Consider the following 57,671-nt stretch of genomic DNA (forward strand, 5'->3'; position numbering starts at 1 on the left):
AATACTCCACTAGTAGGGGACGAGGGCCTATTAAACTCATGTCTCCTTTTATTACGTTAAGTAATTGAGGAATTTCATCCAAACTTGTTTTCCTTATGAACGAACCTGTTTTTGTTAACCGTAAATAATCAGGAAGAAGATTTCCCTGCTTGTCTTTTTTATCATTCATCGTTTTAAACTTGATGACCTTAAAAATACGTTCATTTTTACCTGGACGTTTCTGAAAGAAAAACGGTTTACCATTATTAGCGAAAATCAGTAGTAGGGTAATGATTAGAAATATAGGAGATAAAATTAAAAATCCAATAAAGGCAGCGAAGAAGTCGAAAAGGGGTTTTAAGATGGATTTATACATGTTTTTCAATTGTATCAGCGAACTGTTTGCAAAGTAAGCCTTTGTCATATTTATTTTTAGCCAGATTTCTTGCATTCTCACCCATTTGTTTAATAAGGGCAGTGTCATTTTGTAACAATCGGATTTTATTTACTAATTCTTTAGGTCGGTTAGGGTCAACATAAAATCCACAATTGTTTTTTTCTACAATCTCTTTTGTCCATCCAGAAGAGTTAACAATGATTGGTTTTCCAGCGGATAAAGAATCAAATAATTTATTTGGAGAGTTCGTATATAAGATTGGAAGGTCTAAAAAACTGACCATGGATACATCACAGAGGTTTACAATTTCAGAAGTTTCCTGCATAGGGAACTTTCCTAAAAACTTAACATTTGATAATCCTAAATCTTTACATTTATTTATAAGTTGTTCTTTTATAGCACCTCCACCAACAAATATAAACTCCACTGTTTTATCACTATTTAATAACTTTGCAGATTCAATAATGGTATGAACTCCATTGGCTAATCCTATTGCACCAAAGTGAATGATTTTAAAACTCTCTTGTTTCAAGCCTAGTGATTTCTCTAATTCTAGATTCTTATCCCTCGGCCAAAACTCATCAATTTTCGACATATTTGGAATCATCGTAGTTTTTTCTTTAGGAACATATTTTAGAACTCCTTCTAACATTCCAGGTGATAAGGCAATTATATGTTTCGCGTTTTTATAGATTGATTTTTCAAACCTTCGCATTATTCTAATTAGTAGCTTGTTTCGAATTGCCCCCATTTGTATAGGAACTTCAGGCCATAAATCTCTAACCTCAAAAACATACGGTATTCCCTTAAACCATTTTAATATAAGTGCGGGTACTCCAACCGTTAGTGGTGTTGAAGTGGCGATGACTAAATCTATATCCTTTTGTTTCATAGCCAATCTACTGGCTTTAAACATAAAACTTAGAAAGGCTTTTAATCGCTGACGAATACTCATCGATTGTTGATAATCCTCTTTAATGTATATCACATTAATTCCATCAATTTTTTTTCTTTCTATTTTTTTTGAAATATCAATAGAACTTGTAATCATGGTAACCTCATGGCCTCGATTAATTAGCTCTTTTGCTAGCCAGTACGACCTAGTTCCTCCAGACTCTGAAGGTGTAACGAAATATTGATGGATGTATAGTAGATTCACTTTAATCTTATTTTGATTCTAAAGGTATTACTTCTCTAGAATGTTTTGATAGATGTCTGTATATTTTTTAGCAATTTTAGACCAGTCCAGTTGGCCTACAACTTGTTGTGGATTAAAATTAAACTTATTATAATTTTCAATGATTTTCAACAATCCATCAGCAATTGATTCGACAGACTTTGGGTTTACAGCTACTCCAATGTTTTCTTTAAAAACACCGTCTATTCCTTCGTTTCTAGTGTATAACACAGGGATGCCCTGAGAAAGTGCTTCGGCATATACTAAACCAAACGTTTCTTGAATTGAGGGCATAACAAAAATATCAGTTTGTTTAAACAGTTTACTTAATGCTGTTTTACTGTAGATTTTACCAAGAAAAGTAATATTCGTTTTGTTGGAAACTTGAGATAATATTTTTTTTTCTTGGTGTCCACCTCCACCGACAAGTGTTAGTGTGCATTTAATACCCAAATCATTAACTTTTTCAATTGATTTAATTAATCGCAATACATTCTTTGTTTTCGAAAAGACACCGATATAAAGCAAGTTGACAGGTAAGTTAATTATCATTCTGCGTGGTTTAACGTTTTTCAACCAATAATTATCTAAACCATTCAAAATAACAATCGTCTTTTCTGCTAAGCACGCTCCCTGTTGTTTTACTTTATTAATTTCAAGAAATCGTTCTCTATACCGTGGGGTGATGAAGATGATTTTTGTTGCTTTACTTAATATCTCAAGCCCTTGCTTTTTTAAGTGAGGTAATTTCCAGAATTGATTTAAATCTGAACCTCTTACAGCAATTATGTAAGGAATGTTAAACTCTTTATTTAATTTCAGTGCAACAGCTCCATCGCTGAACCAAGTGTGAGCGTGAATGCAACTAACTTTATTGAACTCTACTTTGGTTTTAATGTCTTTATCAATCTTATTTATTTTAATGTTAAATAAAACACGATCAATGTGCATATTTAAAACATTACTATAAATAATCTTTGATTCTTTTTCTTTTAGTTCAATACTATTTTTACCAATGCTCTTACTACTTTTTATTGGGGTATAAATTATTTGTTTAACTCCACTTTGATCGAGATTTGAAATCAAATTTTTGTAAACAGAAGAGCCAGCATAATCGTTTGTAATGTGGAGAATCATGAATAGTTTTTATTTAACTCTTAGTTGTTGGAAGATATCTACTGTATAGTATATATCTAATAAAGAATTGTTTATTGTTTTGTAGTTATGACTTTATAGTCAATCTTGATCAAAGAAAAACTGATATATTAGATGTGAGTCTTCTGAAGCTACAGCAATTGAAGATAAAAAAACACCAATAAATAAAACGATTAAAATTAAAAATAATACTTGATTTTGTGGTGTTTTGTTTTTTATTAAATAATAGGCAAAATAGGCATACATTATTGTTTCAAAAATATAGAAATACCTAAAGGGCCTTGTTACCGAAATATAACCTATAGGAAACATATAGGAAGTTATTAAACCTATAAAAAAGAGAAAATAAATGATGGTGAATTTGTTGGTATCGTAAAAGTCTTTCAGTTTTTGACTATAAAATATGATAATGATATTGATGATTATTTTCGAATAATAAACTAAATTAGTTCCCTCACTTTCAATATAACTGTTTTTAAGACCTTCTATCCCATACGTTTTGCCATAAGCTTTTCCACCTCCTAATAATGTTTTATAAACATCTAATAAAATTTCGGTTTTAGGTAATAAAAACAGAAAGTAACTTTGAATTAGAAATGCTACTCCGAGCAATAAAAGTTGTAGCTTTATACTTTTAAAATAGTCTTTTGAATTGCGTAAAATGGGGTAAAGAATGATGAGAATAGCCGCACTATAGTGAAACATACTGCTTGCAATACACAATGCCAAATAGGTCCAAAAGCGTTTTTCTGCTATATAACGAACAGCAACTAACCATACGCACAGTGCTAATGCTTGTCTTATTCCATTCATCCAAAAAACCCATTCATAGTTAGTGAACAGAAAAAATACTAAAAAGGAAATAGGTACTTCTCATTTTTGAAAGCATAGAAAAAGAGAAATACTTGAATAAATGCAAGAAAAGAAAAGTAGTAGACATAATGAAGGTTGAGTCCCTGAAAAAAATGGGTTATTATATCAAATAATGGTTCGCCTTTAGATACATCTACTCTCTGCTTGTAAGCATTTAGATAATCCAAATGATCTACTCCTACATCGTAACGCATTCCAAAAACGATGGCAAATAGAATTAATGGCAGAATGATGTAAATTTTCCAAAATGACTTATTCTCTTCCTCAGCTGATACTATTTTAGAATAGCTATGTCTCTGTTGAGTTACCATAGAAAATAACATCATTACAGCAAATAGTGAAGAATAAACCAATAAGCTCTGAAGCATTAGCTGTGTTGTTTAAGTTTTTCTCTAAATAATTGCTTTAACAAAACAGAAACTGCAAAAAGAGGTAAAGAAAAATTGAGGAGTTTAACTTTGGATTTACTCATTTGAATATCTAAAGTTTCAATTTTAACGGGTACTAGATTTTTTAAATTCCTCATTATTTTGAAAAAATATTTAAAAGAGAAGCAATAATAAAAATTATAAAATAAAGTAGATACAACACCGTATATTCTGTAATCTAAAATGGCAAGTTGACTTTTTGAGAGTTGTGGATGTTTTTCTATGTAATTTTTAATAAAAGTAATGCTGTCTGTCATTTTTAAAACCTTTTCCGGGGTCCAGCTTCTTGACGCACTTCCTTCGCGTTCATTGATTATGTAAAATATTTGATCAATGAAAACAATGTATTGACTGTATAAATGAACTAAGGTTATAAAAATACTGTCTTCACCAATTTTTAAGTCATGTGGAAATTCAATTCTGTTTTCTTTTAAGAAATGCGTGTTAAAAAGGCATCCGCAGACAGAACCTCTTAAATAAGACTTTTGGGTTATCAATTCATAACCAGAAAAGGATTTATCTAAAAAAGAAGAGTCAAAACCATAGTCTTCCTTTTTTAATTTATCTTCTTTTTCTACAAATGATCGAGCAATAATCAGCTCCAAACTTTGATTATCTGTAGCTTTCATTAAGGTGGATAAAGAGTTGGGGTAAATGGTGTCGTCTCCATCAATAAAAGAAACCCAAGTTCCTTTTGCTTTTTTTAAACCCAAATTTCTGGCTGCACTTACACCTTTGTTTTCTTGATGAAATACTTGTATGCGTTGGTCTTTTATTGCATAACCATCAATGACTTTTCCCGAGTGATCTGTGCTGCCGTCATTAATTAACAACAACTCATAGTTTTTAAAATCTTGGTTTAGAATAGAATCTATACACCTAGAAATATCTTTTTCTAAATTGAAAATAGGGACGATTATTGTCAATTCAGGATTAGTCATTTAATGCCGACGTTAAGAAATCAAATGATTTTTCTTTTTCTTGGTTTAAAATTGTATTCACCCTTTCAAAATCTATTTCTTCATCCAATAAACTTAGGTTGATTTTATCCTCTTGGTTGATCGCTCTATTTTCAAGATCAAAAGTTTTCAGCAAGGAGTAAAATCGTGAAGCCCCTCTAGTTTTATTAACTATAGCTATGAATGGTTTGTTAAAAAGAATGGAAAAAGCAGTGCCATGAAAAGAATCTGTAATGATAAACTCAGCATCCATAAAAGCTTTTAGCCATTGTTCGATTTTTGGGAAAATACATTTGTTAATATCAAAATCATCTTTGTATTCCATTTTGAAATTTTGTTCGGGCAACACTTCAAAGTCTTTTAACTCTAATTTTTTTCCGATCTCATTAATGATTTGATTTTTATCTTTGTTTCGGTCGAGAACATAACAAAAGAGCGATCCTTCATTTTTTTGAGTTTTTTCTTTTTCAACCAATGAAATAAATTTTTCTTTTGTTAACAACATCGTCGGATCAACTAAATGCTGAGCTTCTACGTTTAGATAATTTTTGCAGAGTCCCACTCCTGCATCTTCACGTACAGAAATAGCATCAAATAATTGGGCCAATTTTTGAAATCGCTTTGTCTCCTCTCCATTAAACTCCCATTCCGAAACACCAAAGGAAGCAGAGTAAGCTATCTTCTTTACTTGATTGTTATTTTTTAAAAATGCTAAAAACTCGTCGTTGTTACCATGTGCATCATTTCGTCTCCACACCTGATCACTTCCTACAATATACGCATCAAAATCGTATTTTTTATGAATTTTTTTATTTCAGTATCTGTAAAGATTGAACTTGTTGTTTGGATATATTTTTTGACAAATCCTCGTGTATGCTTATTAATTATGTCGCTTTCTTTTTGGTTTTGCCAACTGCGTAGTTTTACTTTTTTACCAGTTAGTTTTAATAATGCTCTTTTTCCGACAGAGAGGATTTTGATTATTAATTTTGTTTTGGGAAGTCTATCGATGGTGTACACTTCATGCCCCATTTCTTCTAATACCTGTTGTAGGGCATAGTTCTGTAGAATGCCGCCATAATTGTAAATAATGGGATGGGTGATAATTCCTATTTTCATAATGTGATAAGCTTTATATTCGTTTTATAAAGATGGATTCTATATTTAATATAATAAAGATTAACGTTTTATATGTTTTTATTATAAATGAACTAAAGTTTCCTCTACACTTCTTCTTTTTGATAGTGTAACTCTAAATTCCTCTTTGGCAATCCCAATCGGTATCATACAGATAATTTTCTCCGACTTTGGTATAGAAATGATTTTTTCTAATGCTTTTTCATCTTTAACCATTTTACCCCAATTGGCTGGACAATTTGCTATTTTATAAAAGTGAAGCGAATAAAGTAGATTAAGAAGAAAAACTCCTCCATCAATATAAAATTGATTTCTTTCTCCAACTGTATAGTAGTAATTTCTATTATTAGTGAGTATCAATAGTTGACTCACATTCTTTTCATATCCCTTAAATCCACCTTGGATATCTAAAACCTTATCGATTTTTTGCTTGTCCTCTAGTAAGTAAACTGTATTGGCTTGTCTATTACAAACTGAGGGAGCGGACAGTGATAAAGAGATAGCTTTTCTTATTTTTCTATGACTTACCTTTTCTCCTGTGTAATTTCTTACACTTTTTCTGGAATATGCAAACTTATCAAAAGGTGCTGATGCATTGTGGTAAAAATCAGAAGCAGAAACATCTATTGCTCCACAAAATTCTTTAGCATATTTTTGATTGAGGAGTTCCTTGTAATTTTCATATTGAGATTTAGAAAAATAGTCTTCAATTTCTATATTTTTGTCTTGATGAATTTCATAATAATTGCACATTACTTGAAGCGTAACCTCTATTTGAGATCTTTGTAAGTTTTGCAATAATCTTTTTGATTTAAGATGTTTATGTATTCTTTCTACTCTGTTTTGCGCAAATCGTGGCTTCATATCTAGGTAGAGCATTCCTTTTTCAATAGAATGATAATCAAGTATTAATAGTGCTTCTTGTTTTTTTATGCTATCCAACCTAAAAAGTGTAGAATACCTAAAATAAAGTTTGAAATCTGCTAGTGTATTGGTAGCCAGGTAAAATAGGTTTCTAAAGTTTTTAGCTTTTTTGAATAAAAAATCACTAAACTTTTTACCTAAAATGACTCTTAAAAAGTTCTTTATTTTATTTCTCATTTTTTAATAAAAGTTCTTAGTAAAACATAATCTGATTTACTCAGACCTATAATTAAAACAAATGTTACTGTTGTTAATATTGAAAACATAATGTTTATCCAACCACTTGCGATGTTAAATTGATCCAATAAAATGAAAAATCCGTATACGATAAAAGAAACAGATAACATTCTAAAAATTAAAATTTTAAGAAAATATAAAATATTTAGATTCAATAAGACTTTTAAAAAGAATAGTCGAAATATAAATGACAGTATATTTATTAATAGTATCGCATAAAAAACAGTTTTTGGATCACCACCATAGTAAATCCATAAGACTGATAGAGGTAGAGTTAGAATGATTAAGCTTCCAATTATAATTTGATACCTCATTATTTTTCCCGTTGCTTGAACAGCTACTATTAACGGACCAGATATACAATCTATCAACACACCCAACAAGCTCAACTGCACAAAAACTACAGTATACTCAGGTGGCTCTTTCAGCCAAATATTTAAAATAAACTCGGTGTTGAATAAAATGGGAGCGACCAAAAGCATCATCAATAAAAAAGAAAATTTTGAGCTTTGAATAATGAGTTTATGCATCTGTGCTAAATTCCCTTCTGAATAAGTCTTTATAATTTGCGGATTAACAGCTTTTTGAAAATTAGTAACGAATTGATTCACTGCGCTTTGTACTTGAAGCGTTAAACCATAGGCAGCGTTGACTACTGTTCCGAAAAACAGGTTGAGCACAATGTTTATTCCTTGACTTCTACTTACAGAAGCAATTCCTCCGAAGAGGTTCCAACCTGAATAGCTAATCAATTCTTTAAAATAAGTTTTATCATATTCGAACTTAAATTTGCTCGCTGCATAGTTTTTTCTGCAATAAATTTGGTAAGCTATTCTAATAATCAATGACACTAAAAACATCATTATTGCATAGGCAATTAATTTATCACCTCCATAGATGACCAAAAGAAAAACTAAACCTAATTTTAAACCTACTTCAACTAAACTGATATACGCATAGATGTTCATTTTCTCGTAAGCAATGATAAGGGAATCATAAGGCACTTGAATAATGCCAACTAACGCCGTTAACACAGAGAATTGATAAACAACGTTTGCAGCAAAAAGTCTATCGGGTGGCAAAACTACTTTATAATTGACATACCAAAGCCCTAAAGTTTCTGCTACTAATAATATCAGAATAGCGATTACAATATGGATGGATAGTGTTGCACTAAATGTTTTTTGTAATCGTTTTTCATCTTTTTTACCCAAATCAAAAGACAAATACCTTTGAGTAGCCGAGGACATCGAAGAATTTAGAAAACCAAACATAGCAACAATTCCACCTACTAAAGAATAGATACCATAATCAGTAACACCCAACTGGTCTAAGACAATCCTAGACATGTAGAGTGTGACTCCCATGACCAGAAACATCCTAAAATAAAGGAATAGGGTGTTTTTTGCTATGGTTTTTGATGTGGACATTTCTTAACTCCCAATAGCATAATACTCAAACCCAATTTCTTTTATTTCTTTTGGATTTAAAAGTTTTCTACCATCAAATATAAAAGCGGGTTTAATTACAGAATCATAGATTTTTTGCCAGTCATATTCTTTAAACTCATCCCACTCGGTGAGTATAGCAATTGCATGTGATTCGTTACATGCTTCATACGGCTCCTTAACTACTTTGAGTAATTTTCTGTTTTCTTCGGGACTACGTGTGCCGAGATAATCCAAATCTTCATAAATTCTTTCTTCGCTTACTTTAGGGTCGTAAACTGTAATTTCTGCTTGCTCATTCATTAACGCATCCGCTACATATATTGCGGCAGATTCACGCGTGTCATTGGTGTCTTTCTTAAATGCCCATCCCAAGAAAGTGATTTTCTTTCCTGATACCGTATTGTAAAGCGTGCTTACAATATTGTCAGCAAATCTTCTTTTTTGATGGTCGTTCATAATAATAACTTGTTCCCAATAATCTGCTACTTCATGTAAACCATAGGTTTTTGCTATGTAAACTAAGTTCAGTATATCCTTTTGAAAGCACGAACCTCCGAAACCAACTGAAGATTTTAAAAACTTAGGACCAATTCTGCTGTCCATTCCAATTGCTCGACTTACTTCATTGACGTCTGCACCAGTGACTTCGCATAGTTCTGAAATGGCATTGATAGAAGAAACCCTTTGGGCTAAAAATGCATTGGCAACTAATTTTGAAAGCTCTGAAGACCAAACATTAGTTGTCAAGATTTTTTCTTTCGGAATCCATGTTGCATAAATTTCAACCAAAGCATCGATAGCTTCTTTGCCTTCCGGACTTTCCTCTCCACCAATTAAAACACGATCAGGATGGAGTAAATCTTGTATCGCTGTTCCTTCGGCTAAAAATTCTGGATTAGATAAAATTTGGAATTTCACTCCACTTCCTGTATTATCCAATATGTTTTTAATTGCTTGAGCTGTCCTTACAGGTAGGGTAGATTTTTCTACAACGATTTTATCAGATTTAGCTACTTTAGCAATTTGTCTGGCACATAATTCAACATATTTTAAATCTGCGGCCATACCCTTACCTTTACCGTAAGTTTTGGTAGGCGTATTTACAGAAATAAAAATCATATCTGCCTCATCGATAGCTTTTTCTACATCTGTATGAAAAAATAAATTTCTATCTCGTGCTTCATTTACAATTTCTTTTAATCCTGGCTCGTATATGGGTAAATCATTTAAATTTTCATCATTCCATGAATTAATTCTGTCTTGATTAATGTCAACAACAGTTATTTTTATATCTGGATTTTTTTGTGCTAAAACAGACATCGTTGGTCCTCCAACATATCCGGCTCCAATGCAACAAATGTTTTTAATCTTCATTTCTATAGTTTTTATCTTGAATTAATCTTGAATTAATCTTTTTAAATATTCAGAATAATTTCCTTTCATTCCTTCAATTTGATTTGAAAGTTCATCCTTACTGATCCATTTATTATTTAGCGCAATTTCTTCCAAACATGCTATTTTTAAGCCTGTTCTTTTCTCAATAGCTTTTACAAACTCAGTAGCTTCTGTTAATGCTTCATGTGTACCTGTATCTAGCCAAGCAAAACCTCTACTTAAAAGTTGAAGTTTTAAATTATTGTCTTCAAGATATGTTTGGTTTACCGAAGTTATTTCAAGCTCTCCTCGATTGGAAGGCTTAACTTTTTCGGCAATGTGAATTACAGAGTTAGGGTAGAAATATAAGCCTACAACTGCGTAGTTTGACTTTGGGTGTACAGGTTTTTCTTCAATGCTAATTACGTTTTTGTTTTTATCAAATTCCGCTACTCCATATCTTTTTGGATCATTAACATAATTACCGAAAATAACTGCTTTTTTTTCTTCCTTTACCTCAGTGATTGCTTCTTTTAGAATGTTTTTTAAGCCTGCGCCGTGAAAGATATTGTCACCTAGCACTAAACAAACATCATCAGAACCTATAAAGTCCTTGCCTAATATAAAAGCTTGTGCTAAACCATCAGGGGAAGGTTGCTCTTTGTAACTCAGTTGTATCCCAAAACGACTGCCATCTCCTAAAAGTCGTTGAAAATTTGGTAAATCGTGGGGCGTGGAAATAATTAACACCTCTTTTATTCCTGCTAACATGAGAACAGACAAGGGGTAATATATCATTGGCTTGTCATAGATCGGTAATAACTGCTTACTGACTGCGTGAGTAAGAGGGTGTAGTCGGGTTCCAGAGCCTCCTGCTAAAATAATTCCCTTCATGATTCCTTATTTAAAAGTGATGGATTATTAGATAAAAATTCTTTAAGACTTTTTTTCCAATGTGGTGGTTTAATGTCGTAAAGACGTTCGATTTTTGTTGTATCCAATAAAGAATACTTTGGTCTTTTAGCTTTAGTTGGAAACTTTGTAGAATCAACAGCGTTTATATTACATGCTAAACCAACTAAATGCTGAATCTCTTTTGCATAGCCGTGCCAGGAAACTTTACCTGAATTCGAAAAGTGATAAATACCTGGTATCCATTTGTTTGCTTTAATAATTGTCAGAATTGCGTTGGCCAAATCTGCTGCCCATGTGGGAGAACCAATTTGATCATTCACAACAGAGATTTGATCACGGTTTTTCATTAAATTCAACATTGTTTTAACGAAATTATTTCCACTAGCTGAATAAACCCAAGAAGTACGAATAATTATTGCATTATTTAGTTGTTTTGAAACGGCTTTTTCTCCTAGAAGTTTTGTTTCTCCATACCAATTTATTGGATCAGTAATATCGTTTTCTTTATAAGGTTTATCACTGTTACCATCAAAGACATAGTCAGTTGATATGTGAATTAACTTTGCACTATTTTGATTGCACCATTCTGCAATAACTCTTAATGCTTGGTGATTGACTAAATCTGCTACTTCTTTTTCTTCTTCCGCTTTATCAACGGCAGTATATGCACCTGCATTAATAATTACATTGGGTTTAAATGTATTTAGTACTTTTAAAATAGCATCCTTGTTTTCAAGCGGCATTTCTTGTCTATCTAAGAAAACAAAATGAAAGTCAACCTCGACCTGGGAGTACTTTTGTAATTCAGAGCCCAACTGACCATTCTTACCTGTTATAAGTACTTTTTTAGTCATTTCTGATTACTTTTTCAAATTCTTCCAATACCAACCGATTGCTTCAGCAATTCCGCTTTCTATTGGGTGAGATGGATTGTAATCTAATAGTTTTTTCGCTTTTTCTATGGAAGCAAGTGAATGAGGGATATCGCCTTCTCGTTCAGGTCCATGATAGATATTAATATTTTCAATAGACTTGTCAAATTTTATTAGGTATTTTTTAAGGAGCTGTGTTAGCTCTAGTAAATTTGTTCGATCACCCACTGCGGTATTATAAATTTGGTTGACCGCTTTATCGTTTTCGGTTGTCAATGCTAGTAAATTCATTTGAACAACATTGTCAATATACGTGAAATCACGTGAATAAGTTCCGTCACCATTAATAACAGGAGATTCATGATTCATGAACTTTTTTACAAATAATGGTATAACTGCTGCGTATGCACCGTTAGGGTCTTGCCTTCTTCCGAATACGTTGAAATAACGCAACCCGATTGTGTCTAAACCGTAGGTAGAATGAAAAATTTCTGCATATAATTCATTAACATATTTTGTAATTGCATAAGGTGACAAAGGTTTGCCAATAACATGCTCCACTTTTGGTAACTCTTCTGCATCACCATAAGTAGAACTACTTGCTGCATAAACAAATCGTTTTACTTGAGCATCCCGTGCGGCAACAAGCATATTTAAAAAACCATTGATGTTAACTTCATTTGTTTTTATAGGATCTTTGATTGACCTTGGAACTGATCCTAGTGCTGCTTGATGAAGTACAAAGTCTTTATTTTCACAAGCTTCTTTACATGTTTTGAGATCGCATATATTACCTTCAACAAATGTGAAGTTCTTATTTTTTAGAAAAGGTTCAATGTTATATAAATGACCAGTAGCAAAATTGTCTAGACATGTGACAATTGCACCAATCTCAAGTAAAGTCTCACACAAATTAGAACCGATAAAACCAGCTCCACCTGTAACAAGAATTTGCTTATTTTTTAATGTTGATGTTTCTTTTAAATTCATTATGATTTTTTGGTGATGTGAAAAATAGTGTTGTTTTGTATTTTAAGCGTGTTTCTTTTTGGTAAAATAATGGCATGGCTTCGCCACAACGAGTCACATCACGTTTCCGTGTTGAATCGTCTACTGATTTCGTAATTGCTGCAAATATAGATAAAATAAGCTTCTCATGCTAAATAAATATGACATCTTAAATGGTTAGTTTTGTCGCAACAAAAAAAAAGTATTTCGATCCATCAGATTTGAAAAGGACACCAAAAAGGAAGATCGAAGCATGTAATTGATTTTTTTACTACGCAAGAATTTTCAGTGAAATGCTAGATTTTAAATTCACAATCTTCATTCTTCTTTAAATTTAAAACCATAATTTTTAGTATTATTGCGACTAAAATTAAGCGCATGTCAGATAAGCAACAAAATAACGTTAAAAGTAATAGGGATTTTGATTACTTTATTGAATTGATTAAAAACAGAAAGCTGATTCTTATTACAGCCGCAGTTTTTCTTACTGTCACCTTAATTTATGTGTTTTTGTTGCCTAAAAATGTAGTCTCAAAGTCATCCTTCTCAATTTCGCTTGATGAACAAATAGAAACTCCTTATGGCATTTATAAATATAAGACGCGAAATCCATCGCATTATACAGAACTTTTGGAGAAGAATAGTTTTAAGCATAGTGTTTGTAATAAGTTTGGTATAAATAATCCAAAGGATGTTCAATTTACTGTAATTGAAGACGAGGTTAAATTTGATGCGAAAACATCAGGTGTTGTTTATCCGAAAAAATATGATTTAATAGTGCAAGGGGTTGAGGGGGATGTTTTAAATAACCTTAATCGATCTGCTTTGAATCGTTTTTTAAGTTTAACGGATAGCACAATTTTGAATGATATGTATATCAATTTCATGTCAAAGCTAAAAAATAACGTTGATGATTTAATGCTTGAAATCGCTTCTAAACAGCAATTTGTTGAGGTGCTAAGAAAAGATAATTTGTCTAAAAGTGAGGTAAATACAGACAAAACTAATTTAAACAATTTAATAGATGATCGTATTGTAAATAGTTTGAAGGGAAGCGAAAGAGGTGTTTTGATTGCTATGCTTCTAAATGGTGAACAAGGTAAACATTATTACCGAGAAATGCTGTTGTCATATCAAGAGGTAGAATTAGAAGTTTTAAAAAATCAATTAGTTAAAAGTGAAACGCTGATGGAAAAACTTAATGATGCTAATGAAACAAATCAACTTTCAGCACTTTTTGGAGGGGTTTTTAGTAGTAACTTTATTCAATTAACAGAAGGAGAACTTCAAAAAATGAATGGAGGGCTAACAAGGGATCTTAAATTTATTTTCTTGGCTTTATTTTTAGGTCTGTTCTTGTCTTCAGTTTTCGTTCTTTTCCGTTCATATATGAGGTTTTACCAAGATCAATTTTAAATAAAAAGAGTTATTTTAATAAGTCAGGGCGTCTTTCCTTGGTTCTTCTATAAGCCTCTTCTTCTCGGTATTCTTCAATTTTTTTGAAATTTCCTGAAAGCAATACCTCAGGAACCTTATGCCCTTTGTAATCAGCGGGGCGTGTGTAAATAGGAGGGGAGAGTAGGTCGTCTTGAAAACTATCTGTTAAGGCTGATGTTTCATCATTTAATACACCAGGAAGTAGACGAATAATACTATCAGCTATTACGGCAGCCGCTAACTCACCGCCAGAAAGAACGTAAGATCCTATTGAAATTTCCTTAGTAATATATAATTGCCGAACTCGTTCATCTACGCCTTTATAATGACCGCATAACAAGATTAAGTTTTTAAATCTACTCAAGTTATTAGCAGTTGATTGATCAAAGACATCGCCGTCGGGTGTCATATAAATAATTTCATCGTATTTTCTTTCTGATTTTAACTTTTCAATGCAATCTGCAATCGGTTGAATTGACATGACCATTCCCGCTCCACCGCCATATTGATAATCATCTACATTTTTATGTTTATCGGTTGAATAGTCGCGAATATTGTGAATATGGACTTCAACCAAGCCTTTGTCTTTGGCGCGTTGCAAAATTGAATGATTAAATGGACTTTGCAGCAAGTCAGGTACTACAGTTAAAATATCTATTCTCATATTGCAAAAATACAAATTAAGATGAATCGCTAGGAAAATGATAATGTCTTTAATAATTAAAATGCCTTTCTGATATTCTTTCCTTTCGTTTGCTTTCCGACCACACAACCGTCATCTCGATTATCTTGATATCCTTGATATTCAAATATGGAAGGATTTTGTCAAGTAAAAGAGAGTACGTTATATTCTAGTTTATTCAGTGTGTAAAGATGGAGTATCTTTACTCTATTTTAATATTTTTTGATTACTAAAAGAATGAAGTTGTTTACATAATATGCAGCTATTAACATTTGCCTTTTTATAACCATTTGGCAATACATTAAAAATCACTTTATTCTAACCTATCTTTGTAGTGTGATAACAAAAACATCCATACATGCACTGATTAAACTTATGGGCGATACTGACCCTATGGTTGTAGCTCATGCACGAACAAAACTGCTAGAGTATGGTGATCAAATCATACCTGATTTAGAAGTTTTGGCTGATGATTGTTATTTTAAAGAAGAACAACTCCACATTGTGACAGATGTCTTAAATACCTTAAAGTTTAGTAAAGTCAAAAAAGGTTTGATTGCTTGGTTGAATACAGACCAAAAGTCATTACTTGAAGCGTTATTCCTTGTTTGTTCTTATCAATTTCCAGATTTGGATAAACACGAATTTGAACAACAGTTTATGAGTATACGGAGACAATGTTGGCTAAAAACAAACACTAAACAAACCAGTTTTGAGAAAATTTCTGCTTTAAATAGTGTTTTTTTTGATGATTTAAACTTCTCTCTCGCCAACTCCTCAACTTGTACACCATTTGATTTATTGGTCAATGCCGTATTAGATACACGTGAGGGAAGAGGAATTTCATTAGGTTTGATTTATAGTGTTGTCGCTCAATCATTAGATATTCCTTTATATGGCGTAACTAGTTTAAATATGCGTGTTCCTTTTGTGTTGGCTTATTTAGATCAATCAAATTTGCTCTCCATTTTGAATTGGGGAGTACACAATAATGGTGTTTTGTTTTATGTGGACATGAGCTTAAAAGGGATGATAGTTGAACCCCAATACCTTAAAGAAGCTTTCGTAAAAGATGGTTTGCCACATAATAAAGGTCAATTCGAACCTTCTTCAAATAGTTTAATCATTAAGAGGTATTTAACTGAACTGCGCATAGCTTATGAAAATCAAATTAACTTTCGGTATAAATTAAATGATATTGATGAGCTTCTTGAAATATTTAAAGCAGTTTAAACGATTATTCTCTAACCAGTAACTTAGGTTCAAGATAATCTTTCATCGTATATTTAATTCCTTCTCTGCCAAAACCAGAGTCTTTTATTCCTCCATAAGGCATATTGTCTACTCTAAATGTAGTTGACTTATTGTGAATTAGTGCACCAACTTCTAGTTGATTAAACGCTAAATTTCTTTTAGAAATATCATTGGTGAAAAGCGCAGCCTGAAGTCCCCAGCGACTATCATTTACTGTGTGTATTGCCTCATTAAGAGTTGCGTAAGGTTCTATTATAACAACAGGACCAAAAACTTCTTCATCTCTAACTTTTAAACCTTTCTTTACATTCGTTAAAATAGTAGGTGTGTAAAAATTATTTACGCGTTCGCCTCCCAAAAGACATTCAGCTCCATTGTCGGTTGCTTCTTTGACCCATTTTTCAACACGTTTGGCATTTTCTAAGTCAATCATAATAGCGAAATCTGTTGCTTGATCAAGTGGATCGCCAATTTTAAGCTGTTCAACTCTTTTTAAATATAAAGTTTTGAATTGTTCGAAAATAGATTTGTGAGTATATATTCTTTGTGTGTGAATACAAACTTGACCAGAATAAGCAAATCCACCAACGAGTAATTCTTCAACTGCAAGCTTTAGGTCTGCATCTTGCGCAACTATTGCCGCTGCATTCCCTCCAAGTTCGAGAACCGTGTGCTTTTTCTTAGCCATAGCTTTCATTTTCCAACCTACGCCAGGTGAGCCAGTAAATGAAAGTACATCTATTTTTGGATGTGCGATAATATTGTTTCCTGTTTCTCTTGAGCAATGAATGATTTCAAAGGCGCCTTTTGGGAGTTTTGTAGTAGAAATAACTTCTTTTAATAACTCCATTGTTAAAGGGGTTTTACTCGATGGTTTTAGAAGTATGGGACAACCAGCTGCTATGGCTGGTGCAATTTTATGAACAGCTAAGTTAAATGGAAAATTAAAAGGTGAAATGCCAAATACAATTCCTCTAGGAAAGTAAATTAACTCACCTCGCAGATGTTTTCCTTTTTCAGTTGCGTCCAAATCGAAAAGCTCATGTGGTAATCTTGTGGCTTCTTCTGCTGCGAATTTAAAAGATTGTATAGCCCTTTCTACCTCAGCTTTAGCGTACTTAAAAGGTTTTCCACTTTCTTGAATGATCGTTTCTGTAAAAGTTTCCTTTTTTTGTTCAATTCCTTTTATGATTTCTTTTAAGATATGAGCTTTTTCTCCTGAAGATAATTTGCGCATTTTTCCTTTAGCTTCAATAGCTTTATCAATGAGTTTTTCCACCTCATTTTCATCACTTAATGTGATCTCACCAATTACTTCTTGGGTGTACGGATTTATAACATTCATATCTCTAATATAAATTATATTTGCAATTTGAACAAGTGGAAAAGTGTTTATAACACAAAAAAATAGTTAATTGTTACCGGAATAAGATTCGGTACGATTTGATGTTTTCAATTGGACGTAATTTTGATGTGGATGTTGTGAAAAAGTTTACTTTATTTTTTAAACCTTAACACCTTCAACAATTGCTTTGGTTATTTTTGATTCAGTGATTTTAACAAGTTTAGCTGAATACCGCATTTCTGCTAGACTCCCAATTACAGTTAACATTTGCTCTGTGTTAGTTTGGTCGCTGTCAAAATATACATTGATTTCACTTTTAGGGTCAGATTCTTTAAAGTCAACTTCAACTGTACTTACTCCGCCTGCGTCGATTAATCCTTTTCTAATTGCAGCTCCACACCCTTTTTGGCACATCATTCCTTCCACCTCAAAAGTGGCAATATGAGTAGGTTTTACTTGCTCTTCTTGTACTTCTTTATTGTCGATTAAAACGGGTTGTTCTGAGCAACTGACAATAATTACTGTAAAAAGAATGAAACTTAAGATGTTGCGCATACTTACTTTTTAAACAAAGATAAACAAAGTTTAGTTATCATACTATCTCGCCAGATAATCTTTAAAGAAATACTACTTTTGCGGTATGAAATCAAGTGTGAAAAATGCCTTGTTGCTTTTGGTCTTGTCCTTGGTGTGGGGAAGTTCGTTTATTTTAATGAAAAGAGGGATGATTGATAAGGAAACTGGCGACGCAATTTTTAGTAGTAACCAAGTTGGTTCGATGCGAATGCTTTTTGCTTCTACGGTTCTTTTGCCAATCGGTATTCGATCGCTCAAAATGATAACTTCTTTTAAAATTGGAGTGAGTTTAGCTGTGGTATCTCTGGCAGGAAGCTTTATACCTGCTTTTCTTTTTACTTTTGCAGAAACCGGAATTAGTTCTGGATATGCAGGTATGTTAAATAGTACAACGCCAATTTTTACATTGATTATAGGTGTTTTGCTGTTTCGGCAGAAACTAATTCAAAATCAAATATTAGGTGTTTTGATTGGTACGATTGGTATAATTGTTCTTGTAAATGGAGTTTCTGTAATTGATACTTCAGGTACTTATCTACATGTTTTAGCAATTATACTGGCAACGCTTTGTTATGCGCTTAGCACAAATACAATGCGTTATAATTTAAGCCACTTACCACCATTAAAAGTCACCTCAGTAGCTTTTGTTTTTGCCTTTTTGCCTGCTTTATTTTTGTTCTTATTTTTTGATACACCCAAAACAATTATTGAAAATGAACACGCGTCTCAAGCGCTCATTTATATTTTGATCTTAGCGATTCTTGGTACAGCTTTATCATTGATTTTATTTAATTATGTGATAAGCAAAACCTCAGCATTGTATGGAAGTAGCGTAACTTACTTAATTCCAATCGTAGCTGTTTTAATTGGTTTTTTGGATGGTGAAGTAATTAGTTGGCTGCAGATTGCAGCTATGTTTATTATCTTAATAGGTGTTTATGTAGCAAATCGTATGAAGCATAAAGTACCATCTATTGGAAAATAAAAAGATTAATCGCCTCACTTTAAGGAAGGTGTTTTTCTGACTTAACATGAAAGTCTTAACCCACATTCCAAGACAGGGTCTTTTGTAACATAAAATAGCTAACTTCATCGACTAAGTCGAATTTTTTAGATTGAATTACACCTGACGCTGAAGGTGTCAAGTAATTATAGCCCCGCGTTGCGCTTCGCTTACACGGGGCTATAAATATCGGTATAATTGTTTTTGGCGGCATTTTTGTCGCGTAGCAAAACAAAAATGATGACAAAAAAAATCGTGACTCAAAATATTACCTGTATTCTAAAGTAGCGGGGCTTTTGTGATATAAAATAGCTGATTTTAGTAACTTAGCCCGAATTATTCACCAATCTTAAAGTTTAAGAATATTAACATCTGTAAGTCAGTATTTTAACTGTGTTTCCTGTAAAATTTGAGAAACCCATTTTTGGGTATTTGTGTATTTGTAAGATTTTGATTTAATTTTGATCTATTCGTCGTTACAAGCCCCGCGAAATATACATATATTACTTTAGGTCTTGTGCCTAGAATAGATTTAAAATTAAATGCATGAATAATCCGGGTTAGTCAATTTGTTAGATAGAATTATTCATCGTATTCTTTCATTAAAATCCCTAATGAGTTGGTTTTATGTGATTGCTCTATTTGTAAGAGAATGTAAAGCTACCCAAATTTGGATATCGACTATTTGATGCTTGGATTCTTTTAATTTTATATTTCACTTGTAATTTACTGATATAGAATACTATTATCTGTAAATTTCGAATCTTGTCTAAAATCAAAAATAATCTCATCAATAATGCAGATTAAATAAGTTGCTTGATGCGTTGTGGTTATAAATTTGACTGTTAGATGTTGTTTTTTTGTAAGCGTGCTCCATTTTATTTCTGATCAACTGTTCTCTATTAAAGATTTATTTATTATATTTGCCATCTGAAATTTTTCAGAAAAATAATAATTAATTAAATTAGCTATGTACGCAATTGTAGAGATAGCAGGGCAACAATTTAAAGTTGAAAAAGATCAACGTTTGTTTGTTCACCGTTTAGACGCAAAAGAAGGAGATAAAATTGATTTCGATCGCGTTTTATTAACAGGTGACAAAGGGAAAATCAACGTTGGCGCCCCAGCTATAGAAGGTGGTTTAGTTTCTGCAAAAGTAGAACGTCACTTGAAAGGAGACAAAGTAATTGTTTTCAAAAAGAAAAGAAGAAAAGGATACCAAAAACAAAATGGTCATCGTCAGCACCTGACGGAAGTGACAATTACGGGTATAAAAGCATAATTATAGGTTTTTATTATAAGAACTTTAAAAAATTAAACAAAGATGGCACATAAAAAAGGAGTCGGAAGTTCAAAAAACGGTCGTGAATCAGAAAGTAAACGATTGGGTGTGAAGATTTTTGGAGGACAAGCTGCAATTGCAGGAAACATTATTGTTCGTCAGAGAGGAACGAAACATCATCCAGGTTTAAATGTAGGAATTGGTAAAGACCATACATTGTTTGCATTAGAATCAGGAGTTGTAGAATTCAGAAAGAAAAAAGACAATCGTTCTTATGTATCGGTTGTTCCACGCGAAGACGCTGCTAAAGCTTAATTAAAAAGCTAGTAAATATTCAAATGCTGTCAACTTTTGTTGATGGCATTTTTTTATATTCAAATTTTTTTAACCTTAAAAGCATCGACAATCTACCTAATTTTATTTTGTTTTATAAATTGATTTTCTGTTTTCTACTCATTATATCGATTAACAATTAAAAAATGTTTAATTTTCCGATGAAAATAGTTAATTTACTATCAATGAAGTCAATAATTTATTTTACAATCGGAACTTTCGTTTTAGTTCTATTATTTTCTTGTAATGTTCAAAATATAGAGAAGTATAACGAAGATTTTAAAGGCGAGTGGCACACTAAAGTATATTACTCCCCTAGTAAAAGTGATTCTATCAGAAATTATCTTACTATTGATGGACAAGATAGTGGTTTTGGAATCGGTTGTGATAAAGACGAAGCGTTCGAGGGATGTTTATTTTTTCAAACAGGTAAAGTTAAGTTTAATAAAGCCAGCAATGGAATTCAAGTTGGAAATTCAGTCCAACAAATTCAACGTGTAGATCGTGAACCTTTTGTTAATAGTAATGGAGAGTGGGAGTTAATACTAGATAGTATCAGTTATTTTAAGATCTATTAGTTAGCATGCCACAAGTAATTAGGTTCGACAATTTATTGATGGTGATAGGGTTCATTTTTTAAAATCGTCATTGCTCTGTACATTTGTTCAAGAAAAAACATGCGAATCATTTGATGAGAAAAAGTAAGCTTACTCAATGCTATATTGTCATTTGCACGTTTATAAACTTCATTTGAAAAGCCGTAAGGGCCTCCAATAACGAAAGTCAGATTTTGATGACCAGCATTAAACTGTTTTTGAATATATTTAGAAAAATTAATGGAAGTAAACTCTTTGCCTTTTTCGTCTAATAAAATTAAAAAATCATTCCCTTTTAGTTTTTTTAAGATCTGTTCTCCTTCGATTTGTTTGATCTCTTCCTCTGACCTTTTTTTGGCATTTTTTACATCATTAATCTCAATGATTTCAAATGGAATATATCGATTTAGGCGTTTGAAATATTCTTTTTCTCCTTCTTTTAAAAAGGATTTACCCGTTTTTCCAACATAAATTAACTTACTTTTCATAAGATGATGAGATGGTAATGGATTCGATTTGATGTTGTTTTTTGACGTTTTTAAACTTTAAACTCACGCGAAACTTTTCTTTTGATTGGTATTCTCCTACAGCGAAACTTGAAGCTCCTTCCTCTTTTCCTTTGAAGTTAAAGGTGAAAGAATTGGGTGGGTGTTTTTTAAAAAAACCACTGAGAACTTGTGTTCCTTGCGATTTGCTATAAACTCCTTCTTTTCCATTAATAGAAATAAGTAACTTGGCGGTTCCATAGCTTACTATTTTACTTGCATTACCTTGTTCAAAAGCTTTTTGAACATCATTGTAAGGAATTGCTAAAATTGACATTAGCATAAAGTAAATACCAAAAAAAGATGCGACTATATAATTCATTTCATTTCGTAATTCTCAAGAAATAATAGCAAATTTTATGCCTATAATTTTATGCCTTGTAAAAGCTTATTGTTGTTGGAGTTGTGTCCAAAACTGATTGTTGAGAATGGAACTAATTTCATAAACATTTTTACCATCTTCAGATGTCCATCTAACAAGTCCATATCCTTTAGCATAGTACCTATTAATCACAGATGTTTGTGAACCAACTTCTTTGGTGGTTGTGTTGGCAAATATATATCGTACAGAGTCTTTAACTAAAATTGTAGGCGCAATCGTATCTAAAAAAGACATTTTAAAAATAGAATCGTAAACATGTTTCTTTGATTGGTAAATCAAGGTGATAGAATCTAAATGTGAAGGAAAGTCAGAGGTAAAACTAGTTTTAACATCTTCATTAATTGGGAAAAATTGTTTTTCTGATACTTTTGCTTTTCTTTTTTTACCATCTCCATCTACAATCATATGATCCATTACCTCAAAGCTATTTAGAGATAATGTAAATGCTTCAGTAATCATTAATTTTGAATTGTAGAATTCTAATACTAAGCCTGTATCTTTCTCATTTTCCTGCTTGTAAAATCGATGAAACTTTTCTTCAAGAGGATTAATGGAATTCTTGTATGCATAAATCGTAGGGAATAGACTGTCCGAAGGATAGAAGTATGATTTTAAGTTGTCTACTTCCTTACTATTACTCTCGTGCTGTGTAGTGTCATTTTTACAACTAACAAATGTGAGTAGGCATAATAACAACAGTAAAATTATGTTTTTCATCAGCTCATTTTTAAATATCCAATTTCTGCCTCTGTTAAATGTCGATAATGTCCACGTGGTAAATCTTTTTTGTTTAATCGCGCAAACTCGACACGATCAAGAATTTTTATTTCATATCCCATTTTACCCATCATCAACTTTACCATATTGCTTTTGTGTGACAAGACCCTAACACCAATTTCATTGTGAGGCTTTCCGTTGACAAAACTTGCTTCCTCAACGCTAAACACCTTATCGTCAACATAAAGACCTTTCGTTAATTTCTCTAAATCTTCATCTGAAACTGGTTTGTCTAAAACTACATGGAACAACTGAGCGACTTTAAATTTGGGATGGGTTAATTTCTTTTCCATATCTGAATCATTCGTATATAGCATCAAGCCACATGCGCTACGATCCATTTTACCTACAGGCATTACTATTTCAGGACATGCTTTCTTAATCAGTTGATAAACTGATTTTTTTGTTGGGTCTTCTTCATACTTATAAGTAAAATCTTTTGGCTTGTTAACTAATATATATCTTTTGTTTTCGTGCTTAACAGTAGCTCCATCATATCTTACTTCATCCGTAGGTGAGACTTTATAACCTAGTTCAACAATGGTTTTACCATTCACACTAACAACGCCTGAAGAAATCAATACGTCTGCTTCACGTCGAGAGCATATTCCTGCATTAGCTAGATATTTATTTAGTCTGATTTTATCATTGAACTTTGGTAACGGTTCTCCTTTGTTGGTTCGTTTTCTTTTTGGCAAACCAGCAGGCTTTGAAGGACTATCTTCCTTCTTGTTTTTTCCTTTGTTTTTGGAAATGTACTTTAAGTTTTTTCCAGCATACTTAGAAGTCTTTCCTTTTCTATTCTCTTTGCTTTTTGGATTTCCGTCTCTGTTTGTACTCATAATAAAATTATTATTTGACAAAGATACAGAATCAGATAGATAAAAGAAGATATTTAAGGCGTCTTCTCCTATTTTTTTGAAGCCTAAAATTCCTACTTAAAGAAAAAAAGAGATAAATATTTCGTTTAAAAATCCAAAATACGTCTTGTAATTATACCCTGGGGTAAAAAGCTTCGTCTATATGTAGGATTTTTGTTCCATAACTATTGTGAACAATCGAAATAATGTCAAATTGTGCTTCCACATCTAAATCATTTGAAACGATGTAGTGATGCGCACATTTTATTATTTGATTTTGTTTGTGACGGGTAACAGACTTCCATGGTGGACCAGCAGCTTCTGTTTTTCTTGTTTTCACTTCAACGAAATTAATTTTTCCAGGCGTCTCATAAATAATATCGATTTCATTTCTGTTATATCGATAATTTGTTTCGATTATGGTTAATCCTTTTTTTATTAAATATTGACGAGCAAGTTGTTCGCCAAAATCGCCTAATTCTTTGGTGGTCATAATTTGATTTTTTTGATTAAGTTAATCTAAGTTAATTAAAATCCTTCACAATAAAAAGTATATATTTAAAAAAATACAATACACTTTTTTAATAGCATCAGTTACGTAAGGAGGTGCTTTCATTTTTATTGTAAAAAGCAAGTGTTAAGTTAAATAGGATGAATCACGACCTATTTTTGATGATTTTCTTTAAAATAACAGATAAAATCAAGGCATAAACAACATAAGTAATAAAAAGAATATAACCTGGTTGAAGTGAGGTATTATTTGTTGCAATACTATTCATTGTTTCTGATGAAATGTTCAGGTATTCAATTTGATCATCTAAAATACCATTAAAACCAACATACCCCATGAATATAGCTACAACCATTACATCAGCCATTGACCATTTCCCAGATTTAAAGATCAGCCATTTAAGAATCTTATTAGAACGCCATTTTTGTTTTCCAAAAAGATAAATTTCTGTACATATAAGCTTTGTTAAGGGCAGTAACACACTAAAAGAAAGTACCAGTACACCAACTAATATAGAATCCAATTTTCCTGTTACGAATAATATTTTAACCAATTCAAGTATGCTTTTACTTTGGTAAAATATTACTTGATCATCGAAATGAACTTGCTCCCCCAGGAGTACAAAGTTAAAGCTGTTGATTCGTGCATCAATTTCTATCATTGCGCTTGTTAACCCAACAAAAAGAACGGTAATAGCAAGACAAACAGAGAATAGAAACATTATTTTTTGTAGATAATCATGTTTAATTACGTAGAACCATGCAAGGAGAAAAAGGATTACAATACCAACAATAATAAATGTTTCAAGGTAATTTTTTATTTCTATCTTTTTTGCTTTCGCTAAAAGTTTAGGATTTACATTTTCATGTAATTCAAAATTGTATTTGGCATAAATTGATTTTATTTTACTTGAATCTTGATTGTCATAAGTTTGTTCTGTAAACTCATTAAGTTTACTTTTGGCTAAAGTTTTAAGTCTATCTTTATTTTTATCTTTTAATACTTCGTCAATTATTGCCCGGCTAAATTGAGGAGCACTTGCTTTTATTTCTTCAGGATTAACAAAAGCATCAACAATCCATTTTCTTAACGTGTTTTTTAAACCATCATCTTCAACTTGAATTGTACTGTCTGCCTTGTCTACCAGGCCTTTAATTAAATCGGTTAATTGTAAGTGAAGTAAACTATCCTGTTTTTTATTTAATTCGAAGGTTTCAATTTGATTTACAAATATGTTTTCAAAAGTTTCTTTCCATGCGGTAACAGACAAAACACCATTGTCAATGTAATTCAGTTCACTGTAATCAGCTTTAATTTGAGCTCTCTTTTGTCCGTCATTGTAAACATTTATTGACAAAATAATGGCGCTAACCAATAGAGGTACCGTCATTAAAAGAAGAATTATTTTGCTTTTTAAATCCTTTTTCATTTGTGTAGATTTCTGTTTCAAGAGCACTTATTAAATTAAATACCGATTCGATACTTTGCCAATAAATAGATCTAAGCTGTCAATCATGTGATTAAACGGTTAACTGGCAAAATCCAGATCTTACCAAATTAAAAGTAGTACTTTTTATTGTAGTTTATTAAACTACTGGTAAAGTTCCCGTTAAAGCATTAAAATTAATATCATTTTTAAATTATATCGGTTTTCTGAGGTGGAAATGAGAATTTTAGGCAAAATTAACATCCTCACAAAGTGTTGTTTTGGATGAAATAACTGATGATTTTAATAGTCGAACGCTTTTATTCAGAGAGGATTATCTTCTAATCTAAAAAAATATTTTCATAAAAGTGTGGAATCTTTACTTTTAATTTCCCTATTAGATAGAAAAAGGATAAGTTTAAACTGAATTTTTAATTTTTTTGAGTGTTTTTAAAGTTGCTGAGAAAATATGCACAGTATTCCGATGTAGACTTGGTCTCAAAATATCAGGCTACAAAAGATTTGTACTACTTGGGTTTATTGTTTGAACGATACAATGAAATGACGGTTTCTTTGGCTTTAAGTTACTTAAAAAATGAACACGATGCTGAAGATGCTGTTATGGAGTGCTTTGAGTTAATGCATAAAGAGTTGGCTACAGCACAAATAAAGAATTTTGGTGGGTGGTATTACACTATGGTTAGAAATCAGTTGCTGAAAATAAAACGAAAGAGAGGCAGTCATCAAGCTGTAGAATTAGTAGAAGGTCTTCACGACCATGGGGACGCTGATTTATTTCATATGCTTTTTGACACCAAAGAAAGCAGGATGACTGAAATAGTAGAAGAAGTACTGGACAAGCTTAAACCCATTCAAGAAAAATGCGTGAAAGCTTTTTATATGGAAGGCAAGAGTTATAAAGAAATTTCTGATCAATACAGCATGACAGAAAAAGAAGTGAAAAGTCACCTTCAAAACGGGAAAAGAAAAATAAAAATTGAATTAGAGAAGAAAAATGTCAAATCAGTCAATGAAATATCATGAATTACCCACTTTTGATATGCTCGTAGCTTATCAAAAAGGGAATTTATCATCTTCAGATAGAAAATGGATTGATGAAATGATCCATGATAATCCAATGGTGAAAGCAGTTTTTGAAGGAGTTTCAACAATCAGTCCTAGTGCTGTAAAATCTGTATCTTCAAAAACGAACCTTCAAATAAATAGTCGTTATTATACAAAGCCAGGATTTTGGTCGAAGTATGGTGTTTGGATCGGACTCAGTGCGATAACGCTACTTATCGGATTTGGAATCTTATTTCAAAAAAATACTGTTCAAAAGAAATATGTAGCTGAAGCATTTTCAAAAAATATTGCCATAAAAAAATCTCAACATAATAAGGTTTTACCTGCTGAAAAGGAAGAGGACGAAGATGTGAGTGTACAAAAAGAGACGGAAGAATTAAAAGAAGATAATCGAGATTTGAATCAAAATAACCTAGATGAGTCTGTAAGTTCAGCACAAAATGAAAAACTAAATGAGGAGGAACCAAAATTTATTCAGGTTGAGCTTCCAGAATTTAAAGAAAAGACAAATAATTCAAATAAGGATAATGTAACGCAAGAATCAACTGCAATTGATCCAATCCCAGATGCTTATGAGGCGAAAAAAGTAGGTCAAACTGATAACACAAGGACTTTTACTTATGCAAAAGAAGAATCAGTTGCAACCATCCTTTTGGCTGTGCAGGAAGTACAAATTTTGGCAAAAACAAATCCAAATGACTTAAAGCGTACAAAACCCAACAAAGGTGGTAATCCATTTCAAAATACCAATACCTCATCAGGTACAAGTGGAGGTTATTCAATTGATGATGTGCCTAAGTTTCCAGGAGGAGACCGCGCATTACAAAATTATTTTATTGGTAAATTAAAACCCATAAAAGTTTCCAAAGGTGAGGATAAGTATGCCAAGAGTATTATGATAGATTTGCATATTAACTCCCGAGGGAAATTGAAAGATCACAAAATTTATGGTCAAATACATCCAAAGCATCAAGAAGCATTAATAAAAGCTATAAATAACTTGCCACGTTTTGAAAAAGGTTCAGAAAGCATTACTTATTCGTTAGGTATTGCCTTTTAGAATTTGATTTTATTCAGGACAAAATTTTCAGTTTAAAGTTCGGGTAAGGATTTCTTGAATTGTTTTTAGTTTAAATTTCTTGCAATTCTCATTTTCTCCTATCTTTGTGATATGTTTTTATTCATCAATAGTATTGCTGGTTCAGAAATTATTATAATCCTACTTTTTGTTCTCATATTTTTTGGAGCGAAAAGCATACCAGGTATGGCAAGAGGCTTAGGAAAAGGAATACGTCAAGTGAAAGATGCTAGTCAAGATATACAAGATGAAATTCGTAAAACAAGCACAGAAATGAAACGAGACATGAATGTAAACCGAACAATTCATGAAGCAAAAAATTCACTTGAAGCGCCTGTAAGAGAATTAAAGGATGATTTGCAGAATTCTGGAGCAGATATTGCCAAAAATATTAATGCTCAGGATGTAGATAAAAAACAGAAGTCTGTTCCTCCAACTATTCAACCAAAACCAAATCATACAGGAGAAGAGCATGTGAAACCTGATCAACAAGTCGATTAATAATGCTATATAATATCGTTTTAATAATCGTGGGGCTCGTCCTTTTAATTGCTGGAGGAGAGTATCTGGTAAAAGGGGCTGTAGGTATTTCCGTTAAAGCAAAGCTTTCTAAGTTAGTCATTGGAGTTACTGTTGTTTCTTTCGGGACCTCAACTCCTGAATTACTCGTTTCTCTGCAATCGGCAAGTGAAGGATTACCCGAAATTGCAATAGGAAATGTAATTGGTTCAAACGTTGCGAATATTGCACTTGTATTAGGGGTAACAGTGTTGATTTTTCCTATACCCGTGGCAAGAAACACAATTCGTTTTGACTGGCCAATGATGATGTTAGCATCGGTTTTATTCTTTGTTTTTTCTTTGGATCTTAATTTATCCCGTTGGGAGGGCTTAATTTTATTTTTGCTGTTACTTGGGTTTATTATTTTTATCATTTTCAATACAAGAAAAACAACGCGACTAAACAAAACGGAGAGTCCGGAAATTGAAGCGTTAACCGCCAAAATTTCTATTTGGAAGCATATCGGGTTTTTGTTAATAGGATTACTCGGTCTATATTTTGGTTCTAATTGGTTAATAGAAGGAGCTAAATCTTTAGCAGTTGAAGCGGGTATATCAAAACATGTAATCGGTATAACGATTATTGCGTTTGGTACTTCTGTGCCCGAATTAGCAACTAGTGTAGTTGCTGCTTACAAAAAAGAAACGGATATTTCTGTTGGTAATTTAATTGGGAGTAATATTTTTAATATCATGGCTGTCCTTGGCTTAACAGCTATTGTACAGCCCATAGCTGTGGCTGAAAATGTATTGAATTACGATATGTATTGGATGATTGGTATCGCTTTGCTTTTATTTCCGATGATGATATTTGGACGTAAAATAGGTCGATTTAGTGGTGTACTACTACTTGGTTTATATATTACTTATATCATTACTTTATTTTAGATTGCTCTTTGTTTAATAGAGCAAAGGAAGCCTGAATTGGATAATGGTCTGATAACACCTTTTCCTTATAGGTTTTAAAGGAAAGTGGCACGAGTTGATTGTCATAAAAAATATAATCAATTCTTCCTGCTGGAACTTTTCCTGCATAGGTGCGTGTCGCATTAAAGCTACCTACTTGAAAAGCGTCTGAAAAATGCGCTTCAATTTGTGCATAGGCATAAGATGTTGGAGGATCATTCAAATCTCCCATTAATATTGTGGTATATGGAGAAGTTAATGCATGCGCTATTATTCTTTCCACTTGATGAGTACGTGAAGGATAGGCTTTTTTTAATTTTTTTAAAAGTCCTGTGATGCGCTGTGTATAATCTTTTTTACTTTCAATTGTAAGATCAAACAAGGAGTATTCATCTTTTTGAAAGCGAATGCTCTGTAAATGAAAGTTGTAGACTCGAATTGTGTCTTTATCTTTTACTATATCAGCAAAAAGACTGGGGAAATTTGCTTCTGAATTGTCAATTGTTCCTGAAGCTATGATTGGATATTTTGAAAAAATGGCTTGACCGACTTTTAGACGATTGGCTTCTAGGGTTAAATTGCTAACATGATAGTCATACCCTCCGTGTTCTTTTATCGCTTCGGGTGAAATAATCAAATTATTCGTTGGATCTTCAGCATATTCTTGAAAACTAATTACATCTACTTGGTTCTCCTTTAAGAAATTTTTAAAAGCTAGTTTACTATTTTCTAATGCTGGTTCAACAAGTTGATAAACATCAAAAAGCTTTACGTTAAAAGACATTAATGTTAATTGCTCGTCTATACTACCAATTGTTTTGCTTGATGCTTTATTTGTACTAATGCCAAAATACTTAACATGGGTAAAGAATCCGGCTAGAAGAATGAACAGTGAAAAAATAAACTTTCTCCGAATAAGAAAATTTAGAATTGTTAAAACAATTGTACCCACAAGAAGTAGGGGATAGGCTAATCCAAATAACTGAATATACCAAATACTTGTTGGAGAAACATAGCTACTGAAATAACTAATTAGTAATCCTATAGAAAATAAGAAAGTAGTAATTCTGATAATAAGTTTAAGCAATGAAAAGATCATAAGTTTGTTTTAGTCTACCTACTTTGGTCAAAGAGAACTTGCTTTTCACGTTTGGTCAAGCTATCATACCCTGATTTAGATATTTTATCTAAAATAGCATCTATTTCTTCTTGTTTTTTCTTTTTATTAAGATTGTACTCCTCATCTGTTTGTTTTTTCGCAGATGTGTTACTAAAAGATTTTCCTCCTTTTTTGGCTTTCATTTTTGGTTTACTGCTTAAGCTAGTTTTGAGATTCTCAATTGTTGTTTGTGTGAAATTTACAACGTTATTTTTTGATCCAATTTTATAAATTGAGAGAAATCCGAATGCTGCTCCTCCGAGATGAGCAAAATGAGCTACGTTACCGCTTCCGCCCATATTGAATAGGTCAATAAGTATATAAAAAAGAGCAATGTAAATCATTTTTACCTTTACTAAACCAAAAAGATGAACTTCTGCCATTGGTCGATAAAAAGCTGCGGCCATAAATACTGCGTTTACTGCTCCAGAAGCACCAACAACAAATGTTTGCATACCTTGAAGTTTTGGAAAAACAGCATACGCTAAAATCTGAAATAAGCCACCTGCAATTCCCCCAAGAATATAGGTGTATAACATTCTCTTGTTAGAGAAGTACATTAAAAAAAAACGTGAAATAAAATAAAAGAAAAGCATATTGAAAGCAATATGCATAAAGTCGAAATGAGCAAAAATACTCGTGAAAATTCCCCAAGGATGAGTTAAAAAGCCTTTGACATCACCACGTAAGGTGAAAATGTCAAATACAATTCCTTCCATTGGATTTGGGTTGCCAGAAGATACCGATAAAGAACCTAAAACTAGCAGTACATTGATTAATATAAAAACAACAAGGTTGATGCCCATTAATTTAATGTGCATTCCACCATTATTCCATTGATATTTAACCTCATCCGTAAATGTACGATTCATAATTGATGAATTTTAATAAAATCTTTTCTTGTCTTTTTGCCAAATCCATACCAATATAAATCCAACGATAGCTCCACCTAAATGCGCTAAATGTGCAATATTGTCGCCTGGATTGGAAAGGAATGAATTGTATACTGCTATACCCACCATAATGGTTACTAGGTATTTGGCCTTTATTGGGATGGGAGGGAAGAGCAGCATAAGCCTTGTATTGGGAAATAAATATCCGAATCCAACTAAAACACCATATACGGCCCCTGATGCTCCAACAACAGGTGTTGAAATCCCAACCATGTAATCTTGAACCAAGCCATTGGTGTTGGCAATAATATTAAAAGTATCAATTGAGCCGGATCGAAGGCTGGCTATTTTCTCTTGTAAAATAAAAAGATCATAACCCGCGGAAACAAGTTGGTCCTCAATATGTTTTACTTCGATGTATCCTACGATTTGATGCAAGAAAAATGCTCCAAACGCCGTTGTCATATAAAAGATAAAGAAACGTTTTGGTCCCCAAACTTGTTCCAATGCAGAGCCAAATATAACAAGGGCAAACATGTTAAATAAAATATGAAAAAAGTCACCATGCATGAAAAAATGAGTGACAATTTGATACGGCTCAAAATAGGGGGAATTAAAAACATAACCTCCTAATAGGTAGGTAATGGGAAAGCCTTGTGCTTCGCCTAAAAACTTTATAATGAACATTACGACGTTTAAGAGTAGCAAGTTTTTAACCACTGGGGGCATGTTTCCTAAGATATTGTTCATGATAGATATTTATAAAGTTCCTCTAAAGTTATTGTACTCATAATTTTATTTCCACTAGGTGAATATTGATGTTGCTCACTTTGGAAAATTCGATCAACGATGTAATTTAATTCTTCTTCATTTAACACCTTGTTCTTGTAATTTGTTGCCGCCGCTGATAAGGATAAAATTAATTCATGAACCAACTCACCTTTATCTAGATCTTCATGCGTTATTTTTTCAACAATTCCATCTAAACATTGTGTCACATACTCAATTTCAAGCATGGACGGAATACTAGAGAGAACAAGTGTGTTTTTTTGCCAATCCCAATCAAAACCTAGACGTTTCAAATGAGTTGCGTTGTTTTCCCATTCTAATTTCTGGGTATTTTGCATATTATATTCGTATGGAAACATAAGTTGTTGGCCTGCAATTGGAGAAAGCATGAATTGTTCCATTAAATCATCATACAAGATGCGCTCATTGGCTCTGTTCAAGTGAATGAGTAAAATGCCCGATTTAATTTGGACAAATATTAAATTGCGATGAATTTGAATTTTACTTCCGCTTGACTGTTGTGGTTTATCAAAAGCAATTTCTTGATTTGTACTGTCCTCCTCTTGCGTCAATTCTTCTTCTGTTATTTCGTAAAAATCTTCCCACTCTTTTTTATTGGGACGCAATGTATTTGGCATGGGTCGCGCCGAATTTCCTTTGTTTGATGAACCCTGACCTGCGTTTGAAGTCTCAAAAGGATTAAAAGTTGGATCTACCTTTATTTCTGGTTGCCGAATAGGGCTATTTTGCTGTTCTATGGTAAGGTCAAATTGCGGTTCTCTTTCAAAATCGAGGCTTGGTGCTATATTGTATTTTCCTAAGGCCAATTTTATCGTACTTCTCAGAATACTATAAATATTTCTTTGATCTTCAAATTTAACTTCGGTTTTTGTTGGATGAACATTCACGTCTAATGTTTCAGAGGGAACATCCATATATATAAAATACGAAGGAAAATGTTTTGGAGCAATAAGATTATCATATCCAGAAACTACTGCGTGGTGCAAGTAACTATCTTTAAAAAATCTATTATTGACAAAAAAGTATTGTTCTCCCCTAGTTTTCTTGGAATACTCTGGTTTAACAATAAAACCTTTCAGGTTGACTAAATCTGTATTCTCTTCTATCGGAACAAGTTTATTATTAAAATTTCTTCCAAATAAATCAACAATTCTTTTGCGCAAACCTGCCGATTCTAAGTTGTGAATTACATTGCCATTGTGTGAGAATGTAAATGCTATTTCAGGATGTGTTAATGCAATTCTGTTGAATTCTTCAACTATATGCTTGGTTTCTACATTGTCTGATTTTAAAAAATTTCTTCTTGCAGGAACATTGAAAAATAAGTTTTTTACAGAAATTGAGGTGCCGTTTGCACGTGAACAAGGTTCTTGTAAGCTAATTTTACTTCCAGCAATTTCAATTTTTGTTCCTACCTCTTGGTCTTTTTCGATGGTTTCTAACTCAACATGAGCAATAGCGGCAATAGAAGCTAATGCTTCTCCTCGAAATCCTTTTGTATTCAAGTTAAACAAATCTGCAGCAGCTTCAATCTTACTTGTAGCATGTCTTTCAAAGCACATTTGGGCATCCATAGCAGACATACCTTTTCCATTGTCTATAATTTGAATGGAGGTTTTTCCCGCGTCTTTTATATGTAATTCAACCTTTGAGGACGAAGCGTCAACAGCATTCTCAATTAATTCTTTAACCACAGATGCTGGTCGCTGAATTACTTCACCTGCAGCAATTTGATTGGCAATGTTATCGGGGAGTAAACGAATTACCTCTGACATCTTTTGATTACTTGTTTTTGATTTGACTTAAGGTTCTAAATGTATAACTTCCGCAGTAAAAATATCAACGTAATCTAAAATAAAATAAGCGCCTAAAAGTAAGGCGACTAAAATAATGATTAAACGAATATTGGCTGCTCTAGATTGTTGACTAAAAGATTTCTCTGTATGCCATGCACTCTGCATTTTATCTTTTAATCTGGCTTGTTGATCTGTAAGTGATAATTGAGCTTCTTCACTATACGCTTTTTGCATCATTTTTATACGCTCTTTACGTGCATCATAATAACGCGGTGTATAATCAAATTTCTTATTTCTGTTCACTTTCATGAACTTAATTCGCTCTAGCATACTATAACTTTACTTTTAAACCATAAAGATACATCAAATTTTAAAGTAATAAAATCATTTTCTATATCTTCGGTCGTCATTTTTTACACATAAATATAAATAGGTTTATGCTTTGATTATATTTGTTCTCAAAATTTATTCCAATACATTTTGAAATGACATTTCGGCAGAATGTTTGCTTGAATGTTTCTTAACAAACGAATAAAGGTTTAAAATTATACGATTTCATGAAGATTACTTTTATTTTTTCTATTGTAATTCTTTTTTCTAGCGGATTGCTAAGTTGGTCAATGTACAGTAAAAATGAAGATGAACCGAACCTTAAACCATCCGGAAAAGGAATGCCCGCCTATATGCGACTTTCACCTCAGTGGGCATTGGAAAAGCTTGAATCAATGACTCTAAAGGAAAAAATTGCACAAAGCTTTATGATTGAAGTTACCCCAAATAAAGGAGTTCAGCATATCAATCAAATTGATTCTTTGATAGAAAAACATAAGGTTGGTGGAATTATTATGTTTCAAGGTACGCGTGACAATACACAAGCTACCATTCAGCGATTACAAAGCAAAAGTACAGTTCCATTATTGGTCGGAATTGACGGGGAATGGGGCAGCAATATGCGTCTAGCTGATGGAGAACGGTTTCCTTTTCAATTGACAATAGGGGCAGCAAACGAGCTGAAGCAAACAAATCTTATTGGTCAAGCGATGGGAGCAGAGTTAAATAGCCTCGGAATTCATTTAAGTTTTTCTCCTGTGGTGGATGTAAATACAAATCCTCAAAACCCTGTGATTGGATTTCGTTCTTTTGGTGAAAATCCATTGCTGGTGGCAAGACATGCTTCAGAAATGATTAAAGGAATTCAAGATTTTAATGTACTCACTTGTATGAAACACTTTCCAGGTCATGGTGATACAGATGTAGATTCACATTATGATTTACCTTTAATAACTAAAACTAAAAAAGAATTAAGTAGAATTGATTGGTTGCCTTATCGTCAGGGAAGACTTGCTGGGGCATCTGCAGTTATGATGGGGCATTTAAACGTGCCTGCGCTTGATTCGTCTGGAACACCGGCAAGTTTATCGCCTATTATTATCCAAGAAAATCTAAGAAAAGAATTGAAGTTTGAAGGTTTGGTGATTAGTGACGCTTTAAATATGAAGGCATTAACTAAAAAATATGATGATGTTGAAATTGCGAAAAAAGCTTATATCGCCGGAAATGATATTTTACTTTATCCCAATGCAATTGAAAAATCTATTGCTGAAATAGCAGCAGCTGTTGAATCTGGTGAAATATCAACAGCAATTGTTAATGAAAAAGCTTTACGGGTTTTGAGGGCAAAATATTTTGCCATTATTCACAAACCTGAAAAAAAACCATTAATAGATCCTGAAGTGATTGATTATGCTCAAGTTGATATTTATGAAAAAGCTTTGACAGTGATAAAAAATGAAAACGTAATTCCTGTACAGGATGCTTCTGCACGAAATTTTGTACTTAACATTGGAGGAGAGGGGAAAGCGTTTAACAAATCTGCTGAAAAATATATGAATGCAACCTACGGTTCAATCTCATCAGCTAAAGATGCTTATGCGATTTATAAGTTCTCATTAAAAAATTACGATAATATCTTTGTGAATTTGATTGCTCCATCAGTTTTACCACGTAATGATTTTAGTTATCCGGAAGGTTGGAGAGAACTTCTGAAAAAAATGCCCGAATCTTCAAATGTTTATGTTAATTTTTTTGGTAATCCTTATGCAATAGATGATCGATGGACTTTTGAAAATGTTGACGCAGTAGTTTTGGCATTTCAGAATACAGAAATCGGTCAGAATAGAGCAGCACAATTGCTTTTTGGAGGTTTTCAAGCGACTTCTGTTTTGCCAATTACACTTAGTGCCGATTATCAAGAGGGATATGGGCTTAAAACAGAAACAGCTTCCCGATTAAAGTTTACCATACCAATGGAATTGGGTATTTCTAATAAGGCATTTTATAAAATTGATTCAATAGCCAATAATGGAATTACAGAAAAAGCCTTTCCTGGGTGTCAAGTTGTAGTGGCTAAAGATGGTAAAGTAATTTATGAGAAAGCATTTGGATACCAAACATACGATAGCGTATTAGCTGTTGACTATAAAACGATGTATGATTTGGCTTCTGTAACAAAGATAGCAGCTTCAACTACTGGTTTGATGTACTTACAAGACGAGAAAAAGTTTTCTTTAGATAGTACTATAGGTGATTATTTAAGTGGGTTAACACGTGGAACTGTTTATCGGAATTTAAAGATGAGAGATGTTATGGCACATCAAGCAGGCCTAATTCCATGGGTTCCTTTTTATACCCAAACATTAGTGAATGGAAAACCAAACGAACAGTTATACGCAACATCACCCTTTGGCAATCGAAATGCTGTTGTAGCGAATAATTTATACATTCGAGATAATTATGAAGATGATATACTAAAAGTTATTTTGTCAAAACCATTAAGAAGAAGTAAGACCTATAAATATTCAGATTTAGGATATTACTTTGCTAAGAAAATTATTGAAAGCACTGCAGATGAGCCATTAGATCAATTGCTGCTTAACAAGTTTTATGCTCCGATGGGACTAACTACATTAGGTTATCATCCACTCAATAGTTTTGATTTGAAACGTATAGCACCCACAGAGAAAGACACTTATTTTCGGCATCAATTGGTGCATGGATATGTTCATGATATGGGAGCAGCTATGATGAATGGAGTAGGCGGTCATGCAGGATTATTTTCAAATGCTACTGATCTAGCTGGGTTTATGCAAATGCTATTGAATAAGGGAAAGTATGGAGGTAGACAATACTTGAGCTCTTCAGTAATAGAGGAGTTTACAGATTGTCAGTTTTGCCCAAGAAATAGAAGGGGTGCTGGTTTTGATAAACCAGTTATTGAAGGTGAAGGTGGACCAGCAGCTGAAGCGGTATCAAAATCATCTTTTGGACATTCTGGTTTTACAGGAACGTTAGCATGGGCAGATCCTGAAAAAAATATTAACTATGTGTTTCTGTCAAACCGTGTTTATCCAAGTGCTGAAAATTGGAAAATCGTACGGATGAATATTCGTACTGAAATTCAAAAGGTTATCTATGAAGTGTTGGAAGATTAAAAGTTAAATTTCTATTATATCAGAACAAGTTACAACATGAATTGTTTTTTCTAACTACTTTTAGGCAGATTAAGAAAGTGGATAAAACATTTAAAAATGAAAATTGGAATTGTATTATACCCAACCTTTGGTGGGAGTGGAGTTGTGGCAACGGAATTAGGAAAAGCATTAGCAGAAAAGGGACATAAAATTCATTTTATTACTTATTCTCAACCTGTTCGTTTAGGTTCTTTTAGAGATAATATTTTTTATCATGAAGTAGTCGTTTCTAATTATCCCTTGTTTGAATATCAACCTTATGAGACAGAACTCGCTTCAAAAATGGTTGATGTAGTAGAATATGAAAAATTAGATCTGCTTCACGTTCATTATGCAATTCCACATGCTTCGGCTGCGTTTATGGCACAGCAAATCCTAAAAACAAAAGGTATTGAGATTCCGTTCATAACTACATTGCACGGTACAGATATTACGCTTGTTGGGAGGGATAAATCTTTCGAGCCTGTAATTTCATTTTGTATTAACCAATCCAATGCTGTTACAGCGGTATCTGAAAGTTTAAAAGAAGATACCTTAAAACACTTTAAAACTGAACGAGAAATTCAGGTTATTCCTAACTTCATTCATAGCTCTCCTTACAACTCTTCCAATACTGATTTAGAGAGAAGAAGGAAGTATGCGAAAGATGGTGAACGCATCATTTGTCATGTTTCTAATTTTAGAAAAGTTAAAAGAGTAGAAGATGTAGTGCGTATTTTTGAAAAAATAAATCAAAATGTTAAATCGAGATTATTGCTCATCGGTGACGGACCAGAACGTTATAACGTTGAGTTGTTATGTCGAGAATTGGGAACATGTGATCGGGTTATGATGGTAGGTAAAATTAGAGATGCTTCTAGTTTAATGAGTTTATCAGACCTTTTTCTTTTGCCTTCTCAAACAGAAAGCTTTGGATTAGCAGCGCTTGAAGCCATGGCTGTTGGTGTGCCGGTCATTTCTTCTAATACTGGTGGTATTCCAGAGGTAAACGTAAATGGTTATTCTGGATATTTATCTGATGTAGGAAATGTAGATGAAATGGCAGAAAATGCAATCAAAATAATTTCCGATGAAAATATTTTAAATAAATTTAAACATCAAGCGCAGCTACAATCTGAAAAGTTTTGTTTGAAAAATATTTTACCATTGTATGAAGATCTATATGAAAAAGTAATCGCTTCAGTGCGCCGCTAATTGAAAATCCTATAAGCATTTACTTCTCATTTTTTTTAACTCTTGTATCCTCTGGGATTTACTGCGTTGCCTGATGTTCTTGGCAGTTTCGGTGTAAAATTGATGTTTGTTTTCCAAATATTCTAATTGAAAGTCAATCCACTCGAGATCGGTTAAATTTTTACCATAATTTTCAAATTCATTTCGAAGCGTTTTGGCTACATTATGATAATCTGCTCGACCTAAATAATCATGGTCTGCATCACACATAATTTTCTCTAAAAGTGTTTGAGGACGATTGTTTTTGTTAGTAGCTAAAATAATACCCGTAATTGTTTCAATTTGTTCTTGTGAGTAACCAAATTTTGGTAATTCGTTTTTAGCCATCTGAATACCAAAATTTTCATTGTCTTCATAGCGGACAATAAAACCAGAATCATGAAAGAGTATAGCTGTTCTGAGGATAATCCAATCTTCTCCGGTGACTCCTTCTAAAGCTGCTATACGTTGAGCAGATTTTTCTACATTTAAAGTATGCTTTAAGTTGTGATAATCTAGCTCATCAGGTAAAGCCGATTTTAATTTATTGATAATAAAAGTTCGGGTATTTTCAAAATCCATGGCAGGGAGCTCACATTTTAAGCGTAATGCTCTATTGGGTAACTTTCCTTCATTAAAAAGTGAATTTTCTGTTTTGAGTTGATCTACAAAATACATATCTACAAAACTGCCAAATTTTAATTTGATCTCTCCTCGATGGGTAATATCAAAATAAGGATGAACAAGTTTAGCTACATCTGCAGTAATGGTTATGTTATTTTCAACTGAATTTTGTTCTGCTCGAGCAGCAATGTTAACGGTGTCACCCCAAACATCAAAGCTAATTTTTTTTGAACCAATAACACCAGCAACCAAAGGCCCCGTGTGGATACCTATGCGAATGTCCCAAGCTTCGGTGCGGGTAGCTTTTGCTAAAGCCTTTCGATTTAACATGTAATTTCTAATTTCAATTGCTGCTAACGTCGCCCGTACTGCAGGATTGTCATTCGTTTCTGTTACCCCTGCTAATGCCATGTATGAATCTCCGATGGTTTTTATCTTTTCAAGCTTATACCGATCGGTTATCTCATCGAATTTTGTAAAATAACCTTCAAGTTCACGAAGAAGCTCCATCGGTTTTAGCTTTTTTGCAGCTTTGGTAAAAGCAATAAAGTCCGTAAAAAGCACAACCCCTTCTTCAACTTTTCGAGGCGAAAACTTTCCTATTGTATTAAGATCCTTCAAAATATTCATAGGAAAAATATTCTCCAGTAGTTGGGAAATACGAAGATCTTTAAAATAAAGTGTTTTGAAAACTTCAATTTTAGCTTTTACTAAATTAGGATTAAAAGGACTTGATATGTAGTCAACAGCGCCTTCTTTAAATCCTTTCACTAATCGCACACCACTAGAGGTACTTTCACTAATTACAATTTTATAAGCGTCTTTAGAGTTGGGATTGGATTTTAAACGTTGTAACAATTCAAATCCATTTACAGCCTTGCTTTGAATATTGATAAGAATAATTCCTACACGTCGCTTCTCTAGTATGGGAAGTGCAGAAGCTTCATCCTCACAAAATATTAAATTATTGCCACTTCCTAATAACATTGCACGCAAACCATCTATGTTTATAGGGTTGTTGTCGATTACAAGAATGTTTATAAATCTTTCCACCAAGTTGAATTTAAGAAGCTATTCAACGAAAATAATATTTTCAATCGAGTATTTAGTATTAAACAGGAGAATTTTCCGCCTATTCGTCGAAGAAAAATAAATATTTCGAGTTGTGTTTTCTAGGTAATTCAAATTTACCACCAATCCTGAAGGAATGAAATGATCTTAACTGCTCATCAAACCAAACACTCACCACCAATCCCGAAGGGATGTAATAATTCTAACAGCTCATTAAACCAAACACTCACCACCAGTCCCGAAGGGATGAAATAATTCTAACAGCTCATCCAACCAAACACTCACCACCAATCCCGAAGGGATGTAATAATTCTAACAGCTCATTAAACCAAACACTCACCACCAGTCCCGAAGGGATGAAATAATTCTAACAGCTCATCCAACCAAACACTCACCACCAATCCCGAAGGGATGACATAATTATATGTCTTGTTATTAAATAAAAAAAGCCAGTTAAATAAATAACTGGCTTAGGTAAACTCTATTACTGCATCTACAAGTGCATAAAATCTTTTTTCTTTAAGAGTTCTTCTTCAGTTTCTCTAAAGTCAGGATCATCTACACAACAGTCTACTGGACAAACAGCTGCGCATTGAGGCTCGTCGTGAAACCCTTCGCATTCAGTACATTTATCTGTTACAATATAATATATATCCATGTCAACGGGCTCCTTTTCCTCCTCTGCATCTGTCTCTTCTCCATTTAAAGTGGTAATCATACCTTTTAGCGAAGTTCCATCAGACCAAGTCCATTCAGCACCTCCTTCGTAGATTGCATTATTTGGACATTCAGGCTCACATGCTCCACAGTTGATGCATTCGTCCGTAATTATTATTGCCATTTTACTACTTTTTAAGCGTTACTTCTATACATTTGCAAATATAATAAACCTTTAGGAAGGTATTTTGTTTTAATGAACTTAAATTTTTTCAAGGCTATGGACCGCAAAAAGACAATTCACGCTTTATCCATCTTAGGAGATACAATGTTACTTTTGGCAAAAAATGCTGATAAAGAAGCGTATAACCCTTTAGTGGCTACTGATTATTATGAAAAGATGCAAACAGCAATCTTGGGCGCGAAGGCACAAAATGGTTGGTTTTCTGAAGATGCTATTCGTGAAAGTTTACAACAAATTGGCGAGCGACTCAATGAAGAGGAATTGGGGGAATGGGTAAATGCCTATGAAGTGGCGAAAAAGCCCAAATCCGTAGGCCTGATACTCGCTGGAAATATTCCTATGGTTGGTTTTCATGATGTGCTTTCAACCCTTATTTCAGGTCATAAAGCTCATATTAAATTGTCAAGAGATGATAAAGTGCTAATTCCTGTCTTTTTGGATATTTTAAAGACCTTGCAACCTGAATTGACTGAGCAAATTCAAATAGTAGACAACTTAAAAAAGGTGGATGCTGTTATCGCTACGGGAAGTGATAATACAGCACGTTATTTTGAAAAGTATTTTGGACATTTGCCAAGAATTATTCGTAAAAACAGGACTTCTGTTGCCGTTATTACTGGTGAGGAATCTAAGAATGAACTGAAAGCCCTTGGGAAAGATATTTTCACCTATTTTGGTTTAGGGTGTAGAAATGTGTCTCACTTGATTTTACCAAAAAACTATAACCTAGATTTAATTTTTGAGGCTATTATTGACTATAGTGATGTTATTAATCACAATAAATATGCGAATAACTATGATTATTATAAAGCCATTTTTCTACTCAACTTACAGCCTATTTTAGAGAATGGATTTTTATTGACCCGAGAAATAGAAGATTTACATGCGCCTGTTTCTGTATTGCATTACCACTTCTATTCATCAAAAGATGAGGTTGATGCATATTTGAATCTTCATGCAGAAAAAATTCAAGCGGTTATAGGAAAAGATTATTTGCCTTTTGGAGCTGCTCAATCGCCTGCGCTAGATGATTACGCAGATGGTGTAAATACTTTAAAGTTTTTGAGTGAATTATAAATGTGTGGATGCTATTCTTTAGGAAAGTATCTGATAAGCATTAAAAATAATTAGGTGTAAATTATTTCCTATTAATTAATATTATATTTGCTATAAATTGAAAAACTGAGCAATGAAATTATTAGAAGATAAGGTTGTATTGATTACTGGTGCATCTAGAGGAATAGGAAAGGCTATTGCAGAAAAATGTGTGGCTGAAGGAGCTAAAGTTGCTTTTACTTATTTGTCATCTGAAGAGAAAGCAAATGCCTTGATTGCAGAGCTTACAAAAGATGGTGGAGAGGTAAAAGGATTCAAATCTAATGCTGCGAATTTTGATGCTGCCCAAAAATTAGTGGATGATGTTATGGAAGCATTTGGGGCTGTTGATGTTTTGGTGAATAATGCTGGAATTACTCGTGATAACTTACTCATGCGTATGACTGAGGAAATGTGGGACGAGGTAATAAACACTAATTTGAAATCCGCATTTAACTTAACAAAAGCTGTGCAACGTCCTATGTTGAAAGCTCGAAAAGGTTCAATCATTAATATGTCTTCTGTCGTTGGTGTTTCGGGTAATGCTGGACAGTCAAATTATGCAGCTTCAAAAGCGGGAATGATCGGTTTTACTAAGTCTATCGCTCAAGAACTAGGATCGCGTAGTATTCGATGCAATGCAATTGCTCCAGGTTTTATTGAGACAGAAATGACGGATGTTCTAGACGAGAAAGTAGTGAATGAATGGAGAAATAGTATACCATTAAAACGTGGAGGAACTCCTGAAGATGTTGCAGATGCAGTTGTTTTCTTAGGTTCTGATCGATCAGCATATATAACAGGCCAAACCTTAAATGTTTGTGGAGGTATGTTGATGTAATGATTATCATGATCTCTCATTTTGCTTTTATCATAAAGTATTTTGATAATTAGTAAGTCTGACAAGATCCTTTCCTTTGGAAAATTCCAATTTTATCAAGATTTAGGACGATTGTTAGACAAGGAATTCAATCAAAGCCTGTCTTTATCCACAATACAATTTATTTTGTCATCCTTCGTCAATATAAAATATTAGATTTTTAATTGACGAAGGGTTTATATTGACCCAACTCTGCAGAAATTCAGATTTCAAAAAAGAAATGATAGTTATGGTGAGGGCATACCGTTAAAAGCGTTTAATTGATTGGCAAAAACCAAATTTTCTTAGATCAACGAAATAAACCAAAAAATACAACGTTCATATAGGGAACTTAAATATAAATGCTTATGGCAAATAGTTACTCTAAAACTGCTCCGGGGATGGTGGAGGATAAACAAGAACCATCAAAAACTACGCTTCAATTCATTCTAAATTATTCAAAGAGTATTGAAGTCAAAAAGTCAAAAAAAGAATCCTTATTGATTCATTTGAATTAAAAATTAAACTGAAACTGAAAAGTTTCAGTTTTTTTTGTGGTGTACTTTGAGAGAAATCAGCCAGCTAGCCAACTATACGTAATCCATGAAGCCAGATAGGCAATTCCTGTAAAAACAATAAATTGAATTCCTGCTATGGTCCAGCTTCCTGTTTCTTGACGCACAATAGCAATGGTACTCATACATTGCAACGCAAAAACATAGAAGATCAGAAGAGAAAATGCTGTTGCGTAAGAAAATTGAATAGCTTTGAGTCCTTTTTCATTTTCTTCACCGCCTTCTACACTGTAAATAGTTGACATTGTTCCAACGAAAACTTCTCTTGCGGCAAAAGAGGCTACAATAGCAATTCCAATTTTCCAGTCAAATCCCAAAGGTTGTATAACGGGTTCAATAGTTTTTCCCATAATTCCTAAATAGGAGTTTTCTAGCTTTTCGCTGCTCATCTTAGTATAAAGCGAATCTGCGTGTATTTCATTTTCTGCAATTAACGCAGTGTATTTTTTATCAATTTGTTCAAAACGATCTCCAGGACCAAAATACGAGAGAACCCATAAAATGATCGAAGCAATTAAAATAACTTTACCTGCTTGAACGACAAAGATTTTTCCTTTATTGATGGCGGCATTTAGTGCGTTTCTCAGACTAGGTAATTTATAATTAGGCAATTCTAAAATAAAACTACTGTGTCCTCCCTTTTTTCTGAATAAATTGATGATCATAGCTATCAAAAGTGCCACAACAAAGCCCAATAAATAAAGTCCGAGCATGTATAGTCCTTGAACGCTAATTACGCCCCAAATAAACTCATTAGGAGCGATGAATGAAACCAAAAATACATAAACGGGAAGCCTTGCAGAACAAGCCATTAAAGGTGTAATGAAAATTGTAATAAAACGCTCTCTTTTATTTTCAATTGACCGCGCTGCCATAATAGCAGGAATTGCACATGCAAATCCACCTACTAAAGGAATAACAGACTTTCCGTTCATTCCAAAGCGCTTCAGCAACCCGTCAGTCATAAAACTTACCCTTGATAAATAACCAGTGTCTTCTAAAATTGCTATTAAAGCAAAAAGTATCATAATTTGAGGAACAAAGACTAAAACACCAGCAAGTCCTGCAAAAATACCATCTGTTATAAAGTCTGCAAACCATGAATCGGGCAGTAAGTTCCCCACCCAAACACCTAAATCAACAATACCATCATTAATAAAGTTCATTGGATATTCTGCAAAGGTGAAAATAGCTTGAAATAGAAGAAAGAAAACACCTAAAAAAATGAAAAGCCCCCAAATAGGATGAGTTACATATCGGTCAATCTTGTCTGTAATAGTTTTGTGATTTACTTTCGTTTGTCGAATATAGAAGTTTTCGCTTGCTGCATTTATTTGTGCAACGCGATCACTAATTTCTAAAATTTCTTCTTTTAAAGGCTCAAAATTATTTGCTTCAAATTGCGAATTGAGTAAATCAAAATCAGATGCTGGTAAAAGATCGGCTGCATTATTGATTTGCTTAAATAACATATAAGGAGTGCTAGCCTCGAAAAAATGTGCTGAATCATTTAGCACAGAATTGTACTTTTCTCTTTTAAATAAAGTTTTATTTGAAGGAGAAATGTCTGTTTCTGCTAAAGAAAGTAAGGTCTTGATTCCTTTGTTTTTTCGTGCGGAAATAGTGGTTACAGGAACATCGAAAAATCTAGAAATTTCATTGATCTTTATTTGATCCCCCGATTTCTCAACGATATCTGCCATATTTATCGCTAAAATTGAAGGAATACCTAACTCGATGACTTGTGATGCCAAGAATAAATTTCGGGCTAGGTTTGTTCCATCAATAACTACGATGATTAAATCTGGAAATGAATTGGATTGTGGATTGAGTAAAATATTTTGTACTACCTTTTCATCATCATTTTTTGAAGATAAACTGTATGTCCCCGGTAGGTCAATTAATTCACATGCCTCTCCATTTTCCAACTTTAATGTGCCAGATCGTTTATCTACGGTTACTCCAGGGTAATTTCCGACTTTTTGATTTAATCCAGTTAGCAGGTTAAATAAAGAGGTTTTTCCCGAATTGGGATTACCTACTAATGCTATTTTCTTCTTCTTTGTCATCACAGTGCAAAAGTGATGAAAATATCTTGGTATCTTAATACCATTTAATTGGTATTTAGAAAGGTTCAAGATAATACTTTCGTACAACTCTTTTCATTATTCACTCCACCAAGTCATTAAAATGGAATGTCTATATCTATTTTTTATTTGAAAACAATCCAATTCTCTCATTGTAGTTAAGAAGGTGCTTTGCTCTATTATTCTGACTAAAATGATTATTTTCGCTCAACGAATTGAACGTTATGAAGAAAATCATCACCATTATTGGCGCTCGACCTCAAATTATAAAATCTGCCGCATTGTCAAGAGCCATAGCTGAAAAGTATACCGATCAGTTAACGGAAGTCTTGGTACACACAGGCCAGCATTACGACGAAAAAATGTCTGAGGTCTTTTTTACTGAGTTGGGATTGAAGCAGCCAGATTATAATTTGAACATTGGATCAAATGCGCATGGTCTTCAAACAGCCGAAATGATCATAGGGTTGGAAAAGCTTTTAGTTAAAGAAAAACCTGATGCGATTGTTGTTTATGGAGATACTAATTCAACTTTGGCTGGAGCTATTACTGGGTCAAAATTGGGGATTCCAATTGTGCACATTGAAGCAGGTTTGAGAAGCTTCAATAAGTCCATGCCAGAGGAAGTTAACCGCATAATGTGTGACCATGTTTCTACTCTACTTTTTTCGCCAACAGAAACAGGGGTAAAGCATTTAGAAAATGAAGGGTTTAAATTAGATAACATTGCACCATACAATGCAAATAACCCAAAAGTATATCACAGTGGAGATGTGATGTATGATAATAGTTTATATTTTTCTGAAATTGCTGCAGAAAACCTCACAACACATCAAGAGTTAGATTTACATTATAAACCTTATTTCTTAGCAACAGTACATCGTGGAGCAAATACCGATGATCCAGAAAAATTAAAAGCTATTTTTGATGCGTTCTTGGAAATAATTGAAATATACCCTGATCATCTAATCGTTTTGCCACTTCATCCTAGGACGCATAAATGCATGGAAAAACATTTTTCGAAGGAATATCATCAGAAAATTAAAAAATGTAAACATTTTAAAATCATTCCGCCTGTTTCATTTTTAACGATTATTTCATTGGAGAAAAATTGTGAACTCGTTATTACAGATAGCGGAGGACTTCAAAAAGAGGCTTATTTCTTTAAAAAACCATGTGTGATTCTTCGTCCAGAAACAGAATGGGTTGAAATAGTTGAGCAAGGAGTTGCCATGATTACAGATGCTGATCAAAACAGAATTGTAAATGGAGTTCGAGCAATGTTAGATATGAAAAATGCAGAATTTCCAAGTTTGTATGGTGATGGAAAGGCAGCAGAGTTTATAGCTGGTGAGATTTTGGAATGGTGTTAATAAATACATCAGAATAGGTTAATTTAAAACCATTACCTTATGAATTATGAATATGGTGGGTGCGAAATTATCTCATTTCAATTCATGTGTTTTTACTTTAAATGAATCAAAATAAAATTAATTTTACAGTATGCTTACTATTTATGCCGATCAAATATCTCAACGTTTAAGTTATGTATTAACGCTGATTTTCCATGAACGAAATGTGGCATATCAAATTGTTTCTGATCACGATAGCTTTAAAAAAGCAGCTTTGCCCAAAGTGGCGTATTCTGATGATTCAAGTTTTGAACATTATCCTAAAATTTATCCTTCAACTTTACTTTTTGAAGATAAAATTAAAAAACAGATGGTACTTAAATCTGAATGGATGACCCATGAAGTGTTAAGCTTTAATGGAGTGCCTGATATCTTGGCGAGCATATTTTATGTAATCTCTCTTTATGATGATTATCTGCAGGAAGAAAAAGATCATCACAATCGAAATATCGGATCTCGTTCACTTTTATATAAGATGAATTGGTTGGAAAAATTAATGGTGGAAAGATGGAGTGAACAATTCATAGACTTTATTGAACAAGAAAATGGTTGTCAGCTAAAAACACAAGCAATACCTTTTAAAATTGTCCCCACCTTTGATATTGATAATACTTTTGCATATCGATATAAAAAAGGTGGAAGAAAGTTTTTGAGTATCGGGAAAGACGTCTTAAAAATGAATTTACCTCGGCTAAGAGAAAGGAAAGCAGTTTTGAGTGGACATAAAAAAGATCCGTATGATACATTTGATCAAATTGAGCGTATTGCAAGAAACGGCTTCGATGTAAAAGTGTTTTGGTTACTCGGTGATTATGGGAAGTTTGACCGCAACTTAGCAGCGAAAAACTTACACCATCAAAATGTAATCAAACAAACAGATGGTTTTACAGAGGTAGGTTTACACCCAAGTTATGCTTCAAATGAATCTGAAACCGTTCTGGAAAAAGAAAAACATCAAATAGAAAAAATATTGGTGCGAAAGGTCAATCATTCCCGTCAACATTTTTTAAAAATAGATTTACCCACCACTTTTGAAAGATTAAGTAATGTTGGTTTTTCTGATGATTACTCACTCGGCTATGCGGATCAGTTAGGTTTTAGAGCCGGTATTGCTCGACCATTTGTATGGTTTAATTTGAAAGAAAATAAAGTCTCTAATTTAAAATTACATCCTATTTCATATATGGATGGAACATTGAATGAATATATGGAATTGACGATTGAAGAAGCAGTCAAAACGGTTAGAAACCTCAAAAAAGAAGTAAAAACCTATGGTGGAAACTTTGTAGCGCTTTGGCACAATGAAACGATTGGAGATTACGGAAAATGGAAAGGATGGAACGAAGTATTAGCGGAAACTCTAAAAACTGAAGAAATAGATGTATAAGACTAAAGTACATATTGATCAGCATCAATTGATTGATTACTCTTCCAAATATGCTTTTTTAGGAAGTTGTTTTTCTGAACATTTATCCCTTAAGATGATACAGTCGGGTTTTCAAATTCAAACAAATCCATTTGGTGTTGTGTTTAACCCTATGTCGTTATCAAAAGTATTTTTAGCTTCAGATAAGGAATTAAAAAATTCTATTTTTGAAAGAAATGATGTTGCATTATCGTGGTTGGCAAACAGTACATGTTTTGCCTATGACCAAGAAGAGCTTTATGCTAAATTAATTAGTCTGCGCAATGATTTTTTAAATGAACTACGTAAATCAAAGGTGTTGTTTGTGACATTCGGAACAGCATGGGTTTATATGAAAAAATCCTCAGGAGATATCGTAGGAAACTGTCACAAAGCGGCAAAGAATGATTTTGAAAAGCGGTTATTATCAGTGGACGAAATTACTATTCAATGGAAACATGTCATTGAAAAACTAGAAAATGAGAATAGCATAAAAGTTATATTTACAGTAAGTCCGGTGCGGCATACAAAAGACGGATTAATAGAAAATTCAAGAAGTAAGGCAATCTTACTCAATGCTGTTCATCAATTAAAAGACAATTATAAAAATGTGGACTATTTTCCGGCGTATGAAGTAATGATAGATGAAATGCGCGATTATGCGTATTATAAAAAAGATGGCATTCACCCGAATGACATTGCTATTGATGAAATATGGAATCGCTTCAAAGTAACATTCTTTACTCCTGAAACAGATGAGATTTGCAAGGAATATGATAAGATTAACATGTTGTTTGAACATCAATCTATACACCCCGAGTCAACGGCAGCAAAACAGTTTAATCTAAAACGACAGAATAAATGGGAGGCACTTAAGAAGAAGTATCCTTTTTTAATTCGTAAAAAAAGTTAGAAAATCAGAGAATGGGTGATTTTCATGACTTTGTTGATCATTCAATACGCCTTAACTCAATACCATTTGTCTCATTTTCTCATACAAAACTATTCCAGCAGAAACTCCAACGTTGTAGGATGAAATAGTACCTAAAAGTGGAATTTTTGCACGTTGATGTGCAATTTTTAGAAGCTCTGGTGAAATTCCATCTTCCTCAGATCCCATTATAATTGCTGTAGGACCAGTTAAGGTAACATCAAAAACAAAGTCATGTGTTTTTTCGGTACACGCCACAATTCGTAAACCAGATTCTTTCATATAAAGTACGGTTTTGTTCAAATCTCTTGTTTTACAAACAGGGATTTTATGCAAAGCACCCGATGAAGTTTTGATAGAATCGCTGGTGATTAACGCCGAGTTTTTATCAGGAATAACAATCGCATGCACTCCAGAACATTCTGCTGTTCTTGCAATGGCGCCAAAGTTTCTAACATCTGTAATTCTGTCTAAGACTAAAATGTTTGGAATATCTCCACGTTCAAAAACATCCGATAAAACATCTGTTAAATCATGATATACAACTGGAGATATGAAAGCAATAACGCCTTGATGATTTTTCCTTGTTAGGCGATTCAACTTTTCCGCAGGTACAAATTGAAGCGTATATTTTTTATTCGCCAAAGCTTCTTTTAATTCCTTAAATAAAGCCTTGTCCATACCACGCTGAATCATAATTTTATTGATCTCTTTACGTGCTTCAATAGCTTCAATTACTGCACGAACACCAAAAATTAAATCCTCTATTTCACCTTTTCTACTTGACATATCTACTTTTGTATGCAACAAAGTTAACGCTTGTTTTTGAATTAACGCTGTTGGTTTTATATTCTTTCAATTTGAAAAGTTGAATTCATTTCCTTTCCACACTAAAATTGAAAGACAAAAATGTACTCGCATTATATCTAAATTAATGTACTTTTTGATTGCTAAACTCACAGATATGCAAATTAATGGTTGTTTTAACGAATAATATGCTAGAAATACAAGGAATTCTCATCTTGGAAGCTATTTTTGCAATATGGGTAATACTAAAAAACAAATCTTTAATTTTTATATCCTCAAACGGCTTTTTGTATTCGTAAAACCATACATGCGGTTTCTATTACTGGCATTTGTTTTTACATTAGGTTTAGCTGTCTTATCGCCGCTCCGTCCAAGTATTATTGGTGACATGGTCGATGAATATATTGTAAAGGATCAAAATGCTGATGCTTTATGGTTTTGGACCATGATCGTTGTAGGGATGTTATTATTAGAAGCTATTTTTCAGTTCATGACGACCTTCTTTGCTAATTTGCTAGCTCAATCTGTTATTAAAGATATACGGGTTAAGCTGTATAAGCACATGATGTCTTTTAAAATGAAATTTTTCGATCAAACTCCAATAGGGTCTGTGGTAACAAGAATTGTTTCGGATTTAGAAGCTATTTCGGAGATTTTCTCGCAAGGATTAATCAATATGTTTAAGGATATCATTATTCTGATTACAATTATAGTTTGGATGTTTTCCACGAATGCGATGCTCACGCTTTTTGTGTTACTCCCGATTCCTTTGCTGTTGATAGCTACGCGAATTTTTGCAAAAGCAATGAAAAAAGCTTATCAAAAAGAAAGTGTAGAAGTTAATCGACTCAATACCTTTGTGCAAGAACGTTTAACAGGAATGTCGATTTTACAATTGTTTAATCGAGAAGAGGTAGAGAAAGAACGTTTTGCCGCGATTAACAAAAGACATCGACAAGCGCATATAGATACCATCTGGGCAAATTCTATATTTTTTCCCGTCGTTGAGTTTTTAACCTCTTTATCTATTGCTTTTTTAATTGTATTTAGTGCGTGGTCCTTGGCAAATAATTTTTCAATTGCAGCGGATTCAACAGGAACAATTGTCAAATTTACTTTATGGGTTAATATGTTATATAGACCTATTCGCCAATTAGCAGACAAGTTTAATATTCTTCAACGTGGTGTTGTTCGTGCTGAAAGAGTTTTTAAAACCTTAGATACAGATGAGGTGATTCAAGATACAGGAACAGTTACAGAATTGGATTTTCAACAAGATATACATTTCAATAAAGTATGGTTTGCCTACCAAGATGAAGATTGGGTCTTGAAAGACATTAATTTACATATTCAACCCAATCAAACTGTTGCTTTTGTCGGTGCTACAGGAGCAGGGAAATCTTCAATCGTTAACTTGCTGTCTCGATTTTATGAATACCAAAAAGGAAGTATTAATATTGGAGAAACAGATATTAGAGATATCGATTTAGGCTATTTAAGAGAGAACATTTCAATTGTGTTGCAAGACGTTTTCTTGTTCTCAGATACCATTCTGAATAACATTACTTTGAGAGATGAAAAAATCTCAAAAGAACAAGTAATTGAAGCTGCAAAGGCTGTAGGAGCACATGATTTTATAATGAAACTACCCAATGATTACAATTATGAAATTGGAGAAAGAGGTGGTGTTTTATCAACTGGTCAGCAACAACTTTTAGCATTTATTCGCGCTTATGTTTACAATCCACATATTTTAATTTTGGATGAAGCCACTTCAAGCGTTGACAATGAAAGTGAAGAAATGATTCAAGCGGCTACGGAGAAGTTAACTGTTGGTAGAACCTCAATTGTAATTGCGCACCGACTTTCAACGATTCAAAGTGCTGATAAAATTATTGTGCTTGATCAAGGCCGAGTAATGGAGGCTGGAAGTCACCAAGAACTTTTAGGCAAAAACGGATTTTATAAAAAATTATACGAAAAACAATTTTTAGGAGATGAAGAATAGAATGAGAATAAAAATAGGAGGTGTTCCAGAACATTTCAATTTACCTTGGAGATTGGCTATGCAGCAAGGTGATTTCGAAAAAGAAAACATTGCCCTACATTGGGAAGATATGGGCGGAGGAACCGGTCAAATGATAAAAGGGTTACAAAACAAAACCATTGATGTTGCTGTTTTACTTACTGAAGGAATTTCAAGAGCAATTTTACAAGGATTAGACGCCAAAATATTACAAGTTTATGTGAAATCACCACTAAGATGGGGAATTCATGTGCCGTTTGCAGATCAATCCATTCAAAAAGTGGAAGATTTAAAAGGTAAAACTTTTGCTATTTCTCGTGAAGGTTCTGGCTCACATTTGATGTCTTATGTCTTGGCAGATCAGAAAGGTTGGGATATTGATAATTTGAAATTCAATAGTGTTGGAGATGTTTACGGTGGACTTTGGGCGCTTGAAAATGACGAAGCACAAGCCTTTTTATGGGAAAAATACACCACGCATCCCTATACTGAGCAAGAAAAATGCAGATACATTGACGAGGTGGTAACTCCTTGGCCGTGTTTTGTGGTGGCGGTTCGTGGCGAAGTTGCAGAACAATATGAAGAAGAGTTGCAAACGATGTTGTCAGTTGTAAATAAAAAAGCAGAGAGCGTTAAATACGACGAGAAAACACCAGAGGTTTTATCATGGCGTTATGGTTTAAAACTCGACGATGTTACGAGTTGGTTAAACGAAACAGAATGGAACTATAAAGCTGAAAAGTTTGATAAAGACTTTGATAATGTGATAAAATATTTGCTGAAACTCAAGTTGATTACTGAGCGGGAAGCAGAAAACTATATGGAAAAGTTGTTTTAAAAACAGTAGCAGGTTTAAAACTAAAAATGGTTTTTTGATGTTGTTTGTAGAAGTCTTTTAACTTGTGTTAAAGACGCTTCTTCGGTTGAAGTGGAGAGTATCACTTTTTTAAGTGTTAATGTAGAATCACTGATTTTTAAAGATATAAAAGGAAAGTAAAATGGGAAAAGTAAGTGAAAAAGCTGGAGTTCAGCAATTGGTAGAATCATTTTATAATCACGGAGTAAAGTACATTGTTTTCTCTCCTGGTTCAAGAAATGCGCCACTTGTAGTAAGTTTTGCGAATGATGAACGCTTTAAATGTTTTGTGATTCCAGACGAAAGAAGTGCTGCTTTTTATGCGCTTGGAATGGCTGAACAATCCGGAACTCCTGTGCCTGTGATGTGTACTTCTGGTTCTGCGCTTTTAAATTACTATCCAGCAGTAAGTGAAGCTTTTTATCGCAATATTCCGCTAATTGTGGTTTCTGCAGATAGACCAAGCGAATGGACAGATCACGGCGACGGACAAACAATTCGTCAGGAAAATGTCTTTCAAAATCATATATGTGCCTACACCCAGCTATACGAAACTCCCAATACGGAAGATCAAAAATGGTTCAATAAAAGAACAATGGATGAGGTTTTAATCCAAGCAAAATCTCCTCAAGGTGGTCCTGTTCATTTTAATTTTCCGTTTACAGAACCTTTGTACGCTTTGGAAGACAAATCTGCGCATGAAAAAAAGCAAGATAACTTTTTAGAAGTAATGAAGTTATCTCCACAATTGTCTTCTGTTCAAAAAGCAGAACTTCAAGAAACGTGGAATAATTCTTCACGAAAATTGATTTTATGCGGACAAATGCCTAAAAACGGTTATTTGAACGAACAGCTAAAACAATTGGCCAACGACAAAAGTGTAGCCGTTGTGGTTGAAAACACAAGTAACTTGCAAGATCGAGGCTTTATTCATTGTATCGATAGAACCATTTCTAGCTTTCTAGAAGACAATCCAGAATTGTATCAACCCGATTTGTTAATTACTATTGGTGGTGCGGTAATCTCTAAGAAAATCAAAAAGTATTTACGTCAATATAAACCAAAAAATCACTGGAAAATAGGTCAGGAATTTCCATTTATGGATACCTATCAATCCCTAAAGAAATCCATTCCAATGGATGCAAATTCATTCATGGACTTCTTGTTAGAAGAAGGATTCAATCGAAATAATTCGAGATATGGCGAACAATGGAAACAACTCGATTATTTGGCGCAAGGCAATCATGAAGATTATTTAATGTCGGTGCCTTATTCTGATTTATCGGTGTTTAACTTGGTGTTAGATGCCATCCCAGATCACAGTAATTTACACCTCGGAAATAGCTCTGTCGTTCGTTATGCGCAACTGTTTGATCCGATTAAGAGCATCAATTATTTCTGTAATCGCGGAACGAGTGGCATCGACGGTTCAACAAGTACAGCTATCGGAAATACTTTGGCAGGAGAAGATAAATTACACACTTTAATCACTGGCGACATTAGTTTTTTCTACGATAGCAATGCATTTTGGAATCATCACGTACCTTCCAATTTCCGTGTTTTTTTAATCAATAACGGAGGCGGAGGCATCTTCAATATTATTCCTGGACCAAGAAGTTCAGCGCAAGGCGAGGAGTTCTTCGTAGCCAAACATTCCTTTTCTGCCAAGTCAATTGCAGAAGCTTTTAATGTGAATTATTTCCAAGCTACATCAATGGAAGAAATCGATAATCAACTCGATGTTTTCATGGAAATCCAAGACAACGACAGACCCGCAATTATGGAGGTCTTCACAGATGGGGAGGCAAGCGGAAAAATTCTTTTAGATTATCTAGAAAAAACAAAAGTGAAAGACGTACCAGAGTTGGAGAATTGATAAGTTAGAATTGATAGTTGAAACTTCATAATTGAAAATTGAAAATTCGTAATTTGTAATTAAAAATTCATAATTCATAATTACGAATCCTTCTTCTTTGGAACATAATGATAAGTTACCCCAAAGTTTTGTGTCGATGAGCTATTTCTATCGTTGTTCGTACTTGGATTATTATTATTTTCTTTACTTTCATCCAATGACTTTTGCTTTTCTAACGCTTCAATTCTTTGTTGGATGATATTTTGCTTTTGCAATTGTTGTTCTTCCCAAATCCTTCTGCGTTCTCTCCATTCTCCTTCTAAATCTGGTGGTTCAATGCCCATTTCTTTTTCAATTTCATATGCATATTTTGGAGGAACAGGACCCTTTTTACGAAAGATAATAGCCATGAGCGTTCCCACTAAAAAACCGGATAAATGCCCCTCCCAAGAAATACCTGCTTCCATTGGGAAAACACCCCAAATCATGGAGCCATAAACAAAAGCCACAAATAAAGAAATTGCTTGAAGCGGCAAATACTTTTTGAAAAAGCCGCTGATGAATAAAAATCCGAATAACCCATAAATCACACCCGACATTCCAATGTGGTAAGATTGCGTATTTATTGCGATATACCAAACTAAAAAACCTGTTCCAAGCCAAACAAACAGTACAACATAAAACGCAATTTCACGGTAGAAATATATCAGTGTACTCAGAAGAACTAGGGTAGGAACAGAATTGTTGATGATGTGAGAGAAGTCACGCTGACCATGTATAAATGGCATAAAAAAAATTCCTTTAACGCCTTCTAATGTTTGTGGTTTTACTCCAAAACGGTATAAGTCTAGTTGAAAATAGCGATCCATTAAAAATACAGTCCACATGATAATCAATACCAGCAAAGGATATATAATCGCTTCAAGTGTTCTATTTTTCTCAGCTTGCATCAGTTTCATAGGAATTGTCTTGTCAATTTCTGTTCCGATTGTAAACTTACGTCATTCTGTCATTAATTCTTTGCTTTTTTTGAACGATCTAAGAATGCATCTTTTCCGCTTTACTTATTTTAATATCGGTATGTGTTTTCACAAGCTAAAATGTTTGAATCTGCGTTTCCCCCTCTGGAGGGGGATAAAGGGGGAGGATGCTTTGAGTTCATTTCCTGCTTTTCAAAACTTGTCTTACAATACATCAACGGCGAAAAGCGAGAAGGCTTTTTAATCAGGGATTGAAGCAGTGGATGAAATAATCAACCCATTAAATCTCCTCCCTCTATGTCTCCCTCCAGAGGGAGATGTTGTCTCTAAGCCTTCTTTTTATGAAATAACATTTCCGCTTTACTTATTTTAGAATCAAGAAGTTCTTTCAAGCTTGACTGCCAGTTACGAAGCAGAAATGTTTTTTTCGGCTTAGGGGTAGAAACGGCATCCTTTTTTTCAAAAAAAAGATATAGTGGATGACCCGACCCAATTTTCTTGGAGTATACGGAGAGAAATTTGGGGAAGCCCCAAAACAGTATTGAATAAGATAGGTAGATCGGACAATTAGCTGCAATTCGACAGGATCTTTGTACCACGCTGATGACAAAGCGATTCGTAATTCTACAATTCGTAATTCGTAATTGAATCATTCGTAATTCTACAATTCGTAATTCTACAATTCGTAATTCGTAATTGAATCATTCGTAATTGAATCATTCGTAATTGAATCATTCGTAATTGAATCATTCGTAATTAATTTATTTCTTATCTTCGCTTTGCAAAAAAAAAGAATGTTATGCGTAGAGTTGTAATCACAGGAATGGGAGCTTTGACTCCAATAGGAAATACAGTAGAGGAATTTTGGAAAAATGCACTTGAAGGAGTGAGTGGTGCAGCTCCTATACAAACATTTGATGCAGCTAAGTTTAAAACTCAGTTTGCATGTGAATTGAAAGATTTTAAAATTGAAGATCACTTGGATCGCAAGGAACGTAAAAAGTATGATAAATTTACCCAATATGCACTTGTGGCTGTTGAGGAAGCTGTGCAGCAAGCCAATATTGATTTTGATAATCTAGATTTAGATAGAGTAGGTGTGATTTGGGGGTCAGGAAATGGAGGTATTCAAACCTTTGAACAACAACTTACTGAATATAATGAAGGTGACGGAACACCGCGTTTTAATCCTTATTTTATTCCTCGAATTTTAGTGGATATCGCTGCTGGTGTAATTTCGATGAAATATGGTTTGCGTGGAG

General features: G+C 33.4%; 55 protein-coding genes (2 of these 55 cut by a window edge). 22 read left to right on the forward strand and 33 right to left on the reverse strand.

Going from position 1 to position 57,671, the window contains the following annotated elements:
- The 14 genes from CW751_RS10605 to CW751_RS10670 form a co-directional block, all read right to left on the reverse strand.
- Positions 1-355 carry the 5' portion of a sugar transferase gene (locus CW751_RS10605; protein WP_101334994.1) on the reverse strand. Its footprint begins 251 nt before the window's first position, so 355 of the gene's 606 nt are visible here — the first part of the coding sequence; its start codon is at positions 353-355; the stop codon falls past the left edge of the window.
- Entirely contained in the window at positions 348-1,535 is a 1,188-nt protein-coding gene (locus CW751_RS10610; protein ID WP_101334996.1) for a glycosyltransferase family 4 protein, read from the reverse strand. The genes CW751_RS10605 and CW751_RS10610 overlap by 8 nt, the downstream gene beginning before the upstream one ends.
- A gap of 27 nt (positions 1,536-1,562) precedes the next feature.
- Positions 1,563-2,690, reverse strand: coding sequence for a glycosyltransferase family 4 protein (locus tag CW751_RS10615; protein ID WP_101334997.1), 1,128 nt, complete (start codon positions 2,688-2,690; stop codon positions 1,563-1,565).
- Between the two features lie 99 nt (positions 2,691-2,789).
- Positions 2,790-3,521: an EpsG family protein gene (locus CW751_RS10620; RefSeq protein ID WP_262484527.1), complete on the reverse strand. Its 732-nt coding sequence runs from the start codon at positions 3,519-3,521 to the stop codon at positions 2,790-2,792.
- A gap of 38 nt (positions 3,522-3,559) precedes the next feature.
- Positions 3,560-3,949 (reverse strand): EpsG family protein, encoded by a 390-nt coding sequence (locus CW751_RS15855; protein ID WP_101334999.1) that lies wholly within the window; start codon positions 3,947-3,949, stop codon positions 3,560-3,562.
- A complete protein-coding gene (locus CW751_RS10630; RefSeq protein WP_101335000.1) occupies positions 3,949-4,950 on the reverse strand; it encodes a glycosyltransferase in 1,002 nt (333 codons plus the stop codon). The genes CW751_RS15855 and CW751_RS10630 overlap by 1 nt, the downstream gene beginning before the upstream one ends.
- Entirely contained in the window at positions 4,943-5,725 is a 783-nt protein-coding gene (locus tag CW751_RS10635; protein ID WP_165779284.1) for a polysaccharide pyruvyl transferase family protein, read from the reverse strand. Before CW751_RS10635 ends, CW751_RS10630 begins: the two co-directional genes overlap by 8 nt.
- Before the next feature lie 11 nt (positions 5,726-5,736).
- The gene (locus tag CW751_RS10640) at positions 5,737-6,087 is read right to left on the reverse strand and encodes a glycosyltransferase family protein (RefSeq protein ID WP_101335004.1); all 351 of its coding nucleotides are present in this window, start codon (positions 6,085-6,087) and stop codon (positions 5,737-5,739) included.
- An 81-nt stretch (positions 6,088-6,168) separates the two neighbouring features.
- Positions 6,169-7,206, reverse strand: a complete 1,038-nt coding sequence (locus CW751_RS10645; protein ID WP_101335006.1) for a nitroreductase family protein — start codon at positions 7,204-7,206, stop codon at positions 6,169-6,171.
- Positions 7,203-8,696, reverse strand: coding sequence for an oligosaccharide flippase family protein (locus CW751_RS10650; RefSeq protein WP_101335007.1), 1,494 nt, complete (start codon positions 8,694-8,696; stop codon positions 7,203-7,205). The genes CW751_RS10645 and CW751_RS10650 overlap by 4 nt, the downstream gene beginning before the upstream one ends.
- Before the next feature lie 3 nt (positions 8,697-8,699).
- Entirely contained in the window at positions 8,700-10,091 is a 1,392-nt protein-coding gene (locus CW751_RS10655; RefSeq protein ID WP_101335009.1) for a UDP-glucose 6-dehydrogenase, read from the reverse strand.
- A 21-nt stretch (positions 10,092-10,112) separates the two neighbouring features.
- Positions 10,113-10,985, reverse strand: coding sequence for a glucose-1-phosphate thymidylyltransferase RfbA (rfbA, locus tag CW751_RS10660; RefSeq protein ID WP_101335011.1), 873 nt, complete (start codon positions 10,983-10,985; stop codon positions 10,113-10,115).
- The gene (gene rfbD, locus CW751_RS10665; RefSeq protein ID WP_101335013.1) at positions 10,982-11,860 is read right to left on the reverse strand and encodes a dTDP-4-dehydrorhamnose reductase; all 879 of its coding nucleotides are present in this window, start codon (positions 11,858-11,860) and stop codon (positions 10,982-10,984) included. Before rfbD ends, rfbA begins: the two co-directional genes overlap by 4 nt.
- A gap of 6 nt (positions 11,861-11,866) precedes the next feature.
- Entirely contained in the window at positions 11,867-12,868 is a 1,002-nt protein-coding gene (locus CW751_RS10670; RefSeq protein WP_101335015.1) for an SDR family oxidoreductase, read from the reverse strand.
- 396 nt (positions 12,869-13,264) lie between these two features.
- On the opposite strand from CW751_RS10670, the gene CW751_RS10675 reads away from it, so the two are divergent.
- Complete coding sequence (locus CW751_RS10675; protein ID WP_101335016.1) at positions 13,265-14,302, forward strand: hypothetical protein; 1,038 nt, start codon at positions 13,265-13,267, stop codon at positions 14,300-14,302.
- Between the two features lie 10 nt (positions 14,303-14,312).
- Here CW751_RS10675 and trmD read toward each other — a convergent pair whose 3' ends face one another.
- Positions 14,313-14,987 carry a tRNA (guanosine(37)-N1)-methyltransferase TrmD gene (gene trmD, locus CW751_RS10680; protein WP_101335019.1) on the reverse strand — a complete coding sequence of 225 codons (675 nt, stop codon included), beginning with the start codon at positions 14,985-14,987 and terminating at the stop codon, positions 14,313-14,315.
- Between the two features lie 393 nt (positions 14,988-15,380).
- On the opposite strand from trmD, the gene CW751_RS10685 reads away from it, so the two are divergent.
- On the forward strand, positions 15,381-16,238 hold the full coding sequence (locus CW751_RS10685; protein WP_133122200.1) for a transglutaminase family protein: 858 nt from the start codon (positions 15,381-15,383) through the stop codon (positions 16,236-16,238).
- Between the two features lie 4 nt (positions 16,239-16,242).
- On the opposite strand, the gene CW751_RS10690 is transcribed toward CW751_RS10685, so the two are convergent.
- Both CW751_RS10690 and CW751_RS10695 read right to left on the reverse strand, forming a co-directional pair.
- Positions 16,243-17,604: an aldehyde dehydrogenase family protein gene (locus CW751_RS10690; RefSeq protein WP_205677821.1), complete on the reverse strand. Its 1,362-nt coding sequence runs from the start codon at positions 17,602-17,604 to the stop codon at positions 16,243-16,245.
- Between the two features lie 159 nt (positions 17,605-17,763).
- On the reverse strand, positions 17,764-18,159 hold the full coding sequence (locus tag CW751_RS10695) for a heavy-metal-associated domain-containing protein (RefSeq protein WP_101335024.1): 396 nt from the start codon (positions 18,157-18,159) through the stop codon (positions 17,764-17,766).
- Between the two features lie 85 nt (positions 18,160-18,244).
- On the opposite strand from CW751_RS10695, the gene CW751_RS10700 reads away from it, so the two are divergent.
- From CW751_RS10700 to CW751_RS10715, 4 genes are all read left to right on the forward strand, one after another.
- Complete coding sequence (locus CW751_RS10700) at positions 18,245-19,165, forward strand: DMT family transporter (protein WP_101335025.1); 921 nt, start codon at positions 18,245-18,247, stop codon at positions 19,163-19,165.
- A 988-nt stretch (positions 19,166-20,153) separates the two neighbouring features.
- Entirely contained in the window at positions 20,154-20,465 is a 312-nt protein-coding gene (gene rplU, locus CW751_RS10705) for a 50S ribosomal protein L21 (protein ID WP_101335026.1), read from the forward strand.
- A 42-nt stretch (positions 20,466-20,507) separates the two neighbouring features.
- Positions 20,508-20,780: a 50S ribosomal protein L27 gene (gene rpmA / locus CW751_RS10710; protein ID WP_101335027.1), complete on the forward strand. Its 273-nt coding sequence runs from the start codon at positions 20,508-20,510 to the stop codon at positions 20,778-20,780.
- A 203-nt stretch (positions 20,781-20,983) separates the two neighbouring features.
- The gene (locus CW751_RS10715) at positions 20,984-21,376 is read left to right on the forward strand and encodes a hypothetical protein (RefSeq protein WP_133122201.1); all 393 of its coding nucleotides are present in this window, start codon (positions 20,984-20,986) and stop codon (positions 21,374-21,376) included.
- Positions 21,377-21,408: 32 nt separating this feature from the next.
- On the opposite strand, the gene rlmH is transcribed toward CW751_RS10715, so the two are convergent.
- The 6 genes from rlmH to CW751_RS10745 form a co-directional block, all read right to left on the reverse strand.
- Positions 21,409-21,882: a 23S rRNA (pseudouridine(1915)-N(3))-methyltransferase RlmH gene (gene rlmH / locus CW751_RS10720; RefSeq protein WP_101335029.1), complete on the reverse strand. Its 474-nt coding sequence runs from the start codon at positions 21,880-21,882 to the stop codon at positions 21,409-21,411.
- Positions 21,872-22,261, reverse strand: a complete 390-nt coding sequence (locus CW751_RS10725) for a DUF4783 domain-containing protein (protein ID WP_101335030.1) — start codon at positions 22,259-22,261, stop codon at positions 21,872-21,874. The genes rlmH and CW751_RS10725 overlap by 11 nt, the downstream gene beginning before the upstream one ends.
- 66 nt (positions 22,262-22,327) lie before the next feature.
- Positions 22,328-23,038, reverse strand: coding sequence for a hypothetical protein (locus CW751_RS10730; RefSeq protein WP_101335031.1), 711 nt, complete (start codon positions 23,036-23,038; stop codon positions 22,328-22,330).
- Positions 23,038-23,940, reverse strand: coding sequence for a pseudouridine synthase (locus tag CW751_RS10735; RefSeq protein WP_101335032.1), 903 nt, complete (start codon positions 23,938-23,940; stop codon positions 23,038-23,040). The genes CW751_RS10730 and CW751_RS10735 overlap by 1 nt, the downstream gene beginning before the upstream one ends.
- Before the next feature lie 151 nt (positions 23,941-24,091).
- Positions 24,092-24,451: a YraN family protein gene (locus CW751_RS10740; protein ID WP_101335033.1), complete on the reverse strand. Its 360-nt coding sequence runs from the start codon at positions 24,449-24,451 to the stop codon at positions 24,092-24,094.
- A 163-nt stretch (positions 24,452-24,614) separates the two neighbouring features.
- Complete coding sequence (locus tag CW751_RS10745; protein ID WP_101335034.1) at positions 24,615-25,898, reverse strand: paraquat-inducible protein A; 1,284 nt, start codon at positions 25,896-25,898, stop codon at positions 24,615-24,617.
- A 453-nt stretch (positions 25,899-26,351) separates the two neighbouring features.
- On the opposite strand from CW751_RS10745, the gene CW751_RS10750 reads away from it, so the two are divergent.
- The 4 genes from CW751_RS10750 to CW751_RS10765 all read left to right on the forward strand — a co-directional run bounded on the left by CW751_RS10750 (position 26,352) and on the right by CW751_RS10765 (position 29,507).
- Positions 26,352-26,939, forward strand: a complete 588-nt coding sequence (locus CW751_RS10750; RefSeq protein WP_133122202.1) for an RNA polymerase sigma factor — start codon at positions 26,352-26,354, stop codon at positions 26,937-26,939.
- A complete protein-coding gene (locus tag CW751_RS10755) occupies positions 26,926-28,041 on the forward strand; it encodes a hypothetical protein (RefSeq protein ID WP_101335036.1) in 1,116 nt (371 codons plus the stop codon). Before CW751_RS10750 ends, CW751_RS10755 begins: the two co-directional genes overlap by 14 nt.
- A 111-nt stretch (positions 28,042-28,152) precedes the next feature.
- Positions 28,153-28,560 (forward strand): twin-arginine translocase TatA/TatE family subunit, encoded by a 408-nt coding sequence (locus tag CW751_RS10760; RefSeq protein WP_101335037.1) that lies wholly within the window; start codon positions 28,153-28,155, stop codon positions 28,558-28,560.
- A gap of 2 nt (positions 28,561-28,562) precedes the next feature.
- Positions 28,563-29,507: a calcium/sodium antiporter gene (locus tag CW751_RS10765; protein WP_101335038.1), complete on the forward strand. Its 945-nt coding sequence runs from the start codon at positions 28,563-28,565 to the stop codon at positions 29,505-29,507.
- On the opposite strand, the gene CW751_RS10770 is transcribed toward CW751_RS10765, so the two are convergent.
- The 5 genes from CW751_RS10770 to CW751_RS10790 are packed head-to-tail and all read right to left on the reverse strand — an operon-like array spanning position 29,494 to position 34,513.
- Positions 29,494-30,624 (reverse strand): endonuclease/exonuclease/phosphatase family protein, encoded by a 1,131-nt coding sequence (locus tag CW751_RS10770; protein WP_101335039.1) that lies wholly within the window; start codon positions 30,622-30,624, stop codon positions 29,494-29,496. The genes CW751_RS10765 and CW751_RS10770 overlap by 14 nt on opposite strands.
- A gap of 14 nt (positions 30,625-30,638) precedes the next feature.
- Entirely contained in the window at positions 30,639-31,556 is a 918-nt protein-coding gene (locus CW751_RS10775) for a rhomboid family intramembrane serine protease (RefSeq protein ID WP_101335040.1), read from the reverse strand.
- Positions 31,557-31,568: 12 nt separating this feature from the next.
- Positions 31,569-32,327: a rhomboid family intramembrane serine protease gene (locus CW751_RS10780; protein WP_101335041.1), complete on the reverse strand. Its 759-nt coding sequence runs from the start codon at positions 32,325-32,327 to the stop codon at positions 31,569-31,571.
- On the reverse strand, positions 32,324-34,162 hold the full coding sequence (mutL, locus tag CW751_RS10785) for a DNA mismatch repair endonuclease MutL (RefSeq protein ID WP_101335042.1): 1,839 nt from the start codon (positions 34,160-34,162) through the stop codon (positions 32,324-32,326). The genes CW751_RS10780 and mutL overlap by 4 nt, the downstream gene beginning before the upstream one ends.
- Positions 34,163-34,189: 27 nt before the next feature.
- Complete coding sequence (locus tag CW751_RS10790; protein ID WP_101335043.1) at positions 34,190-34,513, reverse strand: hypothetical protein; 324 nt, start codon at positions 34,511-34,513, stop codon at positions 34,190-34,192.
- Between the two features lie 227 nt (positions 34,514-34,740).
- Here CW751_RS10790 and CW751_RS10795 point away from each other — a divergent pair, with 227 nt between their 5' ends.
- Positions 34,741-37,674 carry a glycoside hydrolase family 3 N-terminal domain-containing protein gene (locus tag CW751_RS10795; protein WP_101335044.1) on the forward strand — a complete coding sequence of 978 codons (2,934 nt, stop codon included), beginning with the start codon at positions 34,741-34,743 and terminating at the stop codon, positions 37,672-37,674.
- A 96-nt stretch (positions 37,675-37,770) separates the two neighbouring features.
- A complete protein-coding gene (gene bshA / locus CW751_RS10800) occupies positions 37,771-38,907 on the forward strand; it encodes an N-acetyl-alpha-D-glucosaminyl L-malate synthase BshA (protein WP_101335045.1) in 1,137 nt (378 codons plus the stop codon).
- 9 nt (positions 38,908-38,916) lie between these two features.
- On the opposite strand, the gene CW751_RS10805 is transcribed toward bshA, so the two are convergent.
- Positions 38,917-40,602: an adenylate/guanylate cyclase domain-containing protein gene (locus tag CW751_RS10805; protein ID WP_165779285.1), complete on the reverse strand. Its 1,686-nt coding sequence runs from the start codon at positions 40,600-40,602 to the stop codon at positions 38,917-38,919.
- 511 nt (positions 40,603-41,113) lie between these two features.
- Entirely contained in the window at positions 41,114-41,461 is a 348-nt protein-coding gene (locus CW751_RS10810; RefSeq protein ID WP_101335047.1) for a 4Fe-4S dicluster domain-containing protein, read from the reverse strand.
- Positions 41,462-41,557: 96 nt separating this feature from the next.
- Here CW751_RS10810 and CW751_RS10815 point away from each other — a divergent pair, with 96 nt between their 5' ends.
- The 3 genes from CW751_RS10815 (at position 41,558) to CW751_RS15445 (ending at position 43,993) form a co-directional block, all read left to right on the forward strand.
- On the forward strand, positions 41,558-42,598 hold the full coding sequence (locus CW751_RS10815) for an acyl-CoA reductase (RefSeq protein ID WP_165779286.1): 1,041 nt from the start codon (positions 41,558-41,560) through the stop codon (positions 42,596-42,598).
- A 112-nt stretch (positions 42,599-42,710) separates the two neighbouring features.
- Positions 42,711-43,457, forward strand: a complete 747-nt coding sequence (fabG, locus tag CW751_RS10820) for a 3-oxoacyl-[acyl-carrier-protein] reductase (protein WP_101335049.1) — start codon at positions 42,711-42,713, stop codon at positions 43,455-43,457.
- Between the two features lie 386 nt (positions 43,458-43,843).
- Positions 43,844-43,993 (forward strand): hypothetical protein, encoded by a 150-nt coding sequence (locus CW751_RS15445; protein WP_165779287.1) that lies wholly within the window; start codon positions 43,844-43,846, stop codon positions 43,991-43,993.
- Positions 43,994-44,049: 56 nt separating this feature from the next.
- On the opposite strand, the gene feoB is transcribed toward CW751_RS15445, so the two are convergent.
- On the reverse strand, positions 44,050-46,119 hold the full coding sequence (feoB, locus tag CW751_RS10825; protein ID WP_101335050.1) for a ferrous iron transport protein B: 2,070 nt from the start codon (positions 46,117-46,119) through the stop codon (positions 44,050-44,052).
- Positions 46,120-46,361: 242 nt separating this feature from the next.
- On the opposite strand from feoB, the gene wecB reads away from it, so the two are divergent.
- The 3 genes from wecB (at position 46,362) to CW751_RS10840 (ending at position 49,867) form a co-directional block, all read left to right on the forward strand.
- Positions 46,362-47,510, forward strand: coding sequence for a non-hydrolyzing UDP-N-acetylglucosamine 2-epimerase (gene wecB / locus CW751_RS10830; RefSeq protein ID WP_101335051.1), 1,149 nt, complete (start codon positions 46,362-46,364; stop codon positions 47,508-47,510).
- Between the two features lie 130 nt (positions 47,511-47,640).
- Positions 47,641-48,936: a polysaccharide deacetylase family protein gene (locus CW751_RS10835; protein WP_101335052.1), complete on the forward strand. Its 1,296-nt coding sequence runs from the start codon at positions 47,641-47,643 to the stop codon at positions 48,934-48,936.
- Positions 48,929-49,867, forward strand: coding sequence for a GSCFA domain-containing protein (locus CW751_RS10840; RefSeq protein WP_101335053.1), 939 nt, complete (start codon positions 48,929-48,931; stop codon positions 49,865-49,867). Before CW751_RS10835 ends, CW751_RS10840 begins: the two co-directional genes overlap by 8 nt.
- Positions 49,868-49,918: 51 nt before the next feature.
- On the opposite strand, the gene rlmB is transcribed toward CW751_RS10840, so the two are convergent.
- Positions 49,919-50,674 (reverse strand): 23S rRNA (guanosine(2251)-2'-O)-methyltransferase RlmB, encoded by a 756-nt coding sequence (rlmB, locus tag CW751_RS10845; protein WP_101335054.1) that lies wholly within the window; start codon positions 50,672-50,674, stop codon positions 49,919-49,921.
- A 325-nt stretch (positions 50,675-50,999) separates the two neighbouring features.
- On the opposite strand from rlmB, the gene CW751_RS10850 reads away from it, so the two are divergent.
- The 3 genes from CW751_RS10850 (at position 51,000) to menD (ending at position 55,450) form a co-directional block, all read left to right on the forward strand.
- Complete coding sequence (locus CW751_RS10850) at positions 51,000-52,700, forward strand: ABC transporter ATP-binding protein (RefSeq protein WP_240612570.1); 1,701 nt, start codon at positions 51,000-51,002, stop codon at positions 52,698-52,700.
- Positions 52,690-53,556 carry a substrate-binding domain-containing protein gene (locus CW751_RS10855; protein ID WP_101335056.1) on the forward strand — a complete coding sequence of 289 codons (867 nt, stop codon included), beginning with the start codon at positions 52,690-52,692 and terminating at the stop codon, positions 53,554-53,556. The genes CW751_RS10850 and CW751_RS10855 overlap by 11 nt, the downstream gene beginning before the upstream one ends.
- Positions 53,557-53,716: 160 nt before the next feature.
- Complete coding sequence (menD, locus tag CW751_RS10860; RefSeq protein ID WP_101335057.1) at positions 53,717-55,450, forward strand: 2-succinyl-5-enolpyruvyl-6-hydroxy-3-cyclohexene-1-carboxylic-acid synthase; 1,734 nt, start codon at positions 53,717-53,719, stop codon at positions 55,448-55,450.
- An 80-nt stretch (positions 55,451-55,530) separates the two neighbouring features.
- On the opposite strand, the gene CW751_RS10865 is transcribed toward menD, so the two are convergent.
- Complete coding sequence (locus CW751_RS10865; protein WP_101335058.1) at positions 55,531-56,388, reverse strand: rhomboid family intramembrane serine protease; 858 nt, start codon at positions 56,386-56,388, stop codon at positions 55,531-55,533.
- Positions 56,389-57,208: 820 nt separating this feature from the next.
- Between CW751_RS10865 and fabF the strand changes: the two genes are divergently transcribed.
- A protein-coding gene (gene fabF / locus CW751_RS10875) for a beta-ketoacyl-ACP synthase II (protein ID WP_101335060.1) crosses the window boundary here: on the forward strand, positions 57,209-57,671 show its beginning. Its footprint extends 785 nt past the window's final position; the window shows 463 of its 1,248 coding nt (coding positions 1-463); it begins with the start codon at positions 57,209-57,211; its stop codon lies off the right edge, out of view.

The organism is Brumimicrobium salinarum (assembly GCF_002844555.1).
Taxonomy (GTDB): Bacteria; Bacteroidota; Bacteroidia; order Flavobacteriales_D; family Crocinitomicaceae; genus Brumimicrobium; species Brumimicrobium salinarum.

Bases quoted from the DNA above. Each gene is read 5' to 3' on its own strand.
- CW751_RS10615 (WP_101334997.1), bottom strand. From the start codon at position 2,690: ATGATTCTCCACATTACAAACGATTATGCTGGCTCTTCTGTTTACAAA.
- CW751_RS10620 (WP_262484527.1), bottom strand. From the start codon at position 3,521: ATGAATGGAATAAGACAAGCATTAGCACTGTGCGTATGGTTAGTTGCT.
- CW751_RS15855 (WP_101334999.1), bottom strand. From the start codon at position 3,949: ATGCTTCAGAGCTTATTGGTTTATTCTTCACTATTTGCTGTAATGATG.
- CW751_RS10630 (WP_101335000.1), bottom strand. From the start codon at position 4,950: ATGACTAATCCTGAATTGACAATAATCGTCCCTATTTTCAATTTAGAA.
- CW751_RS10640 (WP_101335004.1), bottom strand. From the start codon at position 6,087: ATGAAAATAGGAATTATCACCCATCCCATTATTTACAATTATGGCGGC.
- CW751_RS10645 (WP_101335006.1), bottom strand. From the start codon at position 7,206: ATGAGAAATAAAATAAAGAACTTTTTAAGAGTCATTTTAGGTAAAAAG.
- CW751_RS10650 (WP_101335007.1), bottom strand. From the start codon at position 8,696: ATGTCCACATCAAAAACCATAGCAAAAAACACCCTATTCCTTTATTTT.
- CW751_RS10655 (WP_101335009.1), bottom strand. From the start codon at position 10,091: ATGAAGATTAAAAACATTTGTTGCATTGGAGCCGGATATGTTGGAGGA.
- rfbA (WP_101335011.1), bottom strand. From the start codon at position 10,985: ATGAAGGGAATTATTTTAGCAGGAGGCTCTGGAACCCGACTACACCCT.
- rfbD (WP_101335013.1), bottom strand. From the start codon at position 11,860: ATGACTAAAAAAGTACTTATAACAGGTAAGAATGGTCAGTTGGGCTCT.
- CW751_RS10670 (WP_101335015.1), bottom strand. From the start codon at position 12,868: ATGAATTTAAAAGAAACATCAACATTAAAAAATAAGCAAATTCTTGTT.
- CW751_RS10675 (WP_101335016.1), top strand. From the start codon at position 13,265: ATGTCAGATAAGCAACAAAATAACGTTAAAAGTAATAGGGATTTTGAT.
- trmD (WP_101335019.1), bottom strand. From the start codon at position 14,987: ATGAGAATAGATATTTTAACTGTAGTACCTGACTTGCTGCAAAGTCCA.
- CW751_RS10685 (WP_133122200.1), top strand. From the start codon at position 15,381: ATGGGCGATACTGACCCTATGGTTGTAGCTCATGCACGAACAAAACTG.
- CW751_RS10690 (WP_205677821.1), bottom strand. From the start codon at position 17,604: ATGAATGTTATAAATCCGTACACCCAAGAAGTAATTGGTGAGATCACA.
- CW751_RS10695 (WP_101335024.1), bottom strand. From the start codon at position 18,159: ATGCGCAACATCTTAAGTTTCATTCTTTTTACAGTAATTATTGTCAGT.
- CW751_RS10700 (WP_101335025.1), top strand. From the start codon at position 18,245: ATGAAATCAAGTGTGAAAAATGCCTTGTTGCTTTTGGTCTTGTCCTTG.
- rplU (WP_101335026.1), top strand. From the start codon at position 20,154: ATGTACGCAATTGTAGAGATAGCAGGGCAACAATTTAAAGTTGAAAAA.
- rpmA (WP_101335027.1), top strand. From the start codon at position 20,508: ATGGCACATAAAAAAGGAGTCGGAAGTTCAAAAAACGGTCGTGAATCA.
- CW751_RS10715 (WP_133122201.1), top strand. From the start codon at position 20,984: ATGAAGTCAATAATTTATTTTACAATCGGAACTTTCGTTTTAGTTCTA.
- rlmH (WP_101335029.1), bottom strand. From the start codon at position 21,882: ATGAAAAGTAAGTTAATTTATGTTGGAAAAACGGGTAAATCCTTTTTA.
- CW751_RS10725 (WP_101335030.1), bottom strand. From the start codon at position 22,261: ATGAATTATATAGTCGCATCTTTTTTTGGTATTTACTTTATGCTAATG.
- CW751_RS10730 (WP_101335031.1), bottom strand. From the start codon at position 23,038: ATGAAAAACATAATTTTACTGTTGTTATTATGCCTACTCACATTTGTT.
- CW751_RS10735 (WP_101335032.1), bottom strand. From the start codon at position 23,940: ATGAGTACAAACAGAGACGGAAATCCAAAAAGCAAAGAGAATAGAAAA.
- CW751_RS10740 (WP_101335033.1), bottom strand. From the start codon at position 24,451: ATGACCACCAAAGAATTAGGCGATTTTGGCGAACAACTTGCTCGTCAA.
- CW751_RS10745 (WP_101335034.1), bottom strand. From the start codon at position 25,898: ATGAAAAAGGATTTAAAAAGCAAAATAATTCTTCTTTTAATGACGGTA.
- CW751_RS10755 (WP_101335036.1), top strand. From the start codon at position 26,926: ATGAAATATCATGAATTACCCACTTTTGATATGCTCGTAGCTTATCAA.
- CW751_RS10760 (WP_101335037.1), top strand. From the start codon at position 28,153: ATGTTTTTATTCATCAATAGTATTGCTGGTTCAGAAATTATTATAATC.
- CW751_RS10765 (WP_101335038.1), top strand. From the start codon at position 28,563: ATGCTATATAATATCGTTTTAATAATCGTGGGGCTCGTCCTTTTAATT.
- CW751_RS10770 (WP_101335039.1), bottom strand. From the start codon at position 30,624: ATGATCTTTTCATTGCTTAAACTTATTATCAGAATTACTACTTTCTTA.
- CW751_RS10775 (WP_101335040.1), bottom strand. From the start codon at position 31,556: ATGAATCGTACATTTACGGATGAGGTTAAATATCAATGGAATAATGGT.
- CW751_RS10780 (WP_101335041.1), bottom strand. From the start codon at position 32,327: ATGAACAATATCTTAGGAAACATGCCCCCAGTGGTTAAAAACTTGCTA.
- mutL (WP_101335042.1), bottom strand. From the start codon at position 34,162: ATGTCAGAGGTAATTCGTTTACTCCCCGATAACATTGCCAATCAAATT.
- CW751_RS10790 (WP_101335043.1), bottom strand. From the start codon at position 34,513: ATGCTAGAGCGAATTAAGTTCATGAAAGTGAACAGAAATAAGAAATTT.
- CW751_RS10795 (WP_101335044.1), top strand. From the start codon at position 34,741: ATGAAGATTACTTTTATTTTTTCTATTGTAATTCTTTTTTCTAGCGGA.
- bshA (WP_101335045.1), top strand. From the start codon at position 37,771: ATGAAAATTGGAATTGTATTATACCCAACCTTTGGTGGGAGTGGAGTT.
- CW751_RS10810 (WP_101335047.1), bottom strand. From the start codon at position 41,461: ATGGCAATAATAATTACGGACGAATGCATCAACTGTGGAGCATGTGAG.
- CW751_RS10815 (WP_165779286.1), top strand. From the start codon at position 41,558: ATGGACCGCAAAAAGACAATTCACGCTTTATCCATCTTAGGAGATACA.
- fabG (WP_101335049.1), top strand. From the start codon at position 42,711: ATGAAATTATTAGAAGATAAGGTTGTATTGATTACTGGTGCATCTAGA.
- CW751_RS15445 (WP_165779287.1), top strand. From the start codon at position 43,844: ATGGCAAATAGTTACTCTAAAACTGCTCCGGGGATGGTGGAGGATAAA.
- feoB (WP_101335050.1), bottom strand. From the start codon at position 46,119: ATGACAAAGAAGAAGAAAATAGCATTAGTAGGTAATCCCAATTCGGGA.
- wecB (WP_101335051.1), top strand. From the start codon at position 46,362: ATGAAGAAAATCATCACCATTATTGGCGCTCGACCTCAAATTATAAAA.
- CW751_RS10835 (WP_101335052.1), top strand. From the start codon at position 47,641: ATGCTTACTATTTATGCCGATCAAATATCTCAACGTTTAAGTTATGTA.
- CW751_RS10840 (WP_101335053.1), top strand. From the start codon at position 48,929: ATGTATAAGACTAAAGTACATATTGATCAGCATCAATTGATTGATTAC.
- rlmB (WP_101335054.1), bottom strand. From the start codon at position 50,674: ATGTCAAGTAGAAAAGGTGAAATAGAGGATTTAATTTTTGGTGTTCGT.
- CW751_RS10850 (WP_240612570.1), top strand. From the start codon at position 51,000: ATGCGGTTTCTATTACTGGCATTTGTTTTTACATTAGGTTTAGCTGTC.
- CW751_RS10855 (WP_101335056.1), top strand. From the start codon at position 52,690: ATGAAGAATAGAATGAGAATAAAAATAGGAGGTGTTCCAGAACATTTC.
- menD (WP_101335057.1), top strand. From the start codon at position 53,717: ATGGGAAAAGTAAGTGAAAAAGCTGGAGTTCAGCAATTGGTAGAATCA.
- CW751_RS10865 (WP_101335058.1), bottom strand. From the start codon at position 56,388: ATGAAACTGATGCAAGCTGAGAAAAATAGAACACTTGAAGCGATTATA.